Genomic DNA, 57,671 nt, shown 5'->3' with positions numbered 1-57,671 from the left:
CGTTGGTGGCAGCTACTCACCTGGGTGGTGCAGGTCGTCACGCTCGCCATCGCGTTGGACCTCGCGTTCACGGGCGAGCGCGCCGAGCCGCTGCGGCTCATCCTCGCGGCGCAGAGCGGTCTCGTGCTGCTCGCGCTGCTGTCGAGTGTGATGCCGAAAGCGCTCGCGTGGTCAGCGCGGAAGCACGACGTCGTGCGGCATCAGAAAGCCGGAGTCGCCGTCGGGGAGTGAGCGGTCGACGCCCAGAGCGATCTGCTCGAGACTGCGGATCACGACGTGACAGAGTCCCACGGTGGTGCGTTCGGTGAGGGGCGACTCCGCCAGGGCGCGCCACTGCGTCAGCAGCAGCTCGGCACGGTCCCGGACCGCGCTGTCGTCGGCGAACTGGTCGAGACCGACGCGCACGCCGGCGAGATCGCCGCGCGCGCCGATGATCCGCTCCGCCTCGGCGATGCGCTCCGCGGGAAGCTCGTATGCGCCGGAGCGCACCCGCGAGAGGGCCGCGAGTTCCCGCAGGGAGTGCGTCGTGGCCAGGATGCGCTCGATCTCGGCGAGCAGGGCCGCCGATCCCGGCCTCGGGCGCTCCTTCAGGAGCTCCTCGAGCCCGGGGAGCACGCCGTACACCTTGAGCGTGCCGGCCCGATCCCGGAAGTGGTCCCGCACGAAGACCTGCAGTGCGTTCAGGCCGCTCTGCCCGATCAGCCCCTGGGCCAGCGCCGTCGATGTGGTGGAGCCCCCGCGTATCAGCGCCGCAGAGAGACGGATGCCGAACAGCCCGAAGCGGGCGAGCAGCGCTCGTCGCGCAGGCTGACCGAGGGAGACGACGTCCGCGAGGCGCGCGAAGCGATCGGCCGACACGAGGAGACGTTCGCGGACACCTCGCTCGAGCGCGGCGATCTGGTCCAGCGCGCGGAACTCCTCCTCGCGCAGCGTGCGCGCGGTCTCGGCGAGCAAGCCTGCTACGGGGATGACATCGAGCACCAGTGAGCGCAGTTCCGTGTCATCGGCATACCGCTGTGCGACCTGCCCCGCCGACACCAGCGAGTCGATCCGCGCAGAGCCGATCTCATCGGCCCGCGAGAGCACCGCCACCGCGTTGACCGTGAGCGACCCGCCGACCGATACGTCACGGAACGCTTCGAGGAACCCGCGATCCGAGGCGTGCAGATGGCGCATGAGGTAGATGACCGCGTCGGCCGCGGAGGGGCTGCTGGGCTGCGTCAGGAAGGCATGCGCCCGGGCGGAGACGTCCGCCGACAGCGACGCGATGCCGGGGGTGTCGATGAGGATCAGCGAACGAAGGTTCTCCGACGGCCACCCCACGTCGATCCAGGCCACCTCGTCGGCCGTCGTCGTGTCGAGATCGATGATCGTGCGTCCGTTCTCGCGCCGGAACCGGAGCCGCCGCGGCGGACCGTCGTTCGGATGGAGAGTCACCGCAGGCGTGTCCGCCCGGTGGTACCGGGTGACCACGCGTGTGCATTCGCCCGCGTCCGTCGCAGCCAGCTCCTCGCCGAGCAGCGCGTTGAGCAAGGTGGACTTCCCGGCCTTCACCATGCCGGCCAGAGCGATCCGGAGCGGCCCTTGCAAGCGCTCGTCGTATGCGGCGATGACCTCGGCCGCCGGGTCATCCCCGTAGAGGGCGAGGGCCTCGCGTGCGACCCGCCGCGCGTCCGCGAGCGCCGGTTCTGTCATGCGCGCCGGCTCCTCATCGCCCCACGACCTTTATCGGTCCGATGCCGGCGGACTCGGGTGCACGGGGAGGCGGTGCGATCTGCGCCCGCAGCGCATCCAGCTGCCGCAGCTGCGCCCGGAGCAGCTTGATGCGCTCCTCGCGCTTGCCGCTCTCGACGCCGGCGGCCTGCTTGGCCGCCGAGACCGCCTCGGTGAACGAGCGGTGCAGCTCGTCCGCCATACCGCCGAAGTGGTCGCGGGCTGCCCGCTGCACCAGCCGGAGGCGGTCCTTGAGCTGCTTGCCGGCCTGGAAGACGACTTCGTCGATGTGCCGGCGGACGATGTTCTTCGCCTCCTGCTGACGTCGGGCCAGCCGGGCGCCCATGTCCTCCCGGTAGGCGCGTCGACCCACGATGACCCCGGCGAGAAGCGACAACGGGTTGATGAGGGGGAGTCCGACGAGGCCGGTCGCGAGCCCCACCATCAGCACGCCCCCGTACGAACCGCGCACACCGATGAAGATCTTCTCAGCGGCGCTCATGCGCCCCTCGTCGAGCGTTGCGATGGCCTCGACCGGGTCGAGTACGCCCGCCGCATCCGCGACGTCGATCGACGGGATGCTCTCCTCCCCTTCGAGGAAGAGTTCTGCAACCTGCTCGGAGAGCCAGCGCGCCCGCTCGTCCGTCCAGACGAACGTCTCCGACACCGCGGCCGATACGCGCTGGTCGAGCCACTCGGTGATCTGGTCCCAGATCGGCCCGGGATCACCGTCGTCGATCGACGCCTCGGCTTCCCGCTGGACTTTGCGCAGGCGATCGCGCAGGTCGTGCTCCATGTCCGAGATGAGGTCGGCGACGCCGTCGGTGAGGGTCACCTGCCAGCGTGCCGAGCGGCTCCGGAACTCCTCGGCTCGAGTCTTCGCCTCCTCCAGCTGCACGATGAGCTGCGGGGTGTCCTGCGGGTCGACGAGGGCGGTCAGTTCCGAACGGAGCGTGATCGCAAGCTGGTCGACGACCGAGGCGAGGTCGTGGACGGCGCTGCGCTGGTGGATCGTCTCAGCGCGTTCGAGGATGTTGCGGCGAAGATGACCCACCAGCGCCGGAAAGCCCGACTCCTCGTTCAGGTCGGGATCGCGCTCTTCCGCGGCGAGAAGACGAAGATCGCTGGAGACGGCGAAGATCGGGATGTCGCCGATCTTCGTCAAGTGTCCCCTGTCGATCTGCTCGATCTCGCGCCACTGGGGATACAGGTCGGTCTTCGCGAGCACCGCCGCGACATTCGGGGAGACCCGCATCGCGTGGCGCAGGAACTGCATCTCCGGTTCGGTGTACTCCTGGGACGCATCTGAGACGAGGATCACCGCGTGCGCGCTGGAGAGGGCCGAAAGGGTGAGCAGCGCACTTCGCGAGTCGAGACCGCCGACTCCGGGCGAGTCGACGAGTCGCAGTCCGCCACGGAGGATCTCCCGGGGCAGCAGCACCTCGGCCGACACGATGCGCCGCACGTTGTCGGGGTTGCCCTTGGCCGAGACGTACTCGGCCAGCTCGGTGAGCGGGATGCTCTCGCGGTGAGGTTCGGCGGTGGCGGCACCTTCCGGCAGCACGAGGACCGACGCGGAGGGTTCGGGGGCGTAGCCCACGGTTGTGGGCACGGTCGTCGCGATGTCGTCGTCCACGGGGCATGCCGGCGCGTTCACCAGCGCGTTGACGAGTTTGCTCTTGCCCTGCTTGAACTCCCCGACGACGATCACGCGCACGTGTGGGTCGCGCAGCCGATCGCGCGTGTTGACGAGGCGTTTGACGAGGTCGCGCCGTCCTGCTTGAGCGGCTACTCGGCCGACCCTGCTCACGAGATCCAGCAGTGCTGCGTCCGGGTGGGACGGCACATCGGTCGGGCCCGCGAGGTCGGCGCCCGGGGCGCCGGTGGGCTTGTCTTCTGCCAACGGCTCGTGTCCTCGTTCGCCTGTGTCGGATCCGGGCCGGGATCAGGCCGGGAAGTCGAAGCCGGTCGGGTCGGGTGCCGTCCCGAGAGATCCATCGTCGCCCCACAGCACGTCGGCGTCGACGTCCCAGTCCGAGGCGGTGATGTTCTCGATCTCCTCGGTGAAGGCGTTCACGAAGCCGTCGTCGTCCAGGAATGCGGACGGATCAGCGTCCAGGCCGACCGATGGGGAAGCCTGGACGACATCGTGATCGTCGCCGACCCCGAACGCGTCGGCCTCGGCCCAGTCGGATGGATCCGCCATGGCCCCTCTCCTCTCCACCAGCAGCAGCCGATGTCCCCGCCCTCAGTATCCCTCTCGCGCGGCGCCGGCGGAAGCGGATGCGAGTGTGCGCCCGACCGCCGAAGCGGCCGGGCGCTCTCCCCCAGTCCCACACCCCTGTGTTCGAGCGGCGTCCGGTGCGTCGCTGACGACCGCGCCCTCCTCCGCGACGCTCTTCCTGCTGAGAGAGAAGTGCACACCCGGCCGTTCGGGGACGGCCGGGTGGCACATGCCCTCCCTAGAAGTCGAGCTGCTCGGCGTCCGGGCTGTTGACGATGCCGTCGTTCTCGAGCTCGACATCCACTTCGGTGTCGTACTCGTTGAACGAGTCCGTCAGGTCGGCATCCACCGAGTTGTCCTGGAACGAGTCCTCGATGTCGACGTCCACGTCGGTCTCGGTCGAGTTGTCGGTCGAGTTGTCCGAGTTGTCGTTGAACGCGTCCTCGATCTCCGTGTCGACGTCCACATCCCAGTTCGTCGAGTTGTCGGTGTTGAACGCGTCCTCGAGCTCGACGTCGATCTCGGTCTCGGTCTCGGTCGAGTTGTCCTGGAACGAGTCCATGATCGATACCGAGTTGTCCTGGAACGAGTCCTCGATGTCGACGTCGATGTCCCAGTTCGTCGAGTTGTCGATGTCGACGTCGTCGCCTGCGGCGACGGCGTCGTCGCCCGATGCGAGCCCGCCCTGCTGCCCGAACACCTGGAACACCCCGCCGGAGTCGTTCGCCCAGATGTTCTGGTTGACCGACTGGTCGAACATCGTCGACCGGCTGTCGATCGTCAGACCGCCCGCACCCGCCGCAAGTCCGGCGCCACCGGCGCCGCCGCCGAGGTTGAGGTCGCGGAAGCCCGTCTGGTACTGACGAACGCCTGTCGAGATCGAGTGGTCGTTGAGCGTCTGCTGGTTGAAGGAGTCCGTGATCGCGACATCGACGTTCGTCGAGTTGTCGTTGTACGAATCCTCGTACTCGGTCGAGTTGTCGGAGTTGTCGTTGTACGAGTCCTCGGTCTCGGTCTCGGTCTCGGTCGAGTTGTCCGAGTTGTCGTTGTACGAGTCCTCGGTCTCGTTCTCCGTCGAGTTGTCGGAGTTGTCGTTGTACGAATCCTCGGTCTCGGTCGAGTTGTCCGAGTTGTCGTTGAAGGAGTCCTCGGCATCGTTCTCCGTCGAGTTGTCCGAGTTGTCGTTGTACGAATCCTCCGTGTCGGTCTCGGTCGAGTTGTCCGTCGAATTGTCCGAGTTGTCGTTGAACGAATCCTCGTTCTCGTTCTCGGTCGAGTTGTCGTTCAGCGAGTCCGCCAGATCCACGTTGGTCTGAAGACCCAGCAGATTGGTGTTGTCGTCGGCCATGATGATCTTCTTTCTTCGCTGGTGCCAGTCGGCTCGTGTCTCAGAGTCTGCTGGCGGGGCCCGCGGCGTACATCGGGGGAAATCCCGAACTATCCGGGGTCTGGGAGGGGGATTGCCCAGGGTGCGCGGTACGCGACGAGTCGACGACCCTGGTGCGGGACGTAGGCTCGGCAGGTGGAACGCTCCGAACTCGAGGTGCTGCTGACCCCCGAAGGCCTGCGCCTGCTGGACGCGATGGCGCCCGTGGATTCCGCGGACGACGTCGCGAGGGCGGTGACCCGGCTGCGACGCGACGGCCACTCCCCCGACCTCGTGTCGGCCGTGGTGGGGCAGGCGCGGCTGCGCACCCGCGCGCGGGGCAAGTTCGGCGACCTCGCCGACCGCATGCTCTTCACCCGTGCCGGCCTGGAGCAGGCGACGCGGCTGCCGATCGCCGCGCGCCACGCCGCGCGATTCCGCGACGCGGGCTTCACCCGCGTCGCCGATCTCGGGTGCGGCATCGGCGGCGACGCGCTCGGCCTCGCAGGCCTCGGGCTGCGCGTGCTGGCGGTGGACGCCGACGAGCTCACCGCGGCCCTCGCGGCGTACAACCTCGCTCCGTTCGGCGCCGACGCCGACGTACGCCACGGCACCGCCGAGACCGCCGACCTCGACGGCGTCGACGCTGTGTGGCTCGACCCTGCGCGCCGCACGGCCGGTCATGGCGAGACGTCCCGCACACGTCCCGAGGACTGGTCGCCGTCGCTGGACTGGGTGTTCGACCTCGCCCGCCGCATGCCCGTCGGTGTCAAGCTGGGCCCGGGCCTCGACCGCGACGTGATCCCCGATGACGTCGAGGCGCAATGGGTGAGCGCCGACGGGTCCACGATCGAGCTCGTGCTGTGGTCGGGCGCGCTCGCGCGCCCGGGTGTGCGACGGGCCGCTCTCGTGATCCGCGGCGACAGCGCCAACGAGCTGACGGCGGAGACGGATGCCGCGGACGAGCCGGTTCGCGAGCTCGGCGCCTTCCTGCACGAGCCCGACGGCGCCGTCATCCGGGCGCGGCTCATCGGCGACGTCGCCCGGACGCTCCAGGCGGGGATGCTCGACGAGCACATCGCTTACCTCACGTCGGACGCGGCGCTCACGTCGCCGTTCGTCTCGACGTTCCGCGTGCGCGAGGTGCTGCCGGCCGACGTGAAGGCGCTGGGCAAAGCGCTGCGCGAACGGGACATCGGCCGCCTCGAGATCAAGAAGCGCGGGGTGGATGTCGACCCCGCGGCACTGCGCACGCGTCTGAAGCTCCGGGGCTCGGCGGCGGCGACCCTGCTGCTCACTCGCATCGGATCCCGCCGCACCGCGATCCTGGCCGACCGCGTCTGACGGCAGGGAGACCGCTCAGCCGAAGAGGTTGGCGCGGAATCCGGCGTAGAGGAGCCATCCGGCGCTGTACAGGATCGAGACGACGCCGAGCACGATCGCCCACACCGCCACGGCGCGGCTCTCGAGCGGACGCCGCAGCGCGATGATCCCCGACACCACGGCGATGAGTCCGATCGGGAAGCCCCAGCCGACGAACAGCGAGACGACGAGGCCGACGATCGCGAACGCGAGCGCCCACGTGCCGAGCCCGCGATGGAAGTCGGCGGGCTCGTCAGGCCGCCACTGCGTGTCGTCGGGCGTGAACTCGCCGCCTGGCTCGGCCGGTGCGGACTCGACGGTCACCGCGACCGGCGCCGTCGGCAGCCGCGAGAACCCGCCGCGGTGCGCGCCCGGCATCGGGGTGGCGTCGTGGGTCAGGTCGACGTCGGGCGAGGGCGCCTCGACGGTCGGACGCGCGGCTGGGGCGGCCGGGGCCGGCGGGGCTGCGGCCGGGGCGGGCGTCGCGGCAGGGGCGGGTGGCGCAGGCGGGGTTGCCGGAGCTGCGATCGGACTACTCGGCGCCGGGGGCACGGCTGGGGTACTCGGTGCCGGTCCCGCGGGTGAGACGTCAGGGGCGGCAGCGGGGGTGCTCGGAGCTGCCGCCGGGATGCTGGGGGCGGCCCCCGGAACGGCCAGCGCGGTGCCCGCAGACGCGAACGCGGTGGGAGCAGACGGCGCGGGAGCAGACGGCGCGGGAGCAGACGGCGCGGCCTCCGGACGCGTTGGGTCGGAGTCGTTCGAATCTCCGAGGCGTTTCGTCTCGCTCGTTCCTCGCTCGCTCAACGACCGGAGGTCCGCGCTCGAATTGCCTGATTGCTCGGCCCCTTCGGACTGACGCGCACCTTCGGCCTCGATGGGGGTCGGCACCTCGGCCCGCGGCGGACCAGCGGGCTCCGCCGTGTCGTCGGGATGCGGCATCCGCTTCTCGTCCGAGGTCATGCCGACTCCGCGACCTGGATCTCGGTGACCGGCAGGGTCGAGTCGGCGCCGAACTCGAGCGTCGACGGCGGCCGGCCCGACATGATGAGCTCGGAGGTGAGGGCGGCGATCATGGCCCCGTTGTCGGTGCACAGCGACAGCGGGGGGATGCGCACGGTGACGCCCTCGGCCTCCGCACGCTCGAGCGCGACGTCGCGCAGGCGCCGGTTGGCGATCACGCCGCCGCCGAGGAGCAGGCGGGGCACCCCGTGGTCGCGGCACGCGGCGAGCGCCTTGGTCACGAGCACGTCGACGACGGCCTCGCGGAAGCTGGCGGCGACGTCGGCGACCGGCACGGGCTCCCCCGCGGCCTGGCGCTGCTCGACCCAGCGGGCGACGGCGGTCTTGAGCCCCGAGAACGAGAAGTCGTACCGGTGGCGGGCCATGTCGGACGCGCGCGAGAGGCCCCGCGGGAAGGCGATGGCCTTCGGATCCCCGGCTGCCGCGGCGCGGTCGACCTCAGGCCCTCCGGGGTAGGGCAGCCCGAGCAGGCGGGCGACCTTGTCGAAGGCTTCGCCGGCGGCGTCATCCATCGTCTCGCCGAGCAGCTCGACGTCGGTCGTCAGGTCGCGGACGAGGAGCAGCGACGTGTGCCCGCCACTGACGAGCAGGGCCACCGTCGGGTACTCCAGCGGCGTCGCGTCGGCATCGAGGATGTCGGCGGCGATATGGCCGACGAGGTGGTTGACGGCGTAGAGCGGCTTCTCGAGCGAGACCGACAGCGCCTTGGCCGCGCCCACGCCGACCATGAGCGCCCCGGCGAGGCCGGGTCCGCTCGTCACGGCGACCGCGTCGAGGTCGGCGAGCCCCACGCCGGATTCGGCGAGCGCGGCCTCGATCGACGGCTGCAGCGCCTCGAGGTGCGCGCGCGCCGCGACCTCGGGCACGACGCCTCCGTAGCGGGCGTGCTCGTCCATCGAGCTGGCGATCGTGTTCGACAGCAGCGTGCGGCCGCGCACGATCCCGATACCGGTCTCGTCGCAGCTCGTCTCGATGCCGAGCACCAGCGGTTCGGCCCGGTTCACGTGCACACCCCTCCCGCAGAACTCCACGGATCCGCGCTCGCGGCGGCCGCGGCATCCGTCTCACCGGCCGCCAGTGCCGGATCCCGTGGAGTTTCGCCGGCCTCAGCCCCGTGACGGGCAGCGCGCCAGCCCCGAAGGTCGAGCTTCATCACGACGGCGTCGACGTCGTCGGGCTGGTAGTACCGGGGCTTGCGCCCGATCTCGGCGAAGCCCTCCGAGACGTACAGCGCCTGGGCCACAGGGTTGTCGGCGCGCACCTCGAGGAACACGTCCGTCACCTGACGGCGCGAGGCCTCCGTGAGCAGGGCCCGCAGCAGTGAACGGCCGCGGCCGCGACCCCGAGAAGCCTCGGTGATCGTGATCGTCTGGATGTCGGCATCCCGCGCTCCGGCGACAGCACGCAATCCCGCGTAGCCGAGCAGGCGCCCGGCCTCCTCGTCGACGACGTACCAGCCGTGCGGCGAGGCCAGCTCTTCGCGCATCATCGCCTCGGACCACGCGTCAGTCGGGAACGAGGCGCGCTCGAGCGACATGATGGCGGCGAGGTCGCCGCCGGTGGCCGTGCGGATCGTCACAGGTACACCCGCTTCGGCGCGTGCGGAAGCGTCACATCGGGCGAGCGCAGGTAGAGCGCGTCCGCCGGGCCGATGCGGCGACCGGCGCCGAGGGCGCGGGCCGCGGCGAGCGCGAGCATCGCTGCGGGGATGCGGTCGGCATCGCGCCGGTCGGCTCCGGCGTGGGCGAGCAGCGCGTCGAGGTCATCACGGGGCGTGAGGGCGGGCTCGGTCGCGCGCACCGGCAGTCCGTCATCATCGAGGCCGCGATACAGCGTGTAGGCGAATTCGCGCCGGCGGGCGTCGGTGACCACGGCGAAGGTCTCCTCGGTGTCGTTCTCGTACCCCGCGGCGTAGCCCCAGTCCGCGGTGAGCGCGGTGTGCAGCAGCAGCTCGAGGGCGACGGCGTCGTGGCTGACGACGGGCACGACCGGCACGCCGCGGCCGAGCGCGAAAGTGCGTGCGGCGGCGATCCCGACGCGCAGCCCGGTGAACGGGCCTGGTCCCATGCCGGCGGCGACCTGCGTGATCTCTGACGGGGAGACGGATGCCTCGGCCAGCGCCCGCTCGATCAGCGTGCCGATCACCTCGGCGTGGCCGCGAGGGTCTGCGCTCTCGACCTGCGAGCGGATGACGCCGTCAGGCTCGACGACCGCCACCGCGGAGCCGAGCGACGTGTCGATGCCGAGGATCACCCCTCCAGGGTAGTCGGCGCCTCCGCGACCGAGGCTCGGCGCGGTCTCACCGTCCTCAGTTGAGGGTTGGAGCCGGAATGAGGGCCCGAATCACGTGTTCGCACCGCAGCTCGGCTCAGGTCCTCAATTGAGGACTGGAGCGGATGGACCGATGGCCCGCCCACTGCGCAGCCCGGGTCAGATCCTCAATTGAGGGATGGAACCGAAATGAGGGCCCGAATCCCATGCCCACCCCGCAGCTCGGCTCAGCTCCTCAATTGAGGACGCGAGGACGACTGATGCCGCGACCCGGCGCCCGCTACGGGCGGCGGGTGATCTTCACCAGGCGCGGGGTGTCGGCGTCGAGGTCGGCCTCGTGGCCGATCGTGCCGCACGCGTTGTCGACGCCGCGGCCGTGCCACTCGCGCTCGAGTTCGACGTCCCACCAGTGATCGCGGATGCCGTCGACGAGACCCCGGCCCCACTCGACGATCACGACGGAGCCGTCGAAGTCGATGTCGAGGTCGTCGAGCTCGGCGGCGGAGCCCAGCCGGTAGGCGTCGACGTGGACGAGGGGTGCGCCGCCGTCGAGCGAGGGGTGCGTCCGCGCGAGGACGAACGTCGGGCTCTGGATCGGCCCGCGCACGTTCAGCCCGCGGCCGATGCCGCGCGTGAGGGTGGTCTTGCCCGCGCCGAGCGGACCGGTGAGAACCACCATGTCGCCGGGGCGCAGCATCCGTCCCATCTCCTCGCCGAGCGCCTCCATGGCCTCCGGCGAAGAGATCTCGCGCGTGGCGACGAGGGCGTCGATCCCCTGAGTGCCGGTGGTCGAAGTCGTGCTGTCCACACCCGGTGCAACAACCGGGGCTTCTTCGGCGTTCCCGCTCACTCCGACACCTGCCTCCGCGGCACGCGGGGCCCGACACGCGTGACGATCTCGTAGTTGATCGTGCCCGCGGCATCCGCCCATTCCGTCGCCGACGGCACGCCGAGGGTCGGGTCGCCGAACAGCACCGCCTCATCGCCGACCGCGACCGGGGCGTCCCCTACGTCGACGACGAACTGGTCCATCGCGATGCGCCCGGCCACACGGAAGCGCCGCCCGCCGATCGCGACGGGGGCCGAGCCAGAAGCCTGCCGCGGCACGCCATCGGCATAGCCGAGGGGCACCAGGGCGAGCGTCGTGTCGCGGTCGGTGCGGTAGTCGTAGCCGTACGAGACGCCTTTGCCCGCGGGCACGCGCCGCACCGCGGCGACCGCGCCGTGGAGGGTCATCGCCGGGCGCAGGCCCAGGTCGGCCGAGGTGCGGTCGTCGAAGGGCGAGAGCCCGTAGAGCCCGATGCCGATGCGCACGCACCCGAGGCGGGCCTCGGGCAGGTCGATCGCCGCGTGCGTCGCCGCGAGGTGCCGGAGCGGTGGGGCCAGCCCCAGCGACGCGGCGATGCCGACGCCCTCCTCGAAGGCGCGCAGCGCCGCGCGGTCGTCCTCGTCGGAGGCGTTGGAGAGGTGACTGAAGAGCGCGATGACGCGCACGCGGCCGATGCGCTCGAGCCGCGCCGCCTCGGCGAACACCACGCGGTAATCGGCGGGCGCGATCCCGTTGCGCGACAGTCCCGTCTCGAGTTTCAGGTGCACCCCGACGGGACGATCAGCGGATGCCGCGCCCGCCGCCTTCTGCAGCTGGTCGAGGTTCGAGATGCCGAGCTCGATGCCCAGGGCTGCGGCCTCGCCGAAGTCGACGCCCGGCGCGTGCAGCCACGCGACGATGGGGGCGTCGATGCCGGCGCGGCGGAGCGCCAGCGCCTCGGTGATGTCGGAGACGCCCAGGCGCGTCGCGCCGCCCGCGAGAGCGGCGAGCGCCGAGCGGGCGGCGCCGTGTCCGTACCCGTCGGCCTTGACGACCGCGATGATCTCGGAACCGGTGAGCCGGCGCAGGTGGCGCACGTTGTCTTCGATTGCGCCGACGTCGACGACGGCCTCGCGCAGGACGCCGGCGGGCGGGCGGCTCATACGGCGCCTCCCTCGGCTCGGGGCGCGGCGGCGTCGTCGCGAGACAGGGGGTTCGCGTCGAGACCGGGGGCGCCGCCCTCGGTTTGAGCGAGGGTGCTCTGGTTGGCCGTGCCGGGCGAAACGGCCTCCAGGACCACGTAGGCCGTGGCGAGTCCCGCGTCGTGTGACAGCGACAGGTGCAGGGCGGTGATCCCGCGCTGGGCAACGACGTCGGCGGTGGAGCCGCACAGCGAGAAGACCGGACGACCGGATGCCTCGGACGCGATCTCGATCTCGGTCCAGTGCACCCCGTCCGAGCCGCCGAGGGCCTTGATGAGCGCCTCCTTCGCCGCGTAGCGGGCGGCGAGCGAGTGCGGCTTGAGCTGCCGCTCGGCGTCCGAGAACAGCCGCTCGAGCAGACGTGGCGTGCGCTCGATCGTCCGCTCGAACCGCGGGATGTCGACGAGGTCGACGCCGATGCCGACGATCATGTGGTCCTCCTGGGTGCCGCGGCCGCGGCATCCGTCAGACTATCGCGGCCGTCCCGCCGGATCGCGCGCCTCACCTCCCGTCCGCGATGCCACGCGCGCCGCCCACCCCGTCTCAGTCGAGATCGCAGTTCCTCGGCGAGCAACCCCGCGATGGGCGCCGATGACTCGGTGTTTCGCCGAGAAACCGCGATGTCGACGAGGGACGCGGGAGTGCAGAACCGGCCGGAGTTCGGGCGGGGATGCTGCTACTCGACGGTGACAGACTTCGCGAGGTTGCGCGGCTGGTCGACGTCGAGGCCCTTGGCAGTCGCGAGCCCCATAGCGAAGATGTGGAGCGGCACGACGGCCAGGAGCGGCTCGAAGAACGGCCCGGCGAGCGGGATGCGCAGCACCTCGTCGGACTTGGGCAGCACCGCGGCGTCGCCCTCCTCGGCGATCGCGATGACGCGGGCGCCGCGGGCGCGGATCTCCTCGATGCTCGAGATCACCTTCTTGTGCATCTCGGCGGACTCGCGCGGCGACGGCACGACCACGAACACCGGCTGACCGGGCTCGATCAGCGCGATCGGCCCGTGCTTGAGCTCGCCGGCGGCGAAGCCCTCGGCGTGGATGTACGCGAGCTCCTTGAGCTTGAGCGCACCCTCGAGCGCGATCGGGTAGCCGACGTGGCGACCGAGGAAGAGCACCGAACGCGTGTCGGCCATCCAGCCGGCGAACTGCTCGATGCGCGGCTGCTCGCGCTCGAGGATCTGCGAGATCTTCGCGGGGATCGCCTCGAGCTCGCGCACGTGGTCGGCGGCGGCCGACGCGTCGATCGCGCCGCGGACGCGGCCGATGTGCAGCCCCATCAGGTACAGCGCGGTGATCTGTGCGACGAACGCCTTCGTCGAGGCGACGGCGACCTCGGGGCCGGCGTGCGTGTAGACGATGGCGTCCGACTCGCGCGGGATCGTGGCGCCCTGCGTGTTGCAGACCGACAGCGTCTTCGCCCCGTGCTCGCGCGCGTACTTGACGGCCATGAGCGTGTCCATGGTCTCGCCCGACTGGCTGATCGAGACGACGAGCGTGTCGGGCCCGATCACCGGGTCGCGGTAGCGGAACTCGTGGGCGAGCTCGACGTCGACCGGGATGCGGGTCCACTGCTCGATCGCGTACTTGCCGACCTGGCCGGCGTACGCGGCGGTGCCGCAGGCGATCACGATGATGCGCGAGACGTCCTGGAAGAGCTCGTCGAGCCCGTCGAGCTCGGGGATCACGACCTCGCCGTCACGGACGCGTCCGCGCAGCGTGTTGGCGACCGCCTCCGGCTCTTCGGAGACCTCCTTGGCCATGAACGACGACCATCCGCCCTTCTCGGCGGCCGCGGCATCCCACGTCACCTCGAACGGCTCGACATCGACCGGGTTGCCGTCGAAGTCGGTGACCGTCACAGCCTCGGGCGTGATCGCGACGATCTGGTCCTGCCCGATCGCGAGCGCGTTACGGGTGTGCTCGACGAACGCCGCCACGTCCGAGCCGAGGAAGTTCTCTCCCTCGCCCAGCCCGATCACGAGCGGCGAGTTGCGGCGGGCCCCCACGACGAGCCCGGGCTGGTCCTCGTGCAGCGCGAGGAGAGTGAACGCGCCCTCGAGCCGCGACACGACGGCGCGGAAAGCGGTGACGAGGTCGCCGGTGCGGCGGTACTCGCGGCCGAGCAGGACGGCCGCGACCTCGGTATCGGTCTCGCTGCGGAAGGTGTAGCCGTCGGAGACGAGCTCGGACTTCAGCTCGAAGAAGTTCTCGATGATGCCGTTGTGGATGACGGCGAGCTTGTCGTCGTCGGCGAGATGCGGGTGGGCGTTGCCGTCGGTCGGGCCGCCGTGCGTGGCCCAGCGGGTGTGGCCGATGCCGGTGGTGCCGTCGGCGAGCGGGTGCGCCGCCAGGTCGTCGCGCAGCACCTTCAGCTTGCCGGCGCGCTTGCGCATGCCGAGGCCCCCGTCGCCGTCGATCACGGCGATGCCGGCGGAGTCGTAGCCGCGGTACTCGAGCCGCGAGAGCCCGGAGATGAGAACGGCCTGGCTCTGCCGAGGGCCCACGTATCCGACGATTCCGCACATGCGCCTAATGGTAGGCGCGCGGTTTCGCAAGGATCCCTTACGAATCGAGAACCTCAGATGAGGAAGGTGACGGATGCCGCCGCCTCGGTCCTGCGCCGCGCTCGGGGCGTTTCGTCTCGCTCATGCCTCGCTCGCTCAACGACCGGGAACCGGAAGAGGCCCGGTCGTTGAGCGAGCGAAGCGAGACGAGACGGCGCGAACGCCGGGCTCAGAGCTTGCGCAGGAGCACCGTCTCGACCGTGTGGTCGGCCGCCTTCTGCAGCACGAGGTTCGCGCGGTGGCGGGTGGGGAGCACGTTCTCCTCGAGATTCGGGAGGTTGATCGAGTTCCAGAATCCGAGCGCGCGCTCCACCGCCTCGTCGTCCGAGAGCTGTGCGAAGACGTTGAAGAACGAGTTCGGGTTGCTGAAGGCCGCCCGGCGCAGGGCGAGGAAGCGATCGACGTACCACTGGGCGATGTGCGAGGCATCCGCGTCCACGTAGATCGAGAAGTCGAACAGCTCGCTGACGGCGACGTCGTTCGGGGTGGGCGGCGGCTGGAGCACGTTGAGGCCCTCGACGATCACGATGTCGGGGCGCCGCACGGTGATGACCGCATCGGGCACGATGTCGTACCGCATGTGGGAGTAGAAGGGCGCCCGCACCTCGGGTGCGCCGCTCTTCACCTCGGTGAGGAACGACACGAGCGAGCGGCGGTCGTACGACTCGGGGAAGCCCTTGCGCTCCATGAGTCCGCGGCGCTCGAGCTCGGCGTTCGGGTACAGGAAGCCGTCCGTCGTGACGAGCTCGACGCGGGGGGTGCCCGGCCAGCGCGAGGTCAGCTCGCGCAGCAGGCGTGCGATCGTGGACTTGCCGACGGCCACCGACCCGGCGACCCCGATGATGAACGGGGTGGTCGAGTCGTTCTCGCCGAGGAACGCCGACTCCTCGGCACCCAGGCGCTTGGTCGACTCGGCGTACAGCGACAGCAGGCGCGACAGCGGCACGTACACCTGCTCGACCTCGGCCATGTCGAGCCGGTCGCCGAGTCCTCGGATCTGGACGATCTCGGTCTCGCTGAGCGGCTGCGTCATCCCGGCAGCCAGGCGCGCCCAGTCGGCGCGGTCGATCTCGCGGTACAGCGAGAGGGCTGGGGTGACCATGGTGGCGTCATCGGCGGACATCGCGCCCCATCGTAACCGCTGACGCGAGGACGACGGATGCCGCGACCCGGCCACCGAAACCGGCGCACTCAGCGCGCACCTGGTCGACCCCGGCCACCCAGCCGGGTCGCGGCAACCGAACAAGTGCCCGGCCCGCACCGCCCTGTTCCGCCGCTGCCACCCGCTACCCTGAGTCCGTGCGCCTGGGAGTCCTCGACATCGGCTCGAACACCGTCCACCTGCTCGTCGCCGACGTCCGACCGGGCGGGAGGCCGCTGGCCACGACGAGCCAGCGCACGGTGCTGCGGCTCATGCGCTATCTCGCGCCCGACGGCTCGATCACCGAGGAGGGCGTCACCGCCCTCGTCTCGGCCGTGACCGAGGCGCGCGAGGTCGCCGCGTCCGAGAACGTCGACGAGCTGCTCGCGACAGCGACCTCCGCGGTGCGGGAGGCGAAGAACGGCCCCGAGGTCATCGCTCTCATCGAGGAGGCCCTCGGCCAGCCGCTGCAGGTGCTCGGCGGCGAGACCGAAGCGCGGTACACCTTCCTCGCCGTGCGCCGCTGGTTCGGCTGGGCTGCCGGCCAGATCCTGCTCTTCGACATCGGCGGCGGCTCGCTCGAGCTCGCGGCCGGAGCCGACGAGCTGCCCGAGGCCGCGGCATCCGTCCCCCTCGGCGCAGGGCGCATGACGGTGCAGTTCCTTCCCGACGACCCCCCGGGCGAGGCCGCCGTCGAGAAGCTCCGCGACCACGCACGCAAGACGCTCGCACCGGTCGCCAAGTCCTTCCGCAAGCTCGATCGCCCCGACCACGTCGTCGGGTCGTCGAAGGCGATCCGCTCGCTCGCGAAGCTCGTCGGCTATCCGGCACCCGGATGGTCGGGAAGCGAGCGGATGCTGCTGCCCCGTGCTTCGCTCAGCTCGTGGATTCCGCGGCTCGCGCGGATCCCGGCATCCGCCCGACAGGAGCTTCCCGGCATCACGCCGGACCGGACGTTCCAGATCGTCGCCGGCGCGGTCGTGCTGCACGAGGCCATGCGGGCGCTCGACGTCGACGAGCTCGAGGTGTCGCCTTGGGCCCTGCGCGAAGGCGTGCTGCTGCGCTACATCGAGGAGCTCGGCTGGTAGCGCCCGGCTCACGGAGTCGGCGACGCCCCGCACCGAGCGAGGGCGCCCGAGTCCGGATCGGGCACCGGCACCCTCGCATCGAGAGGCGTCAGTCGCTCAGCACGATCTGATCGACCATCAGGTGACCCCAGGCGCCGGTCGCGTCGTCGAGGATCTGGAACTGAGCGGTGCGCCCGGCGAACTCGCGGACATCCCACTCGACCCGGCGGAGGTCCGGCGAATCGTCTCCGGTCGACGTGCGCACCGGCTGACCGTCGACCAGCAGCTGCACGGAGGTGGCCGGCTCGACGCCGAGGGGATGGTCTCCGCCGCCGACGAGGAAGTGCACGAAGTTGCGATCGACCGTGAACGACGGCGACGTGATCGTGCCAGTGGCCGCATCGCCGCCCCCTGCGAACGTGTCGGCGACGCGCGAGCCCACCTGGCTGCGCAGCTGCGCGGTAGTCGGCGTCGCGCCCGCGAAGTCGCCGGTGGCCGTCCACCCGCTCCCCCAGGTCGCGCCCTCGAAATCGCCGAGAAGCCTCGCCGGCCGCTGCGCAACGCTCCCGAACTCGGTGACGGTGAGGTCGTGGAAGGTCGCCGGCCCGCCGGTGGAGTAGAGGGCGAGGCCGTCGTCTCCGGGCGGGGCGAACACCTGGCTGGAGTGCACGTGGCGGCCGTCGTCGACGAAAACCTCGACGGTCGTCCGATCGACGAGGATGCGCAGCCGCACCGTGCCCGTGGTTCCGTCGAACGGCGTCCGGCTCTCGGTCTTCCAGGTCCCGGCCGGACGGCCCGTCTGCCCGCGATTGAGGTAGGCGTAGGTCTCGGTCACACCGACGTCGGCGTGACGGGTCCCGTCGGCCGATCGCCGCAGCTGCACGCCGATGTTGTTGGCGGTCTCCCACGAGACCTCGGCTTCGAGCTGGTACGCGTCGCCGCGATAGCCCAGCTGCAGGAATCCGTCCACCGTGACGTCGCCGAGCGGCGTGATCCGGGTCGCGATGTCGGCGAGGGCCGCCACCGGCTGCGACACGAGATGGAAGGACGAGCCGTCACGTGCGAGGCGGATCTCGCGCGTGATCGAGTCGGTGCCGTTGAAGCCGTCCGCGCTCCAGGTCGGCGTGGAATGCGCGTAGTCCCAGTTGTTCATCCAGCCGACGGCATAGCGGCGGTCCAGCGGCGCGACCGGGTCCTCCCACGTGACCGCGCCGTACCAGTCGAAGCCGTGGTCGAGCCACTGCGGGGCGGTCCGGTCGAACGCGAACGACGTGCCGTCGAAGCTTCCCGTCCAGTACGCGAAGGTCGCCGGCTCGTTCGTGGCGTACCCGTTCGCGCTCACTCCGAAGACCCACTTCACGGTGCCGTCGTCGGCGCGGATGCGGAACAGATCGGGGCACTCGATCGTGCCGATCCCGGGATTCACGTACTCCCAGGTGCGCGTCCAGGCCTTGAGGTCGGGTGAGGTGTAGAAGCTCACGCGGTCGCGTTCGGCGATGAGCGCGACCCATCGGCTCCGCTCGGCATCCCACACCACCTTCGGGTCGCGGAAGTCCGCGCGCCCCCCGTTCGCGATCACCGGCTGCGCGCCGTACGGCCGGAAGTTGCGCCCGCCGTCGGTCGAGTACCAGAGGAACTGTGCCTGCGGCCCGGAGGCGTTCGCCTGCTGTGCGAGCGTGGGATGGTCCATCTGGGTCACGAGCATCACCACCGCCCCGGCGCCGAAGCCGGCGGTGTTCGCGTGGTCGACCACGGCCGACCCCGACCACAGGTCGTAGTTGGCGTTCGTCTTCTTGGGGGCGGCGACCCCCTGGTCGGCGAACACGACCCCGTCGTACGAGGTGGCAAGCCGCCAGGCCGTGCCGAAGTTCGCCGTGGGGTCGGCGTCGTAGTCGCTGTTGTACAGGTAGTAGTAGTGGAACTTCCCGTCCACGAAGACCGGCCGCTGCGGGTCGTTCTTCCAGTGGTCGGGCACCGTGAAGTGGTACTGCGCGCGGTATTCGTCGGGCTCCGCCGCGGCGGCGGCAGGCACCCCCGAACCGCTCGTGAGGCCGCCCGCCACAGTGGCGCCGATCACCGCGATCGCGGTGAGAGCGCCGGCGACGCGGCGCGCCGATCGTCCTTGCGAAGCTGACTCCATCGTCATCCCTTCTCGTGCGGACACGGTGATCCGCCGCCACGCTAGACCGCGGCGGAAGCCGGCCGGTGCCCGTCCGCGAAGCCCCGGCCGGATGCGCGTCAGGCGATCGGCAGGTGGGCGGCTTCCCGGCGCACCAGCTTCCCGTCCTTCCACTGAACCGGCATGGGGTCGCTGACGCCGCCGACGAAGGCCCCGTCGTCGCCCGCGTTGCGGAACGCGAAGAGCAGCCACTGCCCGTCGGACCGGCGTCGCAGCAGGCGACCGACGTAGAGGCGGTCGTCGGTGACCGGATAAGCGGCGTCCACATCGAACGGCCCGAGCACACTCTCGGCGGGAACCGCCCACGTTCCCCCTCCGCCGCGTCGGGCCTCGGTGGCGTGCTCGCCCAGGCACGAGAAGATCAGCACCGGTCGGCCGTCGACCACCTCGACCTGCAGCACCTCGAGCTGCCCGAACCCGTCCTCGGTCGGGAGGCTCAGCGGCTCCCGCAGTTCCCACGCCCGCAGGTCGGACGACCAGGCGTGGCCGACCACGCCGCGCCCGTCGACGGGACCCTCGGGTGTGCGGGCAGTGATGAGCATGTGCCACCCCTTCCCGCCGGGATCGGCGAAGACCCAGGGGTCGCGGAACGCCTCGTCGTGCCAGGCGCCGCTGTCGAGCTTCTCGTACCACGGCGCCCTGGCCTCGAGCACCGGCCCGGGGGCCTTGGTCCACACGTCAAGGTCGGGAGAGGTCGCGTAGCCGATGCGCTGGATGTTCCTGCCGTCGGGTGCGAGCGACGCGCCGGTGTAGAACATGAACCACGTGCCGTCCGGATGCCGCACCACCGAGCCTGTCCACGTCGCCAGATCGTCGAACGCCGGGGCGTCGCTGCGCACCAGCGCATCGGCCACCTGCGTCCACTCGACGAGGTCGGTCGACACGGCGTGCCCGATCGAGGCGCGATGGTGCCGCGCGTCGGGGTTGTGCAGCGCACGCGAGGCGTAGAGGAAGAAGAGGTGGTAGCGCTCGCCGTCGTCGGCGAACCAGTAGTCCCATACCCAGGAGCCGGGGAGATCGAACACGTGAGGGAGATCCTTCGGAGTCGGCGCGGAGACCGCGCGATCGGGTCGGCCGATGCGGCCGGAGATGTCGGGGAAGAGGCGCTCAGCGGGCGGACGCGGCGAGCTGATCCCGTCGCGGCGGGTCGGCGCCGGGACGCGAGACGGTGATGGCCGCCGCGGCCGCGCAGCGACGAAGCAGCGCTTCGAGTTCATCGAGAGGGATGCCGCCGACCACGGTGGTCGCGGCGCTCGGGGGCACGACGCGTCCGACGATGCCGTCGATGAGGGCGCCCATGAAGGTGTCGCCCGCGCCGACGGTGTCGACCACCCCGGTGACCCTCGCGGGCACGGTGACCGCGCCTTCGGCCGTCACCCCCAGCGCGCCGTGCGCACCGAGCGTGACGACGACGAGCGCCGGTCCTCGCGCCACCCACTCGCGCGCCACCTCGGCCACGTCGCGCCCCGGGTGCAGCCAGCGCAGGTCCTCGTCGCTCGCCTTGACCACGTCGGCGAGCCCGATCAGTGCGAGCACCCGCGCGCGCACCTGCGCCGGATCGTCGACGAGGGACGGGCGGATGTTGGGGTCGTACGTGACGGTGACGGTGGCCGACGCATCGCGCACGAGCGCGGCCACGTGATCGGCGCCGGGTTCGAGCACCGCCGCGACGGAGCCGACGTGCACGAGGTCGGCCATCCGCAGCTCGTCCGCGAGCGCCGCGGGATCCGGGCCCAGCTCCCACTCCAGGTCGAACTCGTAGGCGGCACCGCCGTCTGCGCCCACGTGCGCGGTGGCGGTGGCGGTCCGTGGTGCGGTGACCGCGACGACCGAGACCTCGGACTCCGCGAGCCACGCCCGGATGCGGCATCCGTGATCATCGTCGCCCAGTCTCGTGACGAGGGTCGGATGCCGATCCAGGCGTCCGAGGGCGAGCGCCGTGTTGGCGGGACTTCCTCCCGGCGTCTCTTCGATGACGCCGCCGGGGCGGTGGACGATGTCGACGAGCGCCTCGCCGATCACCACGATCCGCGGGTCGCGGCCGCTCATCCCTTCACTCCGCTCGCGGCGATGCTGCTGACGAATGCCCGCTGGAAGATCAGGAACACGATCAGCACCGGGATGGTGATGAGAGAGGTGTACGCCATCACCTCACCCCACGCGGTGTTGAGCTGGAAGAAGTACTGCATGCCGACCATCACCGGGCGCAGCTCCTCCTTCTGGACCACCATGAGAGGCCAGAGGTACTGGTTCCACGCCGGCAGGAAGGTGAGGATCGCGACCGTCGCGAACGCCGGGCCCGACAGCGGCACGAGGATGCGCCGGTAGATCGTGAACCAGCTCGCGCCGTCGATGCGCGCGGCCTCGTCGAGCGACTTCGGGATGGTCGAGAAGTACTGCGTGAAGAGGAAGATCGAGAACGCGTTCGCGATGAACGGCACGATCTGCACCTCATACGTGTTCAGCCAGCCGAAGTCGTACTTCGGCACGCCGCCCTCGAACACGATCGTCGGCAGCTGTGCGACCCAGTAGACCATCGGCACGGCGATGGTCTCGAACGGGACGATGAGCGTCGCGATCACGAGCGCGAGCACGACGATGCGTCCCTTCCACTCCAGACGCGACAGCGCGAAGCCCGCCATCGAGTTCACGACGAGACCCAGCCCGACGGTGAGAACGGTCACGAGCACCGAGTTGAACAGGAACTGCGCGACGGGCACCCGGTCGAAGACGCCGAAGTAGTTGTCGAGACTGATGTCGCCGACGGGAAGGAAGGCCTGGACGGAGTCGATGTCCTGCAGGATCTGGCTGTCAGGCTTGAGGCTCGAGACGAACATGAACACGAGCGGGAAGAGGAAGACGATCCCGAACAGCGAGAGCGCGATGTAGAGGAAGATCCTTCCGCGGATGCGCTGCGACTTCTCGCTGCGGACCGGGGCCACGCGGGGCGCGCGCGACGGACGGCGCGTCTCGGTCGCGGTGGTGAGCGTTCTGGTCGCGGACACGTCAATCCTTCTCTCGCGTGAGCCGGCGCTGGATGAGCGCGATGATCAGCACCGCAACGAAGAAGATCAGCGAGATCGCCGCGGCATAGCCGATCTCCTGCTGCTCGTACCCCTTGCGCACGGCGTAGTACACGATCGTCGACGTCGAGTTCACGGGACCGCCCTGGGTCATGACGTCCACCTGCACGAACAGTCCCAGCGCGGCGATGGTGATCGTGACGAGCACGAACACCATGGTCGGACGCAGGCCCGGCCACGTGACGTTCGTGAACTGACGCCAGGGGCTCGCCCCGTCCATCTTGGCCGCCTCGTAGAGCTCTTCCGGGATGGTCTGCAGCCCCGAGAGCCAGATGATCATGTGGAAGCCGACCGCCTGCCAGATCGACAGCACGATGATGGCGCCGAGAGCCGTCTGCGGGTCGTTCAGCCAGTCCACGCCGGTCCACGCCCCGAAGGTGAGTGCGTCGAACATCGCGTTGATGAGGCCGTCCTTCTGGTACATGAACTTCCACAGGATCGACACCACCACGATCGAGGTGACGACCGGGATGAAGAAGATCACGCGGAAGGCCGTGACGCCGCGCATGCGGCGGTTCACCAGCACCGCGAGCAGCAGACCGAGGCCGGCCTGCACCGGCACCACGACCAGCGCGAAGATCGCCGTGTTGCCGACGGACTGCACGAACACGGGATCGGCGGTGAACGCGCGGATGAAGTTGTCGAAGCCGACGAACCGCGGCGGGTTCGGGGAGATGAGGCGCGCGTTCGTGAACGACAGCGTGAACGCGAGGATCACCGGGATGATGAGGAACAGGACCAGGAGGATGCCCGCGGGGGCGATCATCCCGAGCCCGGCCCAGGTCTCGCGGCCCTTGATGGAGCGGAAGCGACGGTAGGCGCGCCGAGGCTTTTCGGCGGCGACCGTCGGAGGAGTGACAGTCATGGCAGATCTCTCTCGGGGTGCGCCGGCGAGGGACTGAGGCCCTCGCCGGCGCGGTGGATCACTGGAAGCCGTACCCGTCGTTCGACGCGATGTTCGCGTCGATCTCCGACACCGCGCGGTCGAGGGTCTCCTGCACGTCCGCGCCGTTCATGATGTCCTTCGCGGCGGTCTCGAACGTCGACGAGATGACCGCGTACGCGGGCGTCTCGGGGCGCAGCACCGCGTACTCCTGCGAGAACTCCACGAACGGCCGCAGTGCACCGTCGTCGCCGAAGTACTTCGACGCCTGGGCAGCGGCATCCGTCGCCGGGATCACGACCTGCTTGTCGGCGAACTCGGTGATGTAATCGTCCTGGAAGCTGAACTCCAGGTACTCGCGCGCGCCGTCCGCCGCCTCGCACTCGGACGAGATGGCCCACTGCCACGAGCCGCCGCCGATCTTCGGGCCCTCGCCGAGGTCCGGCGGGGGCAGGATCAGCAAGTCGTCCCCGACGGCGTCGAGCGCCGCGACGGCGTTCCAGACGCCGGTGTAGCTCAGGGCCACCTCGTCGTCGATGAACTCCTGGTTGCCCACGGTGCCGCTGTTGCCGGCGTAGCCGTCGGCGAACAGCCCGGCGAACCACTCACCCCACGCAACCGCCTCCGGCCCGTTGAGCACGCCCTCCGACGTGAGCATCGTCGAGCGGTCGATCAGATCGCCGCCGAAGCTCTGCAGGAAGGGCGAGTAGGCGTACGGCCACCACTCGCCGGTGTCTTCGGCACCGATGTCGATGGGGGTCTCGTAGCCGGCATCCTTGAGCGTGCCCAGCGCTGCGCCGAACTCCTCCGCCGTCCACGGCTCCGAGGTCGTCGGGATGCGGATGCCGTTGGCATCGAGCACGGACTTCCGCGCGAAGATCCCCAGTGCCGCGTCCCAATAGCCGGCCGAGTACACCTCGCCGTCCCAGACGCCCACAGCGGTCGGCAGCAGCGAGTCGGTCAGCTCCGTCGGCAGGCCGAGCGGCTGGAGGTAACCGGCCCATGCCCAGTTCGGCATGATCGGACCGTCGAGATCCAGCAGGCAGGGAAGATCGCCGGATGCCGCGGCCGCGACGATCGCATCGTTGTAGGCGCCCTGCGGGAACGACTCGTGCACGACCTCGTACTCGTCCTGCGATTCGTTGAAGTCCGAGATGATCCGCTCGTAGACCTCCAGTTCGGCGGGGTTGCCCGCGGAGTGGGTCCACATCGAGAGCTTCGTGCGGCCGTCGGCCGTGGTGTCGTCGCCTTGGCCGGCCTGACCGCATCCGGTCAGGGCGACGGCCATGACCAGACCGGCCGATGCGAGGATCGGAGTCCTTCTGCGCATTGTTGTGGTTTCCTTTTGTCAGTGACCCACGCCCGCGTGAGTCATCGATCGGTGGCCGCCTGTGGCGACCTCTCGGTGTGTGAAGCCCGTCGCCGGTTCGGTTTGGCGACTTGCGCCGGCGGCGGGCCTACGGAGTCTCGTCGGATGACGGGACACTCCATCAGGTGCGTGGCGTCCTCATCCCCTTCCGCGCGGACGCCGAGCGCGACCTCCATCGCCCAGCGCCCCATCGCGTAGTGGGGCAGAGCGACGGTGGTCAAGGGGGGATCCTGTTCCGCGGCGATGAGCTGCTGGTCGTCGTAGCCGATGACCGACAGGTCGCGCGGGATCTCGAGGCCGCGGCGGTGCGCGGCGATGTAGACGCCGGCCGCCATGCGGTCGTTGAAGCAGAAGACGGCGGTGGGTCGCTCAGCCTCCGGAAGATCCAGGAGGAGCTCCGCCGCGGCGCGACCGCCGTGCGCGGACGTGTCGCCGGTGACGTGCAACGCAGGACCGGCGGTGATCCCCGCTTCGCCGAGCGCTTCGAGGTACCCCTGGTGGCGGAGTGCTGAGGCGATGGGGCCGTCGTCGGTGTCGATGTAGGCGATGCGCCGGTGCCCAGCCGCGATGAGCTCGCGCACGGCGGCCGCCCCGCCTGCGCGATCGTCGGGGACGACGCTGCGGTAACCGCCGTCGGCGGGGCGGCAGTCCAGGAACACCGCCTGGGCCGGCAGGCCGGCGGGAGCGTCGACGACACGGTGCCACATGCACGCGTAGATCATGGCGTCGACCTGCTGCGCCGTCAGCGCACGGATGGCCTCGCCCTCGATGGCCTGGTCTCCGCCGGTGTCGACGAGGTAGACGAGATGACCGTTCTCGCGGGCGGCGTCCTGCGCGCCGGCGAGCATGCGGCCGGCGAACGGCGTGGTCGCGATCTGGTCGGAGATGAGGCCGACCGTGCGCGTCTGGCGTGTACGCAGGCCGCGGGCGACCGAGCTGGGCGCGTAGCCGACGGCCTTCGCAGCCTCACGGACCCGACGGCGCGTCTCATCGGAGATCCGCGCCTCGACGTCGTTCATGACCAGCGAGACGGTCGTCACCGAGACGCCGGCCGCCGCCGCGACGTCTGAGATCCGCGCCCTCGCCATGTCTTCCACACTTCCTCGTGCTAAATCGATTTATCGGCTGACCATGATTATGAACTCGATGACGGCGGCACGTCAAGTCCGGGTTTCGCGAACTCTATGCACGTGGATCCGCATGTGCGCGATCGTCGCGGGTCGTGTCAACATGAAGTCGCCGTGCAAATCGATTTGCACGGTTCGACATCCAAGGAGCACCCGTAATGAACACTCCCCCGAAGCGCGTCAAGCGCCTCCTCGTCGGAGGGCTGGCAGCTGCGGCTGTGACGGCATCCGCCCTGGTCGGTCTTCCGTCCGCGGCCGTGGCGGCCCCCGCCGCGGCAGGCACCCTGCCCGACCTCCAGGACGGCCCGCAGCCGACCGTTCACAGTCAGCAGGCCTATGCCCCCGAGGACGACTTCACCGCGAAGTGGACCCGCGCCGACGCCCGGCAGCTCAAGCGGCTGTCGGACCCGACCGCGGGCTCGAAGCAGAACTCGATGCCCGTTGAACTCACGATGCCCGCGGTCCCGCAGGACTTCCCGGACATGAGCAACGAGGAGGTCTGGGTCTGGGACTCGTGGCCGCTGACCGATGAGGACGCCAATCAGTACAGCGTCAACGGCCAGGAGATCATCTTCTCGCTGGTGGCCGACCGCAACCTCGTGTTCGACGAGCGCCACGTGTTCGCGAAGATCGGATACTTCTATCGCCCCGCGGGCATCCCCGCCGAAGAGCGTCCCGAGAACGGCGGCTGGACATACGGCGGCCTCGTCTTCGACGAGGGCGTGACCGGCAAGATCTTCCCCGACCAGTCGTACAGCCATCAGACCCAGTGGTCGGGCTCGGCGCGCATCTCGAAGGGCGGCGAGATCAAGCTGTTCTTCACGGATGTCGCGTTCTACCGCAACGAGGACGGCAGCAACCGCAAGCCTTACGACCCGCGCATCGCCCTGAGCGTCGGCAAGGTGCACGCCAACAAGCACGGCGTGAAGCTGACCGGATTCGACAAGGTCACCGACCTGCTGCAGGCCGATGGCACCTACTACCAGACCGGTGCGCAGAACGAGTTCTTCAACTTCCGCGACCCGTTCACCTTCGAGGACCCGGCTCACCCCGGTGAGACCTTCATGGTGTTCGAGGGCAACTCCGCCATGCCCCGCGAGACGGCGACCTGCAACGAAGAGGACCTCGGCTACCGCGAGGGCGACCCCTTCACGGAGACGGTCGACCAGGTGAACGCTTCGGGCGCCACGTATCAGATCGGCAACGTCGGTCTCGCGAAGGCGAAGAACAAGGAGCTCACCGAGTGGGAGTTCCTGCCGCCTATCCTGTCGGCGAACTGCGTCACCGACCAGACCGAGCGTCCGCAGATCTACATGAAGGATGGCAAGTACTACCTCTTCACGATCAGCCACCGCGGCACGTTCGCGAACGGCATCGATGGCCCGGAGGGCGTCTACGGGTTCGTCGGCGACGGCATCCGCAGTGACTACCAGCCGATGAACTCGGGCTCGGGTCTGGCACTGGGCAACCCGACGAACCTGAACTTCGCCGGCGGACAGCCGTTCGCCCCGGACTTCAACCAGCCGATCGGGCACTTCCAGGCGTACTCGCACTACGTGATGCCGGGCGGGCTGGTGCAGTCGTTCATCGACACGATCGGCACCGAGGGGAGCTTCCGCCGCGGCGGCACGCTCGCGCCGACCGTCAAGATCGACATCGACGGCGCCTCGTCGGCGGTCGACTATTCGTACGGCGACGGCGGGCTCGGCGGCTACGCCGACATCCCCGCGAACATCAACGTCAACCCGGGCGGCAAGGTCACGCCGCTGCCCTGACCTGACATGACCTGACCCGACGGTCGAGCGGATGCCTCGGCACGCCCCCGTGCCGAGGCATCCGTCGCCCCGTTCCGCATCGAGAAGGAGACCGAATGCACACGCAGAACACCCGATTCGCAGCGCCCCGGCGCCTGCTTGTCCTCGTGGCGGCAGTGGGCGCCGCGATCGTGCTCGTGGTGGCTCTCGCGGTCGCCCTCTCCCCTCGGGGAGGGACGGATTCCGCACCATCGCCGTCCGCGAGCACCCCCGAGGAGTCCCCCGCCGATCGCTCGCCGCACCGGCCGGCAGTGCACCTCACGCCGGAGCGCGACTGGATGAACGATCCGCAGAAGCCCTTCCTCCTCGACGGGGTGTGGCACTACTACTACCTCTACAACGCCGACTACCCCGAGGGGAACGGGACGGCGTGGTACCACGCGACGTCGACGGATCTCGTCCACTGGGAGGACCAGGGCGTCGCGATCGAGAAGTACGGCAATGGCCTGGGCGACATCTGGACGGGCACCGCGGTGGTCGACCATCAGGGGACGGCGGGCTTCGGCGCAGGAGCGGTGGTCGCGATCGTCACCCAGCAGGTCGACGGCGTGCAACGGCAGTCGCTGTTCGTCTCGCAGGACGGCGGATACAGTTTCGAGTCGTACGACGGCAACCCCATCATGGAGAACCCCGGTGTCGCGGACTGGCGCGACCCGAGGGTGTTCTGGGACGAGTCGGCCGGTCACTGGGTGATGGCGCTCGCCGAGCACGATCGCATCGGGTTCTACACATCGCCGAACCTGCGCGAGTGGACCTACACCTCGGACTTCCGCACCACGGATCTCGGAGTGCTGGAGTGCCCCGACCTCTTCCCGATGGCGGCGGACGGCGATCCCGGCGACGTCCGCTGGGTGCTCCTGGCCGGTGCGAACGGCGCTGCCGAGAGCAAGACCACCGGCACCGCGTACTGGGTCGGCGACTGGGACGGCGAGCGATTCGCCGCCGACGGGAGCGGCCACCAGTGGCTCGACCACGGCCCTGACTACTACGCCGCGGTGACGTGGGACGACCCGCGGCTCGACGAGAGCGCGCGGCTGTCCACCCGCTACAGCATCGGCTGGATGAACAACTGGGCCTACGCCGGCGACTTCCCGACCGACGAGTGGCACGGCGGCTCTGACTCGATCATCCGAGAGATCACGCTGGTGTCCGACCACGGTCGAGCACAACTCCGCTCAGCACCCGCCTCCGAGCTCGCCGTGCTGGAGGGCGATCTCGAGCGCATCGACGACGTGCGTATCGGCGGCGAACGTGCAGTGGAGCTGGAGGCCCCCGCATCCGGTGCCTACCGGGTACGGCTGGACGCGTCGAGCGAGGCCGGCGAACTGCGGGTGAAGGTCGTGAGCGCCGACGGCAGCTTCGCCACCGTCGGCTACGACTTCGCCGCGCAGACGGCCTTCGTCGCCCGCGACACCGACGCCGTCTCCGCCGATATGCCGGCGGAGTACCGCACCGTCCGCACGGCGCCCGTCACGTCATCAGGGGATCGGATCGCGCTGGACATCGTGGTGGACACGGCCTCCATCGAGGTGTTCGCCGGCGACGGGCAGGCGGCGCTCACGATGGCGACCTTCGGCTCGGCGGGTCCACGGGACGTCCGCATCGAGGCTGCGCGCGACGCCGTCGTCGTGGCAGACGCCAGCCTGACGCCCCTGCGGGCCGCACCGGTCGCCCGGGAGGGTCACGGCCGGTAGGCCGGCCTATCCCCGGCAGGGGCGGCCACCGATTCACGCTCGACGAGCCACCCGCGCAGGAGGTGCATCCCCTCGCCGAGCGGCGGCGCGGTGCCGTCGATGCGGTCGAGGAGGCGCGTCATCCCCCAACGGCCCATTTCGTCATGGGGAAGGGCGATCGTGGTCAGTCCCGGGTCGAGCGCGTCGGCCACCGGGTGCAGATCGTCGATGCCCACGATCGACAGCCCCTCGGGAACACGGATGCCGCGCCTCGCGGCCGCCTGCATTACCCCCATCGCGATCTGATCGTTGAAGCAGATGACCGCTGTCGGCGGTAGGGCACCGTCGAGCAGCCGCCCGCCGGCCAGGCGTCCTCCCGCGGCGTCCGACGGGCAGAACTCCACACGGTCGTGCGGGAGCGCGATCCCGACGTCTCCCAGGGCGGAGCGTACGCCGATGAGTCGGCCGCGCGCGGCGCGACTGTCGTCGGTGGTGCCGACGTAGGCGATGTCGCGGTGTCCGTCACTCACGAGTCGCTCGCAGGCCAGCGTCGCGATCTGCGCCTCGTCGGGCACGACCGCGTCGACCTCCCACCCCGCCTCGGGCGCCGCGTCGACGAGCACCATCGGCACGTCGTCCGGCGCCTCCGGCCGGGCGACGCGCTGGTGATACATGCGAGCGATGAGCAGGCCGTCGACCCTCTGGGCGAGGAACCGCGCGATCAGATCGCGCTCGACACCCTCGGAGCCGCCGCTCTCGGCCACCATGAGGAGCACGTCCCGCTCCAGTCCCGCCCGGCGAGCCCCCTCGATGATGCGGCCGGCGAAGGGCGTCGCGGCCAGATCGTCGCCGATGAGTCCGACGAGTCCGGTCCTTCGGCGTCGCAGCCCGCTCGCCACACGGTCAGGCACATAGCCGAGCTCGCGCGCGACCGCGAGGATGCGCTCGCGCGTCTCGGCGTTGACCGCTCGCGCACCGCTGAGCGCGTGCGAGACCGTGGTCGGCGACACCCCGGCCGCGGCCGCGACGTCGCTGACGCGGGCGCGCCGCGTGCTGCGAGAGGGCACATCCGCCATGCGGCCAGCCTATTCGGCGGCACGGCCCGCGAGGACCGGCGCGCACGGCGGGCCGGCGCGTGGCAGGCTAGGCGTCGGCGCTCTCGGTGAAGGCCGTGTACACCCCGTACACGGCGAGGCCCGCGAGGTGCCAGTCGCGCGGTCCCTCAGGTCCGAACGTGACGACGCGCGGCGCGTCGATCATCGCGGGGTTGATGCGGCGGTGGTCGCCCATGCCGTCGATCATGGCCATGATGGCGACGGCGAGGTCGCGCTCGGTCAGCCCTTCGCGCATGCGCAGCCCGAACGCGCCGTTGATGCCCTGGTAGATCTCCGCCATGCGATCGAGGTAGCGCGCCTCGATCTCGGAGAGCAGATCGCGGATCTCGTCTCCCCCGGGAACGGCGTCGCCGCTGGAGAGCGCGGCCGACATCGTGCGGTAGGCCCGCCAGGCGACGGTGCTCTCGACGGCGGCCATGTTGTGCGTGACCGCGACCCGGAGCGTGTCGCGGAGCACGGCCTGCCGGCCCTCGGCGGTGCGGAGCGCCTCGGCGTTGTCGCTCACGGCGGCCTGGAGCATCCCGAGCGTCTCGGCGTCGAAGCCGGTGTCGAATCCGTCGTCCGCCTCGAAGAGCGCGCGCACGAGGTCGGCGATGAAGGCCATCCGATCTGGCCAGATGCGGAACACCGTTGAGCGTGGCACGCCCGCCGCTCGGATCAGATCTTCGAGCTCGATGTTGGCGTAATCGAGCAGCAGCCCCTCGGAGCGGACACGCTCGACGGCGACGTCGAGCATGAGCGCGCGCGTCTCGCCCGCCGGCCTCCGCGTGCGCGGTTCTGGATGCCGCATGCTTCGATTATCGCCTCGTCGCGTTGTCTCGGTGTGGCCGCCCGGCGGAAGTTCGCGGTGCCGGGTCCCCAGAACCCGGCACCGACTAGATCGCACACGACAGCATGGGGCCGCCGGCAAGATCGCGCACACGAGCCCCCCGACCCGCGTACCTGATCAGCCTAGGGACTGGAAGTCTCATATCTCAAATCACGCGTGTAACACGGGTGGGTGCCAGTGCGCCGAGGTCGGCGGGACCGTCGAGGTCAGTGCAACCGCAAGGTCAGTGCGACCGCAAGGTCAGCGCGACCCCGAGGCCAGCGCGGGCGCGGCGTCAACGCACCACCGCGGTCGCGGTCGCGAGCCGCGCCAGCACCTCCTGGCTGATCGAGCCGAGGAGGAAGCGGGCGAGCGCACCGCGCCCGTGCGACCCCACCACCGCAAGACGGGCGCTCGCTGCCAGCTCGTTGATGATCTGCGACGGGTAGCCCCTCTCGACGCGGCGCTGGATCTCCAGGTCGGGGTAGCGCCCGCTGAGACCGGCCAGGGCGAGCGACTGGGCCTCTTCGGTGAGCTTCGCCATGTTCTCGAGGTACTGCACCGGGTACGAACCCATGTTCCGCGGCACCTCGAGCGGGGTCCACACCGACACCGCGATCAGCGGCTCGCCGAGCCGGTCGGCCTCGGCTGCCGCGAACGCGACCGCCTTCTCCGAGATCGGCGACCCGTCGACCCCGACGACGACCCCGGTGCGACCGGCGACGTCGACGTCGGGCACCACCACGACCGGCGAATGGGCGCCGGCCGCGATACGCAGACCGTGCGCGCCCCGCGCCGACTTCGAGCCGGGGCCGCGGTAGTCGCTGCCGATCACCAGCAGCGCGGCATCCGTCGACGCCTCCAGCAGCTTCGCGACCGGGTTCCCCCGTTCGACGCGCACGCTGACGTCGAGACCGGGGGACGCGACGCGGGATGCCTCGGCCTCCGCCCGCTCGCGCGCGTCGGCGAGCGCCGCATCGACGAGGGAGTCCTCCCCCACCGCGCCCACGGCCCCGCCCACGACGGTGAGCAGCTCGAGCGGCTGCCGCCTCTCGACCGCGCGCTGCGCCGCCCAGTCGACCGCGCGACGCGTGACCGCGGCATCCGTAATTCCGACAACGATCGCGTCACCCACGATGGCTCCTCTCGGATGCCCCCAGGCTAGCGTCCACGTGCCCGCCACGCAGAGGAGTCCGCCGTGACAAATCGGCCGATGGAACCGCGAAAGAGCAGATCTCCACACGCGTCTGCGAGGGAGATCTGCCCTTGCGCGAATCCCTCACGAGTTCGCGCGGCCGCAGCGCTGCCGAGACGCGGCTAGAGCGCGAGGCGCTCGCGCACGACGCCGGCGAGGTGGTCGGCGTGGCGCCGGGCCTCGTCCTCCGAGGAGGCCTCCACCATCACGCGCACGAGCTGCTCGGTGCCCGACGGACGCAGCAGCACGCGGCCGGACAGGCCGAGCTGCGCCGCGGCGCGCGCGACGGCATCCTGGACGCCCTCGTCGGTCGCGGCGCGCGTGCGGTCCACGTCCTTCACGTTGACGAGCACCTGCGGATACACCGTCATGATCGACGCGAGCTCTTCCAAGGTCTTGCCTGTGCGTGCCATCTCGGCGACCAGGTGCAGGCCAGTGAGCAGGCCGTCGCCGGTCGTCGCGTACTCGCTCATGATCACGTGGCCGGACTGCTCGCCGCCGAGCGAGAAGCCGCCCTCGTTCATGCGCTCGAGCACATAACGATCGCCGACTGCCGTGGTCTCGACGTGGATGCCCTGGGCAGACATCGCGCGGTGCAGACCCAGATTGCTCATCACGGTCGCGACGAGGGTGTCGTCCTTGAGGTGGCCGCGGTTCTTCATCGACACCGCGAGGATCGCCATGATCTGGTCGCCGTCCACGACCTTGCCGGTCGCGTCGACAGCGAGGCAGCGGTCGGCGTCGCCGTCGTGGGCGATGCCGACATCGGCGCCGACCCGCACGACGTGCTCGGCGAGCTGCTCGAGATGCGTCGAGCCGACACCGTCGTTGATGTTCCACCCGTCAGGGTCGGCCCCGATGACCGCCACACGGGCGCCCGCGTCGGCGAAGGTCTGCGGTGAGACTCCGGCGGCCGCACCGTGCGCGCAGTCGAGCACGACGTGAATGCCGTCGAGCCGGTGCGGCAGCGAGGCGAGCAGGTGCAGGGCGTAACGGTCCTCGGCGTCGGAGAACCGGCGGATGCGACCCACGTCGGCGCCCGTCGGCAGCAGCTTGGGGCCCGCCATGGCGGCCTCGATGCGCTCCTCTACGACGTCGGGCAGCTTCACGCCGCCGCGGGCGAAGATCTTGATGCCGTTGTCGGGAGCGGGATTGTGGGATGCCGACACCATGACGCCGAAGTCGGCATCCATGTCGGCGATCAGGAACGCCGCTGCGGGGGTCGGCAGCACGCCGGCGTCGAAGACGTCGACGCCCGACGAGGCGAGGCCCGCCTCGACCGCGGCGGAGAGGAACTCGCCGGAGACGCGCGGGTCGCGGGCGACGACGGCGGTGAGCCGCTTGCCCGCGGCGCGACGCGCCTCGGCGGAACGGCCCTGGCCCAGGACGACGGCGGTCGCCTGGGCCAGGGACAGTGCGAGATCGGCGGTGAGGGGGCCGTTGGCCAGCCCCCTCACCCCGTCCGTGCCAAAGATCGGCATACGGAGTGGAAGCCGATCAGCGCTTCGAGTACTGAGGCGCCTTGCGGGCCTTCTTGAGACCGGCCTTCTTGCGCTCGATGACGCGGGCGTCTCGCGAGAGGAAGCCGGCCTTCTTGAGGGTCGGGCGGTTGTTCTCGGCGTCGATCTCGTTGAGCGCACGGGCGATGCCCAGGCGCAGCGCACCGGCCTGGCCGGAGGGGCCGCCACCCGAGATGCGGACGATCACGTCGTAGGCGCCGGTCAGGTTGAGAACCGTGAACGGGTCGGTGATGAGCTGCTGGTGCAGCTTGTTCGGGAAGTAGTCCTCGAACGCACGGCCGTTGACGGTGATGGTGCCGGAGCCCGGGATGACGCGCACGCGGGCGATGGCCTGCTTGCGGCGGCCGACGGCCGCACCCGACACCGAGAGCACGGGGCGCTCGGCGGCGACGACAGTCTCGTCGACGGTGGACTCGGTGGAGTAGCTCGTGGGGGTTTCTTCGATGTTCGCCATCAGTGTGTCCTTGTCTGTACGGCGCTTACTGGGCGACCTGGTCGAAAACGTACGCGGTGGGCTTCTGCGCGGCGTGCGGGTGCTCGGCACCGCGGTACACCTTGAGCTTCGACAGCTGGTTGGCGCCGAGGGTGTTCTTCGGAAGCATGCCGCGGACGGCCTTCTCGACGGCCCGGACCGGGTTCTTCTCGAGGAGCTCCGAGTAGGTGACCGACTTGAGGCCGCCCGGGTAGCCCGAGTGGCGGTAGGCCTTCTTCTGCTCGAGCTTCTGGCCCGTCAGCGCGACCTTGTCGGCGTTGATGATGATGACGAAGTCGCCCATGTCGACGTGGGGGGCGAAGGTCGCCTTGTGCTTGCCACGCAGGAGCGCGGCAGCGTGCGAGGCGAGGCGGCCGAGGACGACGTCAGTCGCGTCGATGACCAGCCACTCGCGCTGGGCTTCGCCAGCCTTGGGGGTGTAAGTGCGCGTCACAGTAGTGCTGCTTTCTTGATTCGAACGGAGAGGTTCGTGAATCCCACTCCGGGGTGGTTCCTGCTTCGCTCGTTGAGCGAGCGAAGCGAGACGAAACGCCTGGAACACGCCAGTGGAGGGCTCACGTTCGTGGTGCCGGGTCAGCAGAGCCGAACACCAAACATCAATACTACGACAGACGGATGCCGCGACCAAACCGGCGCATTACCCTCCAGTCTCACCAGATGAGCAGCGCCACGCCGATCGCGTTGGAGACGACGTGCGCCACGATCGCGCCGGCGAGCCGCCCGGTGAGGAGGGTGAGGATGCCGCAGCCCAGTCCGACCGCAAGGGAGCCGACGAGGAGACCGACGGGAACGTTGCCGCCGGTCGCGAGCACGTGCAGCGCGACGAAGGCGAGGGCCGAGACGACCACCGCGACAATGCCGGCGACGGCGCGCCCTGCGCCCGCGAGCGCATCACCCAGCGCGCGCTGCAGGAGTCCGCGGAAGAAGAGCTCCTCTATAAGAGGAGTGACCAGCACCGCGCCGGCCAGCGCGACGACGATCCCGCCCGCCACTCCCGCACTCTCGACCTCGAGACCACCGCCGATTCCGCCGGCCGTCGGTGCCACGAGCTCGACGAGGGCCCGCGCGATCAGCCCGACTCCGACGCCCGCTGCGGCGTCGACCCACGCGAACCCCCGCAGCCCCGTCGCCGTGGCGAACCTGTCCCTCGACACACGAGCTGCGATGATCACCGCGGCGAGCAGCGGAGCCGAGAGAACCACGAGGTCGGTCAGGCGGGCGAGCGCCGGCGGCCAGCCGACGGTCGCCGCCTGAAAGCGCGGCTGCAGCAGGATCACCACCGCCGTGAGGACCGCGCCCGCGGCCGCGATGGCGACAGCCGCCCATGGGCGGCGCCACGCGGGGGCGGGTTCCGCAACGCTGTCGGCCGGAGACGACGAAGACCCCGGGCTCGCGCCCGGGGTCTTCGAGGAGTCGTTGATCAGCGGTTGCCGGCCGCGCGGCGGCGAGCGACAGCCGCCGCCACGGCGATGCCGCCGAGGCCGATGGCGCCGACGCCGAGCCAGATGAACGCGCCGGGGACGGTGCCACCGGTGGCGGGCAGCGCGCCCGAGCCACTCCCGGCGCCCGAGCCCGCGGCGGCGACCGTGACCGACACCTCGGCCACGTCCTCGACGACCTCACCGTCGGTCTGCGCGACCAGGACGGTGTAGGTGCCGGGGGTGCTGGGAGCGGTGTACGTTGCCGAAGCGGCGCCGTTGGTCACCGGCTTCTCGACGACCACGGGATCCGCATCCGCGAGGACGATCGACGACAGCGAGCCGTCGCCCGACTGGACTCCGAAGAGCGCGGTGGGCAGGTCGAAGCCGGTGCAGGCGATCGTCGCCGTCGCGCCGACAGTCACCGGCGTCGGCGAAACGGTGCACGACACCTCCGGCGGGTATGGGTCGGCGGATGCGGCTGCGGCGGTTCCGAGGACGAGCGCCCCGGCAAGGGCGACGACGGCGAATGCCTTCTTGAACATGGCGTACTCCCGGTTATGTATATACGCGTCTTCGGCAAAAGGATGCGTCGGCAAACGTTTTACCCGAGGCGCCGACCCGAGCCACGCTACCCCATGCTGAGAGTTCGCCGCGAGGCCTGGGGTTTCCAGCAGGTAAAAAGTCGTCGCAATTTGTCCCCCGTTCAGAGGACAAATGGACCGAATACGAAATGAGTCAGCCGATTACGCCGACAAGAATGGCGAGAAAAACATAGGAGAAGTTGTAAACGGCGTGCACGAGGACCGCTCCCCAGATGCGACCCGTCAGCAGCACCAGCAGCGAACAGACGAGCCCGAGGAGCGAGAGCGACACGATGCCGCTCACGCCTCCGCCGTCTGAGATGCCGTGCACCAGCACGAACAGCGCCGTCGACGCCAACGCGGCGGCGAAGCCGGCAGCGACCTTGCCGAACGGCCGGCGGAGCACCGTGTAGAGCGAGACGAGCACGACGGCGCGGAAGAAGAACTCCTCCACCAGCGGCGCGACCACGACGGGGGCGACGACCTCGAGCGCAAGGGTTGCCGGCGCCGGCGAGCCGTCGACCTCAGCCAGGCCGGGCAGCGGCGCCGGCGTCCCATCCAGTCCGTCGATCCACCCCTGGGTGGTCCGTAGCAGGGCACCGAGCACCAGTCCGTAGAGGAGATCGAGCGACCGGAAGCGCAGCAGGCCGATCGGGCGAGACCTCGTGAAGGCCCACACGATGGGCACCAGCATCCCCATCCAGACGATCGCCGTCGCGGACACCGCCGCCCACGGTGACTGCCACACGGTGGCCACCAGCGATCCCACCAGCACGGCCACCCCCAACGCCACGAGCGCGACGGCGAGCATGCTCTCGCGCCAGCGGAACACCGTGCGCCCACCCAACCGCCAGTCGGTGCGAGCCTCGCGCGGCCGACGGGGCGGGCGCCTGCGGGGTTCTTCCTCGACGGAAGCCTCGGCGTCCTGGCCGCCTGGATCATGAGGCGCCGAGGGTGGCTGCAGAGACCACAGGTCGACCGCCGGTGCGGCGTCGCTAGGCTGGTCGGGCACGCGCCTACGTTACCCTGCCCGGTGGAGGCACCCGCTTGTTCGAGATCCTCACGGTCTGCACGGGCAACATCTGCCGGTCGCCTCTCGCGGAGCAGCTGTTGCGCGTGCGACTGGCCGATCTCGATCCGCTCGTCATGAGTGCCGGAACCCGCGGCCTGCCCGCCGCCGAGATGACTCCTGAGGCGGCGCACATCGCGCAGGCGCTCGGTGTGCCGGCTGCCGATTCGGCGGCCCACCGCTCCCGCTTCCTCACCGAGCACCATCTCGCCAAACCCGACCTCATCCTCGCGATGACCCGCCTGCATCGCCGGGCGATCGTCGAGCTCGCGCCGTCGCGCCTGCGGTCGACCTTCACGATCCGCGAGTTCGCGAGGCTGGCCGCCGCGGTTCCGCCCGATGAGCTTCGCGAGGCGACGGATGCCGCGACCTCGCCCTCCGAGAAGGTGCGGGCCGCGGCATCCGTCCTCTCCGCCTACCGGGGTCTCGTGCCCGCACCGGACGATCCGGCCGACGATGACGTGATCGACCCGTACCGGCAGCCGTGGGAGACGTACCTGCTGTCGGCGAGCCAGCTCGAGCCCGCCGTGACCGCGGTGGCGGCGACGTTGCGGACGGCGCTGGCGTAACGCTTTCCGCTTTCCGACCAGGCCCTGTGGAAGAATGCTCGGAGCACACCGCCACCCCGCGAGAAGGGCGACATGGAGCTCACCGATTACATCCGGATCCTGCGCAAGAACTGGGTGATCATCGTGGTCGCGACCCTCGTCGGGATCGGCGCCGCGGCTGCCTGGTCTCTGACGCGCACCCCGCAGTACGAGGCGCAGAGCACCGTTTTCGTCTCGACGCAGTCCGGCTCGACGATCGCGGAGCTCTCGCAAGGCTCGAACTTCACGCAGTCGCGCGTGCAGACGTATACGAACCTCGTGAAGACGCCGGTGGTGATGAATCCGGTCATCGCCGAGCTCGGGCTCGGGACGACCGCCGACGGGCTTGCGGCGCGGGTGGACGCGGCAGCGGCGGCGAACACCACCCTGATCACGATCACCGTGACCGGCCCCGATCCCGTGCAGGCCGCCGAGGTCGCCAATGCGCTCGGAGCCTCGCTGACCTCGGTCGTCGAGCGCCTCGAGACGCCCAACGGCACCGAGACGAGCCCGGTCCGCCTCGAGCGCGTGAAGGACGCACTGCCGCCGCTGTCGCCGTCGAGCCCCAACGTTCCGCTCAACCTGGCGCTGGGCGCACTGATCGGCCTTGCGCTGGGCATCGGCGTCGCTGTGCTGCGAGCCGTGCTCGACACGCGCATCCGCACGCCGCGCGACGTCGAGCAGGTCACCGACCGCCCCATCATCGGCGCGATCGCCTTCGACCCGAAGGCGAAGGAGCGGCCCCTCATCGTGCACGCCGACCCGCTGAGTCCTCGGGCCGAGTCGTTCCGCTCGATGCGCACGAACCTGCAGTTCCTCGAGACGGAGGGTCGCGCGTCGTTCGTGATCACCTCCAGCGTGCCGAGCGAGGGCAAGACGACCACCGCCATCAACCTCGCCATCGCACTGGCCGACGCCGGCAAGCGCGTGGCGCTCCTCGACACCGACCTGCGCAAGCCCAAGGTCGCCGAGTACCTCGGCATCGAGGGCGGCGTCGGCCTCACCGACGTGCTGATCGGACGCGCCCGGCTGAGCGATGTGATGCTTCCGTGGGGCAACCGCAGCCTCTATGTGCTGCCGGCCGGCAAGATCCCGCCGAACCCCAGCGAGCTGCTCGGCTCGAAGAGCATGCGCCAACTGCTGGATGTGCTCGAGCGCGACGTCGACATCGTGCTGTGCGATGCTCCTCCCCTGCTTCCGGTGACGGATGCCGCGATCCTGGCGAAAGAGACGAACGGGGCGATCCTCATCGTTTCTGCCGGCCGCACCAACCGCCACCAGCTGTCGGGTGCGATCGATGCGCTGCACACCGCCGGCGCACACATCGCGGGCCTCGCTATGACGATGGTGCCCACGCGGGGGCCGGACTCCTACGCATACGGCTACGGATATGGCACGTACGGGTACGGCTACGTGGACGAGACGCCCGCCAAGAAGGGCAAGCGGGGCAAGCCGGCGCGACCCGAGGAGCCGATCGGCGAGTCGCAGGCGGCGCCAACCCCGATCGCTCCCGCGCGCTCCGCGCCGCCTGCAGCCACGGCTGCCGCCGCCCGCCTTGCCGGTCGCGGCGCCGGCGCCACGAAAGCCGCCCCCGGGTCGGTGCGGTCCATCCCGGCCGCGCCGGCCGAGCACGACTTCGCCCCCCAGCCGACGGGCGCCGGTGACTCGGCGTCCGGCGTGACGCTGGACGACATCGTCCGCCAGGCGGGCGGCGCGCCCAGCGCGCCGGGACGCAACGACCCGCTCCCCTGATCCTCGGGCCCATGAAACGGATCGGCGCGGCGCGGTGGGTCGCGATCACCGGCGTCGCCGCGCTCCTCCTCGGAGTATCGGTGCTCGCCTGGGCTGCCTATCAGCACGCCAACCCCGAGGCTGCCGGCGGCGACGCCGAGCCGGTTCCGACGTTCACTGTGGGGGTGCAGACGCCGACTCCGACGCCGACCGCCATCGACGCGCCGCCGGTGGCACCCGAGGAGGCTCGCTACCTGGCGCTCGGCTCGGAGCAGTGGTGGCGCGCGACGGCCGGCTCCTGCGGCGGCGCGGCGCCGCTCATCGAGCGCTCCGCCGACCAGGGGGCGACCTGGACCGACGTGACGCCGACCTACCTCGGCATCGCGCAGGTGCAGACGCTCGACGCGTTCTCCGGCCGCGACGCCGAGGTGGTCGCCGCGATGCCCGGCTGCACGACACAGGCCCTCCGCACCTACACGCGCGGCGAGTTCTGGGAGTCCTACCCCGACGTGCTCGCCGCCTCCCGCTACATCGACCCAGGCGACGCGGGTTCAGTGCGCTTCCCCTCCGGCCCGGTTCCCGCCCCATGCGGCACCGCGTGGGGCCTGCACGCAGCCGGCGACACGGTGGCGCTGCTGTGCGATGGCCGTGCCTGGCTGAGGTCCGGGGCCGAGTGGCTGCAGCTCGCACCCGAGGGTGCCGTCGCGGTCGCTGCTGACGAGGCGTCGTTGCTCGTCGCGCACAGCGCCGAGGACTGCGCCGGCCTTGCCGTCTCGCGCATCGTCACGGCTGATCCCGCGTCAGCGGCCGTGGTCGGCTGCGCGGAGGGAGCGGATGCCACGTCCCCGGTCGCGCTCGACGCGCTAGGCGATGACGTTCTCCTGTGGGCAGGAGCCGAACTGGTCCGAATCGCGCGCGGCTGACAGCCCGCGCTCCCTCGCAACGAGCCCTCGCGCCATGCCCAGCGGGCCCGGTCAGGACCGCGCCCGATGCCGAGCCGCGCCGGCCAGGGACCGCGCCCGATGCCGAGCTGCGCCGGACAGGGCCACGCCCGATGCCGGACTGCCCTTGGCAGAATGCCCGGCATCGGGCGCGGCTGGCGACGCCCTGGGGAGGGGGTTCGGGCGTCGCGTCTGAGGCGGGCTCAGCTCACCGGAGTGGCGCGCCAGCCCTGGACGCCGCCGCCTGTGAAGAGGAACCCGGTACCGAGCGCCCCGCCCACAGCCGACGACCGCGGCGCGGGCAGCGACGTGAGCGTCGTCCACGTGTTGGTCGCAGGGTCGAAGGCCTGGACGGTCGCGGTGTCGGTGTCGTGGTTCAGCTTTCCGCCGACCACGACGATGCGGTTCCCGAGCACGAACGTCGAGCTCGTGTGGTGGTTGACCGCCGCGGGCATGGGCGCCATCGTCGACCAGCTGTTCGTCGCCGGGTTGTACGCGTAGACCGTGGGGTGCGCGACCGAAGGGCCGTCATGCCCCGTCTGCCCGCCGAGCACGTACATGATGCCGTTCAGCACCGCCGACCCCGGGTGATTGCGCCCGGCGGGGATGGCGGCCGCGGTCACCCACGACGTCGCACCCGACGCCAGGTCGAGCGTCCAGTGGTCGGTGGGCTCGGTCGTGCGGGCGAGGTTGGTGCCCGTCACGTAGTGCAGCTTGCCGGCGAGGAACTCCAGCGACCCCGAGGCCCGCACGGCCGGCAGGTTCGGCAGCCGCTGGTAGGAATTGGCCGACACATCGTACTTGTAGACCTCCACCGTTCCGAAGGTCTGGCCGGTGCTGCCGTTCGCCGAGATGTAGCCGCCCGCGAGGTAGATGTCCTCGCCGTCGGTGGTGATGCCGGCGTGCGTGACGCCGGTCCCGGCCGCACCGCTTCCCGCGAGGAAGGGAAGCGGTGCGATCTGTGCCCACGCGTTGGTCGTGGGGTTGTACGAGTACGACCGCGAGGTCGGGGTGCAGCACGCCTTCTGCGAGTCGAACCCGCCGAACTGGTACAGCACCCCTCCCACGATCTCGCCCTGCGCCTCCGACACGCTCACCGGCTGGTTGGCGATCGGCGCGTAGGTGAAGGTGTTGACGGGGGCGGGTCCGACGGGCCCGCCCCCTGACTCAAAAGGGAGGATCTCGATTGCGGAGATCTTCGGCTGGTCGACCGTGGACGAGAATGCGATGTTCAACGTGCCGTCCGTCACCGTCATGGTGTGCGTCGTGACGTAGGCCGTCATCGGCGCGACCATCGCGTTGAGGTCGAGGTTGGTGATCTCGCTCGCGCCGCCCTCCATGTTGACTGAGAAGATGCGCTTGCCCGCACCCCCGGCACCGCCGCCGGTGGCACCGTGGTAGATCTCCGCGAAGTGGAGCTTCACCTGGTACGTGCCGGCTTGAGGCAGCGGGATGGCGTACGAGAAGGTTCCCGGACTCGTCGTCGCGCTCCGCTCGGTGCGGTAGAGCTGGTCGCTCGTCGTCCCGAGCACATCCGTGATCGAGTTGTTCGTGTACGACTTGCCACCCGTGAAGTAGGTGTCAGCCGCCCACGTCACCCCGCCGACCGTCAGCGCCGGGCCTCCGGCGTTGATGCGGATCGGGTTGAAGGTGACCTTGATCGAGGATGTGTCGACGGATGCCGTGGCACCCGGCGTCGCGTTGCCCGAGGCATCCACTCCCACGACTCGGTAGTAGCTGGTCGCGATGGCCAGCCCCGCCGCGTCACGGAAGGTCGTGCCCGAGACGATCGCCGACCCGCTGATCGACGTCCAGGGTCCGCCCGCTGCACTGGCGCGCTCGACGCGGTAGCCGATGAGGTCGGCGTCGGTCGACGCCGCCCACGACAGGTTCACACCGGTCGTGTCGGCCGTGCCGGTCGGCGCGGCGGGGGCCGCCGGCGCGGTGGTGTCCGACGAGGCGACGGGCAAGATGTTCGTGATCAGGTACACGTTGTCTTGGTAGTCGCAGTTCGTGGCACCGATGCCGCACTGGCTGGGCGACGAGATGTAGTCGTGCCCGGCGAACCACGCTCCGGGAACGGCCTTGCCCGAGGCATCCTTCACCGGCCACATCTTGACCGCCATGTACGCGGTCTGAGTGGTCGACTGGCCCGCCACGGTGATCCCGAAGTTGCCGCCGGGGTTCGTCGTGATGGTCGTCTTGGTGCCGTCGGACTTCAGCGGGTAGATCGCCTGACCGTAGGGGCCTGCGTGGGTCGCGGACGTGCCGTTGATGTTGTACGTCTCGGTCTGGCCGCAGCAGCCGTGGAAGGCGCCGAGCTGAACCGCCTGCACCGGCTTCGACGAGTCGAGCCGCTTCCACTGGAACGACCGCACCTCGTCACCGTCCATCGGCGCACCCGGGTTCTCCGAGCCGTTGCCGAGCGAGTCGCCCGTCGAACCGCTGGAGGTGGTGCTGTCGAACAGCGTGAAGATCTGCTGCAGCGTCAGCTCGCTGCCGCCCTCCGGAGCGCCCATGTAGCCGCCGCGGAGCTTGATCGCCTTGTTCGACTGCATCGGGTCGCTCGAGACGACCGTCAGCGTTGCGGTGCGCACGCCCTTCGAGCCGCTGGTCGCGATGAACTTCGCCGTGAGGTTCACGGTCTGTCCCGGCGTCAGCGTCAGGGGCAGGGTCGGCGGGTTGACCAGCTGGAACTGGGCCGCCTGTGCTCCCCCGAGGTTCAGCGCGGAGATGCGCAGATCCTTGGTGCCGGAGTTGCCGAGCGTCACCGTCGCCGAGTCCTGGAACAGGAGGTTCTGGTGCGCCGGGTTCGAGCCGAGGCTGTTCACCCGGTGCATGACCAGCACGTCCTCATACAGACCCGGCAGCGGTGCGCCACCCTGGGCCTGCCGCACGACCTGCTGGTTCGCCAGTGTCAGCGTGCCGCCGATGTTCAGGATCTCGAACTCGACGGTGCGCGTGGTCACGCGCCCCTCGCTGTCGGTCGCCGTGAACACCACGGTGTAGTCGCCCGCGGTGTCGAGCGTGATCGCGCCGTTGTACGGCGTCGAGGCACCCCCGTTGACCGTGTAGGTGAGCGACTGGAGGGTGGATCCGGATGCCGTCACCGCCGTGGCCGTGACCACCGCCGTGCCGCCGCTGTACGAGCTGTTCAGCGAGCTGCCGTTGGCCGTCAGGGCGATCGACGGGTTCTGCAGCGCGTTGCCCTGGATCTTGACCCAGTTCAGCTTCGTGTTCACGCCCGTCGCCGTCAGGGTCAGCTTGCCATCGGTCACGAGCACGGTGGCCGTGCCCGAGCCGAACGGGGCCGTGCCCGTCGGGGTGTAGTTCGTGATCAGTGGCGTGCCCTCGGCGGCCACCCCGTGGACGGAGTCCAGGTAGCCGGCGTCGCCGACCGAGGCCGAGACCGTGTACGAGCCGTTGGCGAGCGCGTACTCCCACACGCCGTTCGTGCCGCCCTCGATCGTGCCGCCTGTGGTGGTGGTGGCCTGCATGAGGATGAGCGACTGACGCGTGACGTCGCCGGTCGGGTACGTGATGCCGGCCGTGGCCGCCGTGCGGTTGCGCGTCATGCTCGACCGGTCGAACGGTGCACCGTTCACGAGCCACCCGTAGCCGCTCGACGCCGAGTAGGCGGCGCCGGTGTCGGCGATCCAGCCGGTCGGCACCGGGGTGCCGGTCGGACGGAAATTCACCTGCACCGCCGCGGGCGGCTGGTTCGGCTCGAGACCCTCACCCTTGATCGAGATCCAGTTGATCTTGGTGTTGTCGCCGCTGTTGGTGATCGTGAGGCGGCCGTCGGTGACGGTCACGTCGCGCACACCCAGCTGGAACGGCGTGGTGGTGGTCGGAACGAACGAGGCGATGATCGGCTGACCCTCGACCTGCACACCGTGCGTCGAGTCCGTGTAGTTGGCGTCTCCCACGGAGACGGCCACCTCGTACTCGCCGTTCGGAAGGGCGTACTCCCAGTAGCCGCTGGTGTAGGCCGGCTGCGTGGAGTTGTCGATGAACGCGTAACCCTGCTGGCGCGGGTCGGTCGGGAAGGTGATCCCGCCCATCGGCGCCGTGCGGTAGCGGGTGGCCGCGCTGCGGTCGACCGGCTGCGAGGTGGCCTCGTCGAACCAGCCGTAGCCGCGGTCGTTGGAGAACGCGAGACCGGTCTCAGCCCCCCAGCCCGAGGGCACCGGAGTGCCGGCAGGCTGGAACGTCAGCTTCACCTGAGCACCGTCCGACGGGTCGTCCCCGCCGGGGTCGGTCACGTCGATCGGCTCGATGTCGACGAAGCCGATCTTCGTGTTCGTGCCGCCGATCGCGTCGAGCGTGAGCGCGCCGTCGGTCACCGCCACCGTCTTCGAGGCGATGGTGTGTCGGCCGTTTGCGCCGGCGACACCGCTCGGGACGAAGCCTGAGATCACCGCGGTGCTCTCGGCGTTGATGGTGTGGCTCTCCGCGTCGCTGCCGACGTTCGGGTCGCCCACGCCGACCGTCACCTTGTAGGTGCCGTCGGGCAGAGCGATCTCCCAGAAGGCGTCCACGTTGGTGCCGTTGAAGGTGCCCGCCACGTCCGACGGCTGCATGTGCATGAAGCTGTCGAGACGGATGTCGGTCTGAGACGACTGGCGATCACGGGCGTTGCCGGGGGTGGAGCCGCCGACCGACAGGTCGACGTCCACCTCGGTGGTCTGCGCCTTCCAGCCGTAGGTCAGCCCGCTCCCCTGGCTCGCACCGGTGCGCGGTCCGTACGCCTGGCCGTAGTCGCGGATGTACCCTGCGGCGAGATCACCGGCGGCGGTCGTGAAGTCCACCTTGATCGCGTCGCCACCCGAACCGGTGTCGGTCACGGGCTTGATGCCCGAGACGAGGAACACGTAGTCCTGGTAGTCGCCGTTGGAGGCATCCTCGAACGCCACGATGTAGGAGTTCGGGATCAGCACGCCCGACCGGTTCTTCGCCGGGTAGATCCGGGCGCGGTGGGCGTCCGTGGCCGGGCTGTTGAGCCGGTCCTCGGTGAAGCCGTAGCGCTGGAACACACCCGAGTAGTAGTAGAAGCCGAACGTTGCCGAGCCGGGGTCGAACGTCGGGGTGGAACCCGACATCGTGGGCGGCAGCAGCGTCTGGTACCCGGCCGACGAGATCCCACCCACCTGGTGCCGGTCGGCGGCAGCGCCGTCGCCGGTGTACCAGCCGAAGGGGATGTTCTCGTTCGGCGCGTAGTGCGCGAGCGGCTTCCAGGTCACCGGAGCCGTGCCCGACTTCACGAACAGCGGCTCGAGCACCTCGTCGCCCTTCGCGGTCGGCTGCATGCCTCCCGCGAGGGTGAGCCAGCCCGGGTTCACGGCGTAGCCGAGGGTGCCCAGCACGTCGGCGAACACCGGCTCGTTGCCACCCTCGATGCCGTTCATCGAGAGGCCGTACAGGCCTACGACGACGTTCGAGGATCCGCCGGCGAGCGTCAGCTGCGCCGACCGCTGACCGACGCTGGTGCCGGGGGTGAAGCGCACCTGGAAGGTGGTGCTCGCTCCCGCGGCCAGCGACGTGGGCACAGCGCCGACGATCGTGAACTCCGACGCGTTCGTGCCGCCGATGGTCGCCGAGAGCGACTGCGTCTCGGTGGACGAGTTCGTCACCGTGATGCTCTCGACATCCGTCTTCTGCGCGGCCGTGGCGCTGCCGTTGCTCTTGACCGCCGACATCACGAGCTCGTTCGCCGACGACGTGATCTTCGCCGCCTGCTGGCTTGCGGGCACCCGGAGCAGGTACAGCTTCTGCGCCGAGCCGGCACGGTCGTACTGGTTCACGTAGAGGTTGCCGTTGCTGGTGTCCTCGACGATCTCCAGCGGGTCGTTGAACCCGCCCACGCCCTGCATGGTCGTGTTCGGAACCCCGGTGATGCCGACCTCGGTCTGCGCGCCGAGGATCTTGCCGGTGGTCGGGTCGGCCTGAAGGAAGATCAGGTCGTTGTTGTTCGAGAACCGCACCACGACGAGGTTGCCCTTGAGCTGGCCGCCGAACGTGCTGCTCTTGTACTCGATCGCGCCGTTCGGGCTCTTGTTGAACTCGAAGTCGTGCGCGACGCCCTTGTAGTGCGACTCGGGGTGAACGCCCGAGGCGTACTTCGTGCCGCCCTGGCCGGCCCACTTCGGCGGGTTGGCCGGGTCGTTGCCCTCGTGCAACACGAACTCGCAGCGCGTGGGGTTCGGGTGGCCGTAGTAGCCGCCCTCGACCACGTCGTAGAGGTGGTCGCGCTGGGTCGGGTGGTTGCTGATCGCAGGCACCGAACGCGGGGTGTAGCTCGGGTCGCGGGCGTCACGCGCCTGGCACGCGGCCGTCACGTCCTGTCCGTTCACCGTGCTGAAGCCCGGGATGCCGCTGGCTGCGACACGCGTCCACGTGTTGGTCGCGGAGTTGTAGTTCACACCCGGCGAGTTGGCGCCACCTGCGGTGCCGTTGGTCGGCACGTAGATGTGGCCGTTCGAGTGGTACACGAGGTCGTACGCGTTCCGGATGCCGGTGGCGTACAGCTTCAGCGGGGCATCCGTCGCGTACGGGTTGTACGGAGAAGCCGCGTTGTAGCCGTTCTCGGTGTTCTCGGCCGCGCTCAGCGAAGGCGCCGTCTGCACGAGCAGCGGGTTGTCGCCCTGCGCGTCGTTCAGCGACTGCTGCACGCGCGCGTGGTCGGGGTCGAAGTGGAGCAGGGCTGCCGTCAGCAGCTGCTCACCGCGCTGACCCCACGAGCCGTCGAGGTCGCCGGCCGCCTGGTTGGAACCCTGGAGGACGTAGATGTCACCGTCCGGTCCGTAGACCATCGAGTTCGTCAGGTGGTCCGACAGCGAGCGAGGCATGCCCGAGAACACGTTCTTGCGGTTCTCGAGGTTGGGTCCCGACAGCATGCTGATGCCGCTGATGAACTGCCGCTGCTCGTTGCCGATGTTGGCCGACGTGTTGGTGATCCACAGCTTCAGGTTGCCGGCGGTCGAGCTCTCGTCGAAGAGCAGACCGATGATGGCGATACCCGCGTAGCCGAGGTTCTCCATGTTCGACAGCGTGCCGTCGGCGTTGACCGTGAAGCGGTACAGGCCCTGGCCGATGGTCGAGCCGTACAGCTTGCCGTCGGGACCGAAGGCGAACGACGCCCAGTACTTGCCGTTGCCGATCGGCAGCTCGACCTTCTCGAACGCGATGTTCGTGAGCGGGTCGAACTCTCCCGAGCCGGGGTCGACGGTGCCGGCACCGGTGCGGAACACCGCGGTGAACGGCAGCCACGAGTTGCCGGCGCGGTCCTTGACTCCGTCGGTCACCTCGAAGCGGTAGTCCGTGTTCGGCGCGAAGGGCACCGTCGGCGCGAAGTTGACCGTGTCGTTGCCGCCCGAGGTGTTCGTGCTGCCCTCGACCAGGCTGTTGTCCGAGACGCGGTAGACCTTCACATTGCCGGGCATCGTCTGGTCGTTGACGCCGAATCCGGCGAAGGGGACCTTGATGGATGCCGCGACACCGCCGTTCACGTCGGCGTCGAGCGCCCGGTTCTTCGGGAACACCGTCTCGATGTGCGGACGGTCGAACGCAATGCCCTTCACGTCGACGTACGCGATCTTGGTGTTGGTGCCACCGAGCGCGTCGAGCGTGAGCCGGCCGTCCCAGACGCCGACGGTCGCCGTATAAGTAAGGAACTCGTTCGACGCGGTCGCCTGGAACTTGTCGATCGCGTAGGCGCCCTCGACGTTGATGGTGTGCAGCGAGTCGTAGGTCGTCGCGCCCATCTGGTCGCCGACCGCGACGGTGACCTCGTAGAGGCCGTCGCCGACGGCGAGCTCCCAGATGCCCGGGGTCTTGACACCGTTGGTGCCCTGACCGCCGTCGACGTCTGCGTACTGCATGTGCAGGATCGAGTCGAGGCGCTCGTCGACGCCCACCCGGTTGCGGTCGCGACCGTTGGTCACGAGCGAGAGGGCATGACCGTCCTCGTCGACCCAGCCGTAGGTCAGACCCGTTCCCTGGCCCGCGCTGGTGCGGGCGCCGTACGCCTGCCCCCAGTCCGCGACATATCCGGCCGCCGGCACCGCGCTGGTGGCGGTGAAGTCGACCTTGATGTCGGTGGTGTTCGGCACGCGCGGCACCGACATGACCTCGTTGGATGCCGCAGACACGTTGCCCGCGAGATCCACGGCGACCACCTGGTAGAAGTAGGTCGTCCCGTTGGTCACGTCCTCATCGGTGAACGTCGTCTCGACGACGGCGGCCTGGCCCGAGATCAGGTTCGCGCTCGCAAGCGCTCCCGGCTGCTCCGAGCGGTAGACGCGATAGCCGACGGTGTCAGTCGACGCCGAGGCGGTCCACGTCAGCGCGACCTCGGAGTCGGCCGGCACAGCCGCGAGGGCCGTCGGCGCCTCAGGCGCCTCCGTGTCGGGCGTGGCAGCCCAGATCGCGGATGCCTCGTTAGACACCACCGACTCGTTGCCGGCCTGGTCGACCGCCGTGACGACGTAGTAGTAGCGCACATCCTGCTGGCGCGTGCTGTCGAGGAAGCTGTTGCTCCCGGTGAGCAGCTGCGGGTTCAGCTTCGTGCCGTTCGCGGCGGTGACGCCTGCCGCGGTGCCGCGGTACACGTTGTAGCCCTTGACGTCGGAGGAGGTGCTGGCTTCCCAAGCGACCACGATGCCGAGGCTTCCGACGTTGCTCGCTGCGACCTGTGTGGGCGCGGCGGGAGGAGTCGTATCCTGGCCAGTGCGCTCGTGGTCGAGGACGAGCTTGGCGCCTCCCCATGCCTGGAGGTACTCGACGGTGATCACGTGCGGACCGGCGGCGAGGTTCACCGAGCGGACTCGTGTAGCCGTGGTGTACGCCCAGCCATCGATCAGCAATTCGCCATCAACGTAGACGCGCGCACCATCATCGGCACGGAGCGAGAACTCGTAGGTGCCTGCACCTTCATCGATGGTCTTGGTGTAGCGAGCCGAATAGTTGTATGGACCTACACCGGTTGTCGGTGAAGCGCCTTGAGCGAGTGAGATGTCCAGATCGGTGACGCACTCCGACTTCGACGGTGTGCCCTCGAGCGCCTTGTTCGCGAAGTAGTCCACCGACCACTGAGATGCATCGCAGCCGACCACGACCTTCTCGTAGTCGAAGACCACCTTCGCCCCGCCCCACGCCTGGAAGTGCTCCACAACGATCTCGTGCGCACCCGCCGTCAGCGGCACCGTGGCCGATCGCGTCGCGGTGCTGTAAGCCCAACCGTTGAGAACGAGCTCGCCGTCCACGAAAACCCGAGCGCCGTCGTCGGCCTGCAACGTGAAAACGTAACTGCCAGCGCCCTCGTCGATCGTCTTGCTGTAACGAGCCGAGTAGTTGTACGCACCAACGCCGGCAACCGGAGCCGTGCCCTGCGGGAGAATCTCGTTCAACTCTCCCAGGCACTCAGCAGCAATCGAAGACCCCTCCAACGCCTTATTACCGAAATAGTCAACCGACCACTCCGACGCCGCACACTCACCAGGCTCGGTCGCGCTGCGCTCGTGGTCGAGGACGAGCTTGGCGCCTCCCCATGCCTGGAGGTACTCGACGGTGATCACGTGCGGACCGGCGGCGAGGTTCACCGAGCGGACTCGTGTAGCCGTGGTGTACGCCCAGCCATCGATCAGCAATTCGCCATCAACGTAGACGCGCGCACCATCATCGGCACGGAGCGAGAACTCGTAGGTGCCTGCACCTTCATCGATGGTCTTGGTGTAGCGAGCCGAATAGTTGTATGGACCTACACCGGTTGTCGGTGAAGCGCCTTGAGCGAGTGAGATGTCCAGATCGGTGACGCACTCCGACTTCGACGGTGTGCCCTCGAGCGCCTTGTTCGCGAAGTAGTCCACCGACCACTGAGATGCATCGCAGCCGACCACGACCTTCTCGTAGTCGAAGACCACCTTCGCCCCGCCCCACGCCTGGAAGTGCTCCACAACGATCTCGTGCGCACCCGCCGTCAGCGGCACCGTGGCCGATCGCGTCGCGGTGCTGTAAGCCCAACCGTTGAGAACGAGCTCGCCGTCCACGAAAACCCGAGCGCCGTCGTCGGCCTGCAACGTGAAAACGTAACTGCCAGCGCCCTCGTCGATCGTCTTGCTGTAACGAGCCGAGTAGTTGTACGCACCAACGCCGGCAACCGGAGCCGTGCCCTGCGGGAGAACCTCGTTCAACTCTCCCAGGCACTCAGCAGCAATCGAAGACCCCTCCAACGCCTTATTACCGAAATAGTCAACCGACCACTCCGACGCCGCACACTCACCAGGCTCGAGAACCTGCTCGATCTCGGCTGCTACGGGCGCTGAGGCGTCCGATTCAACGCCGCCGGCTCCGACTGCCACCACGACGTAGAAGTACGTCATCCCGGCGACCGCAGACTCATCGTCGAACGACAAAGCGACAAGAGGGCTGACACCACTGGAAGGCGTGCCCGTCGGCTCGACCGCTGGGTTGGCGCCTCGATACACCTTGTACCCCGTCGCACCGGGCACAGCATCCCACGCCACGACGATGCTGTCGGCGTCGGCCGTCGCCGAGACGTTCGTCGGCGCGGTCGGAACAACCGGCTCCGCGGGAACGTCGACCTTGACCTCGTTCGAAGCGTCCGAGACCGGCAGGCCATCGGCGTGAGCGACGACGGCGTAATAGTAGGTCGCCCCCGGCACCAGCGAGTCATCGGTGAACGACGTCTCAGACAGTGGCGATCCGTTCAGCGGCGCACCGCTGGTGTCGACCGGCGACACGTCGCTTCGGTAGATGCTGTACCCGCTCGCGCCGTCGACCGGCTGCCACGTCAGCGAGACCGACTCTTCGTCCTCTGCAAGCGCGGCCTCGAGCCCGGTCGGCGCATCCGCGCCGAACACCTCGAGCTCGTAGATTTCCACGAACGAGAGCTTGGTGTTGTCGCCACCGTTCGCGGCGATCGTGAGCTTGCCGTCGGTAACCGTCACCTCTGCGATTCCCTGGTTGAATGCAGGGGTGGAGGCGGTCGGCGCGAACGCCTCGACGGCGGTTTCGCCCTCGATGACGACGGTGTGGGTGCTGTCGAAGTTACCTGCGCTCGTGTCCCCGGCCGCAACCACGACGTTGTAGCGGCCGTTCGGGAGAGCGCGCTCCCACACGCCGCTTTCCGTTGTGACGCCATTGGCGGGGTTGGCGTTCGTGGTCATGCCGTACTGGAGATGGATGAGCGACAGCAGCCGCGGGTCGGTCACGCCGGACGCCGCCGCGCGGACGCGGGTGTTCAGCGCGAAGTCGAATGGGGCGCGGTCATCCTCGGCGAGCCAGCCGAATCCGGTCGCGTCACTGTACGGGGCGCCCGCCTCCTTGATGTAACCGGGAGCGGCTGCCGCAGCCGGCGTCGTGAAGTCGTATTTGCCGACCATGGCGCCAGCCGGTGCTGGGGTGACGGCGGTCGTCGACGCCGCGGGGGAAACGTTCCCCGATCCGTCGATGGCGTAGACGGAGTAGTTCCACGTCTGTCCGACGAACACGTCGCCGTCGACGAGGGAGGTCGCAGTCAACGGCGTGCCACCGGACAGAAGGTTAGCGGCATCGGCTGGCACCGGGTTAGCAGTCGCCGATCGGTAGACGCGATACCCCACCACGTCGGCGTCCGCCGGAGCGGTCCAGGTGAGACCGTTCTGTGAGACGCCCGCCTCCACCGCGAGCGCCCCGGGCGCGGCGGGAGCCACCGTGTCGAGCTCGGACGCCGCGAAGCGCGAGAAGTTGAAGGTGACCGGGGTCGCCTCGGGCATGTTGCGCTTCGTCGCAAAGATGCCGCCGAAGGTGTCGGCGCCCGGCATATCGGGCGTCGAGGCCGGGATCAGCGAGCCGTCGAGGAAGTTCGCCGGCACATCCATGGTGCCGATCGTGACGACGGCTCCCGTGCCGATCTGGTAGTAACCCGTCGCCTTGAGCGTCGTCGGGTTGATGTCGAGCATGACAGTGACGGCTTGTCCGACCGCGACCTGCCCCGTAACCACCGCGTTGATCTCGTTCGCGGCAGTCGCTGTCGTTGCGCCTGCGACCTCGCGCTTGAGCTGGAACTGACGCACCGTGTCGCTGGCGGAGCCGTTCTGCCCCGAGAACACGACCTTGAAGAAATTGTCATCGTCCGGTCCGAACCAGACGCCCGCCTGCGCAGAGTTGTAGATGCCCGCAGGATTCGCGAAGGTCGTCTGCAGGCGAACCGGCGCGGAGGCCGGATCCAGACCGACGCCGAGCGTGTTGTCCTGACGGTTCTTCCAGTCCGTATTGCCGGGCGTCGTCGTCGCCCACTTCTCAAAGGCGATGCCCTTGGTCGCCGTGATCGACAGCGAGCCGTTGGCGACAGCGAGGTTCGCAGGCAGATAGTACTGCGTGTCGAGCAGCACGCCGGGCGCCGACGGGTTCACAGCGCTCGAAGGCTGCAGCATCGTGAAGCCCGTCGACACGTCGCCCGAAGCGTTCAGGCCTCCATCAGCGCCGTCGAACTCCAGCACCCCGGTGTTGGAGTCCAGCGCGATTTCCTGCGGCGCCAGCGGCGAGTACGGCGTGGCTGCCCACGCCGCTGGATCGGTTGGCACCTCTGCGATCGGAACTGCTGCGGCCGAGGTGCTCACAAAAGATGAGCCCACGAGTGCTGCGGTGGTAGCCACAGCCGCGATGCCCAGCGACCTCCGGCCGGCGTTCTTGCGTACGACAAACGGCGCTAGTGCGCGACGAAACATTGCTTTCCCCAGTAAGCGTGCGCCGTCCCAAGGTCGGATGGACGACGACTTTTGATTCCCCGAATGAGGTGCCCAAGTACACCTGTGGGGGACTCTAACCACGATCAGTTGAATCGTGCAACTGATTGATCGAAACCTGAGTAAGCGTTGCCCGCGAAACGCAACGCCGCGCCTCTATGCGCAACGCATGCAAACCCTCCAGACACATGCCAGATACAAACCTTTGCTAGCGTGCCCATTGGGGTGAGGATGAGAAGGGTGCTGGAGTAGACGGAATCGATGAGTGCTGACGCGACGAGAGTTCGGGGAGCGGAAGCGGACCATCTGGCGACGGCGCCGGGTGCAGCGACGGGAGTGATGCGCGCCGCCGCGGGCGAGAATTGGCGCCGTCGTTACGCGCGCCGTCTGTGGATCAGCGACGTGGTCGTTCTCGTATGGGTCGTCTACGGCACACAGATTCTGTGGCTCGGTATCGAGCCGGTTGAGGTCTCCGGACTGGGACCGCTCTCGTACTGGCTCTTCTCCGCGGCCCTTGTGGCGGGATGGATCCTGGCGCTCGCGTGGGCGGACACCCGCAGCTATCGGGTGATCGGTGTCGGGAACGCCGAATATGTTCGGGTGGCAGACGCCAGCTTCCGATTGTTCGGATTGATCGCCATCATCTCCTTCCTCTTCCGCATCGACGTCGCCCGCGGTTTCCTCCTCATCTCCCTTCCCCTCGGCATCGTGATGCTGATCCTCGAGCGGTGGCTGTGGCGCCAGTGGCTGGCCGCCAAGCGGTCGATCGGCGAGTACTCGGCGCGAGTCTTGCTCGTGGGATCAGAATTGTCCGTCGGACAAATCGCGCGGGAACTCCAGCGTTCGCCAGCCGCCGGCTACCTAGTCGTGGGCGCGTGCGTTCCCACCGGGCGAATCGCCGGAACGCTCCACGGGACGGACATCCCGATCATGGGCAATGTGGCCGCTTTCGAGGAGGCGATCGCTGTTACGGCTGCCGACACGGTCGCAGTCACCAGCACCGATGACCTGCCGCCCTCCAAAGTGAAGCAGATCTCATGGAGCTTGGAAGCCGGCCGACAGCATCTGGTACTCGCGCCGAGCATCCTGGATATCGCCGGTCCTCGGATACACACGCGTCCTGTGGCCGGTCTTCCGCTGATCCACGTTGAGACCCCGAGGTTCTCGGCCGGTCAGCGCTTCACCAAGCGGTCATTCGACATCCTGGTTTCAGCGGTGCTGATCCTCCTTCTCTCTCCGATCCTGCTCACCGTGGCGGCGATCGTACGCCTGAGCAGTCCCGGACCCGTATTGTTTCGTCACGAGCGGATAGGTCTCAACGGCGCCCCCTTCCAGATCTACAAGTTCCGGTCGATGCGTGTCGGAGCGGATGCCGAACTGACTGCACTGCTCGAGACGCAGGGCACTTCGACCGAACCGCTGTTCAAGATCAAGCACGATCCGCGTATCACGCCGGTCGGTCGCTTCATCCGCAAGTACTCCCTCGATGAACTCCCGCAGCTGTTCAACGTCCTCGGCGGATCGATGAGCCTCGTGGGCCCGCGGCCCCAGGTCGCCGCCGAAGTCGCACTGTATACCGAGCCTGCGAGACGGAGGCTGCTCGCCCGACCCGGCATCACCGGGCTCTGGCAAGTCAGCGGGCGCTCTGCGCTGAGCTGGGACGAGGCCGTCAAGCTCGACCTCTATTACGTGGAAAACTGGTCCCTCCTTGGCGATCTCGCGATCCTCGTGAAAACGGCTCGCGTGGTGCTCACTCCCGGGGAAGGCGCTCACTGATGTCAACCCATGCTTCACTCGATGTCGTGATCGTGACCTACGCGAGTCGCGATCTCATCCGCGAGTGTCTGGGGAGCCTCTTCGCATCTCCGCCGCGAATTCCCATGAACGTGGTGGTGGTCGACAACGATTCCCCGGATGACACGGTCGAGGTCGTCACATCGGAGTTCCCCAGCGTGAACGTGGTCGCTCGTCCGACCAATGACGGGTTCGCCGTCGCCAACAACGTCGCGCTCCGGCAATCGGGTGCCGAGTATGTGCTCGTGCTCAACCCGGATACCCGCATCGAGCCTGGGACCCTCGACCACCTGATCGGTGAGATGGCGGCGGACAAGACGATCGGCGTGCTCGGCTGCCGCCTGCTCACTGCAGACGGCACCCTCGATCATGCATCGAAACGTTCCTTCCCGTCGCCCGTCACTGCCGCGAAGTACTTCCTCATGAAAGCGGCTGGACGCACCGGCTCCGACTACGTCCGACCCGACATTCCCGACGACGGGCGCGCCGACGTGGACGCGGTCAACGGCGCATTCATGCTGCTGCGCGGGGACGCGATGCGCGGCGTGGGCCTCTTGGACGAAAAGTACTGGATGTACGGAGAAGACCTCGACTGGTGCGCACGATTCCTCGCTGCGGGATGGCGAGTCGTCTACGACGGCAGGGTCGTCGCTCACCACCTCAAGGGCGGCAGCACCTCGGGCCGCCGGCCGCTCAAACTCAACTACCACTTCCACCGGAGCATGCTGCTGTTCTACCGCGACCATGTCAGCAGGGGCGTGGTGCTAGTCGACGTCGCGGTCGCCGCGGGGGTGTGGGCGAGGTTCGGCGCCAGTGCCCTCGCATCCGCGGTCCAACGACTCGTGCGCACAAGCGCAAGGCCAGCGACGTGACGCTCGTGTCGGTGGTTCTACCGACCCACAATCGCGCCGGCGTATTGGAGCGCTCGCTCAACAGCGTGCTGCACCAGACACACTACGAGCTCGAGTTGATAGTAATCGACGACGGCTCGGCTGACCACACACACGAAATCGTGCAACGCATCGCTTCGGTTGACTCGCGAGTGCGATACATCACGCAGCCCAACGCTGGAGCGCCTGCGGCCAGGAATCGAGGCGTGAGTGTCGCGCGGGGCGAGTATCTCGCTTTCCAGGACTCTGATGATGCATGGGAGCCCGAGTTCTTGGAGCGCCTTTTGCCATTCGTGGTCGGTCAAGGCGCAACCGTCGCTTTTGCGTCACATCGACTCGTAACATCGTCGAGGGCCGTTGTCGTCCCCGCCGCGCACCAATCATTCCCCAGAGCAACGTTACGTCGTCGGAACATCGCGTCAACGCAGACTGTCCTCATGCCGCGCGCGCTCGCGATTGACACACCTTTCGACGAAGGGCTCCAGCGGTTCCAGGACTGGGAGCTTTGGCTTCGAATGCTGCGCCGGGACGACATCCAGTTCGTCCATGTGCACGAGCCATTGGTCACTCTCTACCGCAGCGCGGACAGCATCTCCGGGGGTAGCGCTGCCAGTCGGGACAGGGCGCTTCACTACATCCTCTGCAAGCACCGCACCGTCCTGCAGACCGACCCAATTGCGATGGCCCGTCTGGCAGCACGGGCATACTTGCGTTCATTCTGGTGGCTGAAACGCGTCGTCGCGCGCGGTGGTGGCGATAATGGCACTTGACCACCGACGGCCTCTTCTCGTTCACCCGAGTTTATTGACGGCGTCGGTTGCCCTCGCCACACTCGGGTCTTTCGCGAGTTACAAACTTGCCGGTCGATTCGCGATCTCTAACGTTGCGCAGATACTGGCGATCGCACTTCTCGTGATCGCGGTGCGAAGGGCACTTCGACTCACCGATGCCTTCTTGCTCGTCGTGACCGCTGCGGGGGTCCTCGTTGGCGCCCTCACGACCAGCACTCTCTACGGAATCATTCCGCATCTCGAGTTCTCAGTCTTCTATCTGCTCGCCTTGACCTGGCTTTGCATGATGTGGCGCATATGCGCGGAAATGGACTGCGCCGATCGGGTGGAGGCCGCATTTCGGACTGCAATCCCGCTTTCGTTTGCATATCTCTTGATAGCCGCTGCGATATCGCTCATCCAGGGCGGGGATTATCGAGGCTTGGGGTTCGATGACAAGTCACACGCCGCTCTGTTCGCGTCCGCACTAGCATTCCTGAGCCTTCGATTCCTTCGCAGTCCGACTCGGCTCGTCTTGGCGCTCGGTTTCGTCCTTATCTCGATGATGACGCTTTCTCGACTGCCGGTCCTCATCGCTCCGTTCTTCCTGGTCGCGTTCATCTGCGAGTACCGGAAGGTTAGGCGCGAGGCGACAACGCCGCTGCAGGTCTATGGCGCCCACCTACTACTTTCGGCAGCCGTCGTCACCCCCGCGATCTTGATTACGCAGGTGGGAGATCTCTTCAGTTCACTGAACCGAGCCTTCACCGCGACCGGATCTGCGTCGCAGTCAACTGATGCGCATATCCTGCTTCTCGAATACGGCGCGCGCCTGAAAGTGGAGAATGTCGCAAACCTTGCGTTTGGAGTCACTCCTCGTGGCTTTGCGAGTGCCCTGGCCCAAAGCGACGTAGATATCTCAGAGTACTCCGTTATCGACCCTGGCGGCTACGCGAAGATCCTGTTGGGCGTTGCTCCGATGCACTCCAGCGTGGGAACCATCTTCGTTGAGTTTCCGATTTGGATCTTCGCATTATTTGTGGTCGGGATTGGTTGGAGTTTGATACGGCTCATTAGTCGACGCGACTGGGTCATGCTGAGCTTCCTGGTCGGCTACTTTCTCGCGACGACTCTGTATAGCA

Annotated in this window: 41 protein-coding genes and 1 pseudogene (2 of these 42 cut by a window edge); 12 read left to right on the top strand and 30 right to left on the bottom strand. The window is 69.0% G+C overall.

Annotated elements, in window-relative coordinates; translation table 11 throughout:
* On the top strand, positions 1-231 hold the final stretch of the coding sequence (locus IM767_RS12295) for a hypothetical protein (protein ID WP_109210412.1). It extends 405 nt beyond the left edge of the window; the window shows 231 of its 636 coding nt (coding positions 406-636); its start codon lies off the left edge, out of view; its stop codon occupies positions 229-231.
* On the opposite strand, the gene IM767_RS12290 is transcribed toward IM767_RS12295, so the two are convergent.
* From IM767_RS12290 to IM767_RS12275, 4 genes are all read right to left on the bottom strand, one after another.
* Entirely contained in the window at positions 172-1,695 is a 1,524-nt protein-coding gene (locus IM767_RS12290; protein ID WP_109210413.1) for a dynamin family protein, read from the bottom strand. The two genes, IM767_RS12295 and IM767_RS12290, sit on opposite strands and share 60 nt — an antisense overlap.
* A gap of 13 nt (positions 1,696-1,708) precedes the next feature.
* Entirely contained in the window at positions 1,709-3,616 is a 1,908-nt protein-coding gene (locus IM767_RS12285; RefSeq protein ID WP_242061520.1) for a dynamin family protein, read from the bottom strand.
* Between the two features lie 42 nt (positions 3,617-3,658).
* Positions 3,659-3,919, bottom strand: a complete 261-nt coding sequence (locus IM767_RS12280; RefSeq protein ID WP_109210414.1) for a hypothetical protein — start codon at positions 3,917-3,919, stop codon at positions 3,659-3,661.
* A gap of 256 nt (positions 3,920-4,175) precedes the next feature.
* Positions 4,176-5,285, bottom strand: coding sequence for a hypothetical protein (locus IM767_RS12275; protein ID WP_194398877.1), 1,110 nt, complete (start codon positions 5,283-5,285; stop codon positions 4,176-4,178).
* A gap of 174 nt (positions 5,286-5,459) precedes the next feature.
* Here IM767_RS12275 and IM767_RS12270 point away from each other — a divergent pair, with 174 nt between their 5' ends.
* Entirely contained in the window at positions 5,460-6,647 is a 1,188-nt protein-coding gene (locus IM767_RS12270; protein WP_109210416.1) for a THUMP-like domain-containing protein, read from the top strand.
* 15 nt (positions 6,648-6,662) lie between these two features.
* Here the strand turns inward: IM767_RS12270 and IM767_RS12265 are convergent, their stop codons facing one another.
* The 9 genes and pseudogenes from IM767_RS12265 to coaA form a co-directional block, all read right to left on the bottom strand.
* On the bottom strand, positions 6,663-7,043 hold the full coding sequence (locus tag IM767_RS12265; protein WP_194398876.1) for a DUF4190 domain-containing protein: 381 nt from the start codon (positions 7,041-7,043) through the stop codon (positions 6,663-6,665).
* Between the two features lie 578 nt (positions 7,044-7,621).
* On the bottom strand, positions 7,622-8,689 hold the full coding sequence (tsaD, locus tag IM767_RS12260) for a tRNA (adenosine(37)-N6)-threonylcarbamoyltransferase complex transferase subunit TsaD (protein ID WP_109210572.1): 1,068 nt from the start codon (positions 8,687-8,689) through the stop codon (positions 7,622-7,624).
* Positions 8,686-9,264 (bottom strand): ribosomal protein S18-alanine N-acetyltransferase, encoded by a 579-nt coding sequence (rimI, locus tag IM767_RS12255; RefSeq protein ID WP_109210417.1) that lies wholly within the window; start codon positions 9,262-9,264, stop codon positions 8,686-8,688. Before rimI ends, tsaD begins: the two co-directional genes overlap by 4 nt.
* Positions 9,261-9,938 carry a tRNA (adenosine(37)-N6)-threonylcarbamoyltransferase complex dimerization subunit type 1 TsaB gene (gene tsaB / locus IM767_RS12250; RefSeq protein WP_109210418.1) on the bottom strand — a complete coding sequence of 226 codons (678 nt, stop codon included), beginning with the start codon at positions 9,936-9,938 and terminating at the stop codon, positions 9,261-9,263. Before tsaB ends, rimI begins: the two co-directional genes overlap by 4 nt.
* A gap of 298 nt (positions 9,939-10,236) precedes the next feature.
* Positions 10,237-10,683 (bottom strand): tRNA (adenosine(37)-N6)-threonylcarbamoyltransferase complex ATPase subunit type 1 TsaE, encoded by a 447-nt coding sequence (gene tsaE / locus IM767_RS12245; protein WP_109210573.1) that lies wholly within the window; start codon positions 10,681-10,683, stop codon positions 10,237-10,239.
* A 119-nt stretch (positions 10,684-10,802) separates the two neighbouring features.
* The gene (alr, locus tag IM767_RS12240) at positions 10,803-11,927 is read right to left on the bottom strand and encodes an alanine racemase (RefSeq protein WP_109210419.1); all 1,125 of its coding nucleotides are present in this window, start codon (positions 11,925-11,927) and stop codon (positions 10,803-10,805) included.
* 122 nt (positions 11,928-12,049) lie between these two features.
* Positions 12,050-12,397 (bottom strand): annotated as a pseudogene (locus IM767_RS12235) (holo-ACP synthase); the annotation flags it as partial.
* A gap of 245 nt (positions 12,398-12,642) precedes the next feature.
* On the bottom strand, positions 12,643-14,493 hold the full coding sequence (gene glmS, locus IM767_RS12230; RefSeq protein ID WP_109210421.1) for a glutamine--fructose-6-phosphate transaminase (isomerizing): 1,851 nt from the start codon (positions 14,491-14,493) through the stop codon (positions 12,643-12,645).
* Positions 14,494-14,701: 208 nt separating this feature from the next.
* Entirely contained in the window at positions 14,702-15,655 is a 954-nt protein-coding gene (coaA, locus tag IM767_RS12225; RefSeq protein WP_109210422.1) for a type I pantothenate kinase, read from the bottom strand.
* Between the two features lie 176 nt (positions 15,656-15,831).
* Here coaA and IM767_RS12220 point away from each other — a divergent pair, with 176 nt between their 5' ends.
* Positions 15,832-16,761 carry a Ppx/GppA phosphatase family protein gene (locus IM767_RS12220; protein ID WP_109210423.1) on the top strand — a complete coding sequence of 310 codons (930 nt, stop codon included), beginning with the start codon at positions 15,832-15,834 and terminating at the stop codon, positions 16,759-16,761.
* An 88-nt stretch (positions 16,762-16,849) separates the two neighbouring features.
* Here the strand turns inward: IM767_RS12220 and IM767_RS12215 are convergent, their stop codons facing one another.
* The 7 genes from IM767_RS12215 to IM767_RS12185 form a co-directional block, all read right to left on the bottom strand.
* A complete protein-coding gene (locus IM767_RS12215; RefSeq protein WP_109210574.1) occupies positions 16,850-18,880 on the bottom strand; it encodes a glycoside hydrolase family 32 protein in 2,031 nt (676 codons plus the stop codon).
* Positions 18,881-18,978: 98 nt separating this feature from the next.
* Entirely contained in the window at positions 18,979-19,944 is a 966-nt protein-coding gene (locus IM767_RS12210) for a glycoside hydrolase family protein (protein ID WP_109210424.1), read from the bottom strand.
* A gap of 82 nt (positions 19,945-20,026) precedes the next feature.
* Positions 20,027-20,968 (bottom strand): carbohydrate kinase family protein, encoded by a 942-nt coding sequence (locus IM767_RS12205; protein ID WP_109210425.1) that lies wholly within the window; start codon positions 20,966-20,968, stop codon positions 20,027-20,029.
* A complete protein-coding gene (locus IM767_RS12200; RefSeq protein WP_109210426.1) occupies positions 20,965-21,924 on the bottom strand; it encodes a carbohydrate ABC transporter permease in 960 nt (319 codons plus the stop codon). Before IM767_RS12200 ends, IM767_RS12205 begins: the two co-directional genes overlap by 4 nt.
* A gap of 1 nt (position 21,925) precedes the next feature.
* On the bottom strand, positions 21,926-22,867 hold the full coding sequence (locus IM767_RS12195) for a carbohydrate ABC transporter permease (RefSeq protein WP_239453290.1): 942 nt from the start codon (positions 22,865-22,867) through the stop codon (positions 21,926-21,928).
* Positions 22,868-22,925: 58 nt separating this feature from the next.
* Positions 22,926-24,215 carry a sugar ABC transporter substrate-binding protein gene (locus tag IM767_RS12190; protein ID WP_109210427.1) on the bottom strand — a complete coding sequence of 430 codons (1,290 nt, stop codon included), beginning with the start codon at positions 24,213-24,215 and terminating at the stop codon, positions 22,926-22,928.
* A 41-nt stretch (positions 24,216-24,256) separates the two neighbouring features.
* On the bottom strand, positions 24,257-25,342 hold the full coding sequence (locus IM767_RS12185) for a LacI family DNA-binding transcriptional regulator (protein ID WP_109210428.1): 1,086 nt from the start codon (positions 25,340-25,342) through the stop codon (positions 24,257-24,259).
* A gap of 197 nt (positions 25,343-25,539) precedes the next feature.
* On the opposite strand from IM767_RS12185, the gene IM767_RS12180 reads away from it, so the two are divergent.
* Together IM767_RS12180 and IM767_RS12175 are read left to right on the top strand one after the other, a co-directional pair.
* Positions 25,540-27,156, top strand: a complete 1,617-nt coding sequence (locus IM767_RS12180; RefSeq protein ID WP_109210429.1) for a glycoside hydrolase family 68 protein — start codon at positions 25,540-25,542, stop codon at positions 27,154-27,156.
* A gap of 95 nt (positions 27,157-27,251) precedes the next feature.
* The gene (locus IM767_RS12175; RefSeq protein ID WP_109210430.1) at positions 27,252-28,889 is read left to right on the top strand and encodes a glycoside hydrolase family 32 protein; all 1,638 of its coding nucleotides are present in this window, start codon (positions 27,252-27,254) and stop codon (positions 28,887-28,889) included.
* Here the strand turns inward: IM767_RS12175 and IM767_RS12170 are convergent.
* The 9 genes from IM767_RS12170 to IM767_RS21170 all read right to left on the bottom strand — a co-directional run bounded on the left by IM767_RS12170 (position 28,877) and on the right by IM767_RS21170 (position 37,013).
* Positions 28,877-29,944 carry a LacI family DNA-binding transcriptional regulator gene (locus IM767_RS12170; RefSeq protein WP_109210431.1) on the bottom strand — a complete coding sequence of 356 codons (1,068 nt, stop codon included), beginning with the start codon at positions 29,942-29,944 and terminating at the stop codon, positions 28,877-28,879. The two genes, IM767_RS12175 and IM767_RS12170, sit on opposite strands and share 13 nt — an antisense overlap.
* Positions 29,945-30,011: 67 nt before the next feature.
* Positions 30,012-30,773, bottom strand: coding sequence for a hypothetical protein (locus IM767_RS12165; protein WP_239453291.1), 762 nt, complete (start codon positions 30,771-30,773; stop codon positions 30,012-30,014).
* Positions 30,774-31,086: 313 nt separating this feature from the next.
* Entirely contained in the window at positions 31,087-31,926 is an 840-nt protein-coding gene (locus IM767_RS12160; protein ID WP_109210433.1) for a universal stress protein, read from the bottom strand.
* Between the two features lie 182 nt (positions 31,927-32,108).
* Positions 32,109-33,467, bottom strand: coding sequence for a phosphoglucosamine mutase (gene glmM / locus IM767_RS12155; protein WP_109210434.1), 1,359 nt, complete (start codon positions 33,465-33,467; stop codon positions 32,109-32,111).
* A 16-nt stretch (positions 33,468-33,483) separates the two neighbouring features.
* Entirely contained in the window at positions 33,484-33,960 is a 477-nt protein-coding gene (gene rpsI / locus IM767_RS12150) for a 30S ribosomal protein S9 (protein WP_109210435.1), read from the bottom strand.
* A gap of 25 nt (positions 33,961-33,985) precedes the next feature.
* Complete coding sequence (gene rplM, locus IM767_RS12145; protein WP_109210436.1) at positions 33,986-34,432, bottom strand: 50S ribosomal protein L13; 447 nt, start codon at positions 34,430-34,432, stop codon at positions 33,986-33,988.
* A gap of 217 nt (positions 34,433-34,649) precedes the next feature.
* Positions 34,650-35,276: a CPBP family glutamic-type intramembrane protease gene (locus IM767_RS12140; RefSeq protein ID WP_206759221.1), complete on the bottom strand. Its 627-nt coding sequence runs from the start codon at positions 35,274-35,276 to the stop codon at positions 34,650-34,652.
* 143 nt (positions 35,277-35,419) lie between these two features.
* Complete coding sequence (locus IM767_RS12135) at positions 35,420-35,962, bottom strand: LPXTG cell wall anchor domain-containing protein (protein WP_109210438.1); 543 nt, start codon at positions 35,960-35,962, stop codon at positions 35,420-35,422.
* Positions 35,963-36,155: 193 nt separating this feature from the next.
* A complete protein-coding gene (locus IM767_RS21170) occupies positions 36,156-37,013 on the bottom strand; it encodes a CPBP family intramembrane glutamic endopeptidase (protein ID WP_162564278.1) in 858 nt (285 codons plus the stop codon).
* 35 nt (positions 37,014-37,048) lie between these two features.
* Here IM767_RS21170 and IM767_RS12125 point away from each other — a divergent pair, with 35 nt between their 5' ends.
* The 3 genes from IM767_RS12125 to IM767_RS12115 all read left to right on the top strand — a co-directional run bounded on the left by IM767_RS12125 (position 37,049) and on the right by IM767_RS12115 (position 40,311).
* A complete protein-coding gene (locus IM767_RS12125; protein ID WP_109210440.1) occupies positions 37,049-37,639 on the top strand; it encodes an arsenate reductase/protein-tyrosine-phosphatase family protein in 591 nt (196 codons plus the stop codon).
* Between the two features lie 72 nt (positions 37,640-37,711).
* On the top strand, positions 37,712-39,409 hold the full coding sequence (locus IM767_RS12120; protein ID WP_109210441.1) for a tyrosine-protein kinase domain-containing protein: 1,698 nt from the start codon (positions 37,712-37,714) through the stop codon (positions 39,407-39,409).
* Between the two features lie 11 nt (positions 39,410-39,420).
* Positions 39,421-40,311, top strand: a complete 891-nt coding sequence (locus IM767_RS12115) for a hypothetical protein (protein WP_109210442.1) — start codon at positions 39,421-39,423, stop codon at positions 40,309-40,311.
* Between the two features lie 221 nt (positions 40,312-40,532).
* On the opposite strand, the gene IM767_RS12110 is transcribed toward IM767_RS12115, so the two are convergent.
* Positions 40,533-52,913 carry a PA14 domain-containing protein gene (locus IM767_RS12110; RefSeq protein ID WP_162564279.1) on the bottom strand — a complete coding sequence of 4,127 codons (12,381 nt, stop codon included), beginning with the start codon at positions 52,911-52,913 and terminating at the stop codon, positions 40,533-40,535.
* 423 nt (positions 52,914-53,336) lie between these two features.
* Between IM767_RS12110 and IM767_RS12105 the strand changes: the two genes are divergently transcribed.
* The 4 genes in view from IM767_RS12105 to IM767_RS12090 are tightly spaced (each overlapping or abutting the next) and all read left to right on the top strand, a layout consistent with a single transcriptional unit that may run on beyond the window.
* Positions 53,337-54,851 carry a sugar transferase gene (locus IM767_RS12105; protein ID WP_422613777.1) on the top strand — a complete coding sequence of 505 codons (1,515 nt, stop codon included), beginning with the start codon at positions 53,337-53,339 and terminating at the stop codon, positions 54,849-54,851.
* The gene (locus tag IM767_RS12100; protein ID WP_109210445.1) at positions 54,851-55,741 is read left to right on the top strand and encodes a glycosyltransferase family 2 protein; all 891 of its coding nucleotides are present in this window, start codon (positions 54,851-54,853) and stop codon (positions 55,739-55,741) included. Before IM767_RS12105 ends, IM767_RS12100 begins: the two co-directional genes overlap by 1 nt.
* Entirely contained in the window at positions 55,738-56,529 is a 792-nt protein-coding gene (locus tag IM767_RS12095; protein ID WP_162564280.1) for a glycosyltransferase, read from the top strand. Before IM767_RS12100 ends, IM767_RS12095 begins: the two co-directional genes overlap by 4 nt.
* Positions 56,519-57,671 carry the 5' portion of a hypothetical protein gene (locus IM767_RS12090; RefSeq protein ID WP_162564281.1) on the top strand. The gene runs 119 nt beyond the window's last position, so only the first 1,153 of its 1,272 coding nucleotides appear in the window; its start codon is at positions 56,519-56,521; its stop codon lies off the right edge, out of view. The genes IM767_RS12095 and IM767_RS12090 overlap by 11 nt, the downstream gene beginning before the upstream one ends.

Origin of the sequence: Microbacterium ureisolvens, assembly GCF_015278315.1 — a bacterium.
GTDB classification, from domain to species: Bacteria; Actinomycetota; Actinomycetes; order Actinomycetales; family Microbacteriaceae; genus Microbacterium; species Microbacterium ureisolvens.
This window is presented reverse-complemented; position numbering and strand designations above follow the sequence as displayed.

Bases quoted from the DNA above. Each gene is read 5' to 3' on its own strand.
- IM767_RS12290 (WP_109210413.1), bottom strand. From the start codon at position 1,695: ATGACAGAACCGGCGCTCGCGGACGCGCGGCGGGTCGCACGCGAGGCC.
- IM767_RS12280 (WP_109210414.1), bottom strand. From the start codon at position 3,919: ATGGCGGATCCATCCGACTGGGCCGAGGCCGACGCGTTCGGGGTCGGC.
- IM767_RS12275 (WP_194398877.1), bottom strand. From the start codon at position 5,285: ATGGCCGACGACAACACCAATCTGCTGGGTCTTCAGACCAACGTGGAT.
- IM767_RS12265 (WP_194398876.1), bottom strand. From the start codon at position 7,043: ATGCCGGGCGCGCACCGCGGCGGGTTCTCGCGGCTGCCGACGGCGCCG.
- tsaE (WP_109210573.1), bottom strand. From the start codon at position 10,683: ATGGAGGCGCTCGGCGAGGAGATGGGACGGATGCTGCGCCCCGGCGAC.
- alr (WP_109210419.1), bottom strand. From the start codon at position 11,927: ATGAGCCGCCCGCCCGCCGGCGTCCTGCGCGAGGCCGTCGTCGACGTC.
- glmS (WP_109210421.1), bottom strand. From the start codon at position 14,493: ATGTGCGGAATCGTCGGATACGTGGGCCCTCGGCAGAGCCAGGCCGTT.
- coaA (WP_109210422.1), bottom strand. From the start codon at position 15,655: ATGTCCGCCGATGACGCCACCATGGTCACCCCAGCCCTCTCGCTGTAC.
- IM767_RS12215 (WP_109210574.1), bottom strand. From the start codon at position 18,880: ATGGAGTCAGCTTCGCAAGGACGATCGGCGCGCCGCGTCGCCGGCGCT.
- IM767_RS12205 (WP_109210425.1), bottom strand. From the start codon at position 20,968: ATGAGCGGCCGCGACCCGCGGATCGTGGTGATCGGCGAGGCGCTCGTC.
- IM767_RS12195 (WP_239453290.1), bottom strand. From the start codon at position 22,867: ATGACTGTCACTCCTCCGACGGTCGCCGCCGAAAAGCCTCGGCGCGCC.
- IM767_RS12190 (WP_109210427.1), bottom strand. From the start codon at position 24,215: ATGCGCAGAAGGACTCCGATCCTCGCATCGGCCGGTCTGGTCATGGCC.
- IM767_RS12185 (WP_109210428.1), bottom strand. From the start codon at position 25,342: ATGGCGAGGGCGCGGATCTCAGACGTCGCGGCGGCGGCCGGCGTCTCG.
- IM767_RS12180 (WP_109210429.1), top strand. From the start codon at position 25,540: ATGAACACTCCCCCGAAGCGCGTCAAGCGCCTCCTCGTCGGAGGGCTG.
- IM767_RS12175 (WP_109210430.1), top strand. From the start codon at position 27,252: ATGCACACGCAGAACACCCGATTCGCAGCGCCCCGGCGCCTGCTTGTC.
- IM767_RS12170 (WP_109210431.1), bottom strand. From the start codon at position 29,944: ATGGCGGATGTGCCCTCTCGCAGCACGCGGCGCGCCCGCGTCAGCGAC.
- IM767_RS12165 (WP_239453291.1), bottom strand. From the start codon at position 30,773: ATGCGGCATCCAGAACCGCGCACGCGGAGGCCGGCGGGCGAGACGCGC.
- glmM (WP_109210434.1), bottom strand. From the start codon at position 33,467: ATGCCGATCTTTGGCACGGACGGGGTGAGGGGGCTGGCCAACGGCCCC.
- rpsI (WP_109210435.1), bottom strand. From the start codon at position 33,960: ATGGCGAACATCGAAGAAACCCCCACGAGCTACTCCACCGAGTCCACC.
- IM767_RS12135 (WP_109210438.1), bottom strand. From the start codon at position 35,962: ATGTTCAAGAAGGCATTCGCCGTCGTCGCCCTTGCCGGGGCGCTCGTC.
- IM767_RS12120 (WP_109210441.1), top strand. From the start codon at position 37,712: ATGGAGCTCACCGATTACATCCGGATCCTGCGCAAGAACTGGGTGATC.
- IM767_RS12115 (WP_109210442.1), top strand. From the start codon at position 39,421: ATGAAACGGATCGGCGCGGCGCGGTGGGTCGCGATCACCGGCGTCGCC.
- IM767_RS12105 (WP_422613777.1), top strand. From the start codon at position 53,337: ATGAGTGCTGACGCGACGAGAGTTCGGGGAGCGGAAGCGGACCATCTG.
- IM767_RS12100 (WP_109210445.1), top strand. From the start codon at position 54,851: ATGTCAACCCATGCTTCACTCGATGTCGTGATCGTGACCTACGCGAGT.